Here is a 57226-nt window from a genome sequence, read left to right as displayed (position 1 = left end):
AGCCCTGCCCATCCGAAATCGCGACCCACACATCACCGAGGCCGTTGTTGGTGAACGTGACGATGTCGTCCTTGCCGTCGCCATTGACGTCCGCGATCCGGGGCTGCTCACCGGCGAGCGCGAAATTGTCGTGCATCTTCACCGCGGCGTTGAAACCCGTCCCGGTGGACGTCGCCACATACACGTCATTCGTCGAACCCTGAGTGAAGACGATGATGTCGTCCTTGCCATCGCCGTTGACATCACCCACCGCCGGGAATTCGCCGTTCAGGCCGAAGAAGTCATGCCATTTCTGGCCCGCGCCGAACCCGTTCCCGTTGGACAGGGCCACGAAGACGTCCTGGGTCGTCCCGCGGGCGAAGGTCGCGATGTCGTCCTTCCCGTCGCCGTCGAAGTCGCCGACCGCCGCGATCTCGCCGCCGGGCGCGAAGAAGTCATGCCATTTCGCGGCGGGACCGAAGCCCGTGCCGGTGGACGGCGCCACGTACACGTCGCCGCTGGAGCCGTGCGTGAACGTGACGACGTCGTCCTTGCCGTCACCGGTGAAGTCGCCGGTGTAGGTGGTCTCGCCGCCCAACCCGAAGAAGTCGTGCCACTTCACCGACGTGCCGTTGAAAGCGGTGCCGCTCGAGGTGGAGACGTACACGTCGGCCGAGGCGTTCTTGGCGAACGTGATGATGTCGTCCTTGCCGTCGCCGTCGAAGTCGGCCGGCGAGCCCGCCTGCATGCCGTGCATCCAGGCGGCCTCGTTCAGGAGCGAGCGGGCCTTGGCCTCGGACTGGTCGTAGCGGTCGGGGAAGGCGGAGCGCTGGACGCTCTGGGCGAGCTGCCCCGGGGTGTAGCCGGGGTTGGCCGCGTCGTTCCTGATGGCCCGGGTGAAGAAGGAGTTGGCGGCGAAGCTGACGTCGAGGATCTGCTCAGGGGTGCCCCAGCCCTGGCTCGGGCGCTGCTGGAAGACGCCGAGGGAGTCCTTGTCGCCGCAGTTGAGGTTGTTCATGTGGGACTCGACCCAGCCGGTCTCGAACGCCGCGAGCATCACCTTGTCGTTGGCGTTGAGGCTGCGGCCGACCCGGTGGACGGCGGTCGTCACCCACTGGTCGTGGACGGCGGGGACGGACGGGCAGGCGAGGAGGAGTTCGGCGTTGGAGCGGTGCTTGCCGGGGTCGGGGGCCGCCTGGGCGGGCATGGCCGAGGCGGCGGCGATCGCCAGCGCGCCCGCGGTGACGGATAACGCGCGGCCGATTCGGGATTTGCGCATGATGTCTCCTGGATCAGAGGGTGGTTTCGCCGTCGAGGCCGAAGAATTCATGCCATTTGATGCCGGTGCCGAAGGCGGAAGTGCCGTTCGACAACCCCACGAACACGTCGTTCGTGGTGCCCTTGGTGAAGGTGACGATGTCGTCCTTGCCGTCACCGTCGAAATCACCGGTGTAGGGGAACTCGCCGTTCGGAGCGAACCAGTCGTTCCACTTGACCCCCGGACCGAAGCCCCGGCCGTCGGAAACGGCGACCCACACATCACCGAGGCCGTTGTTGGTGAACGTGACGATGTCGTCCTTGCCGTCGCCATTGACGTCCGCGATCCGGGGTTGCTCACCGGCGAGCGCGAAATTGTCGTGCGCCTTCACCGCGGCGTTGAACCCCGTCCCGGTGGACGTCGCCACGTACACGTCATTCGTCGAACCCTGGGTGAAGACGATCAGGTCGTCCTTGCCGTCGCCGTTGACATCGCCGACGGCCGGGAACTCGCCGTTGAGCGCGAACCAGTCGTGCCATTTCACGCCCGTGCCGAAACCGGTCCCGGTCGACAGCGCCACGTACACGTCGTTGGCCGTGCCACGGGTGAAGGTGACGATGTCGTCCTTGCCGTCACCGTCGAAGTCTCCGACCGCGGGAATCTCCCCGCTCGGCGCGAAGAAGTCGTGCCACTTCGCGGCGGCGCCGAAGCCCGTGCCGGTGGACGGCGCCACGTACACGTCGGCGTTGGATCCCTGGGTGAACGTGACGACGTCGTCCTTGCCGTCGCCGGTGAAGTCGCCGGTCAGCGGGACCTCGCCGCTCAACGCGAAGTAGTCGTGCCATTTCACCGATGTGCCGTCGAAGGCGGTGCCGGTCGACTTCGCCACGTAGACGTCGGCGTTCGCGCCGTGCGTGAAGGTGACGATGTCGTCCTTGCCGTCACCGTCGAAGTCCGCCGGAGAACCGCCCAGGAGCGGGCCGCCGCCACCGCAGTTGCCACTGGTGTGCTTGGCGGCGGCTTCGCTGTAGCGGAGAGCCACGCCGTCGATGACGATCGGCTGGTTGCCGCCGTCGGCCTCCTGCTCGTAGTGCAGGTGCGGTCCGGTGGAGTTGCCGGTGCTGCCGACCTTGCCGAGTTCGGCGCCGTAGTCGACCCACTGGCCCCTGGTGGCCGTGATCCGGTCCAGGTGCGCCACGAGGCTCGTCCAGCCGCCGCCGTGATCCACGCGGACGTAGTTGCCGTAGCCGGGGTGGCCGGTGACCGTCTCGATCACCGTGCCGGGCGCCGAGGCCAGAGCGGGGGTGCCGAGGTCGCCGGAGCCGGCGATGTTGAAGTCGATGGCGTTGGCGACCTCGGTGGAGTGGTGGTAGTAGTCCCGCACCTGTCCACACGGCCACGGGGCGCGGAAGTCGGGGCGGGGCCCGGCCGCGGCGGCCGGGGCGGGCGGGATGAGGAAAACGCCGGCCGACAAGGCCGTCACCGATAACAGGATCCTGCTTCTCACGTGGTTTCTCCTGTCTGGAGGCCCGTTTTCGGGCAGGGCGCGGCAACGCGGCGCGAGGGTTGCCGTGCCGCGCGGAGGATTAGCGGGTCAGAGAGTCGTCTCGCCGGGCAGGCCGAAGAAGTCGTGCCACTTGCCGCCGCCGGCGAAGGAGGTGCCGGTCGACAGGCTCACGCGCACGTCGGCGGACGGCGTGTGGGTGAAGGAGACGATGTCGTCCTTCCCGTCGCCGTCGTAGTCGCCGACGTACGGGAACTCGCCCGCCGGGGCGAAGTCGTCGTGCCATTTCGTGGCGGCCTTGAATCCGGCGCCGTCCGACAGGGCCACGGAGACGTCGGCGGCGGGGTTGTTGGTGAAGGCGGCGATGTCGTCCTTGCCGTCGCCGTCGAAGTCGCCCACGCGGGGCTGGTCCGCGCCGGGCGCGAAGCTGTCGGCCACCTTGGTCGCGGGGCCGAAGCCGTGGCCGGTGGACATGGCCACGTACACGTCCGCCGTGGAGCCCTGGGTGAAGACGATGATGTCGTCCTTGCCGTCCCCGTTGACGTCACCGACGGCCGGGAACTCGCCGTTCAGGCCGAAGTAGTCATGCCATTTCTGGCCGGCGCCGAACCCGTTCCCGCTGGACAGAGCCACGTAGACGTCCGCGTCGGCGCCGCGGGTGAAGGTGGCGATGTCGTCCTTGCCGTCGCCGTCGAAATCGCCCACCGCCGGGACCTCACCGCTCGGGGCGAAGAAGTCGTGCCATTTCACGCCCGGTCCGAAGCCGTTGCCGGTGGACGGCGCCACGTACACGTCGCCGGTGGTCCCTTGGGTGAAGGTGATGATGTCGGCTTTCCCGTCGCCGGTGAAATCGCCGGTGTAGGGGAGCTCACCGCTCGGGGCGAAGAAGTCGTGCCACTTCGCGGACGCCCCGAAGCCCGTGCCGGTCGAGGCGGCGGCCCACACGTCCGCGCTCGCCCCGTGGGTGAAGGCCACGATGTCGTCCTTGCCGTCCCCGGTGAAATCCGCCGGCGAGCCGCCGAACATGGTCCCGCTGGTGCCCGTGTAGTACACCTCCAGTTCGGCGATGGAGGTGAAGGTGCGGGTGCCGCCCGGGGCGCCGATGACGCGCACGCCGTCGCCGTCCACCGGGTTGAAGCCCAGCTCGTACGTGCGGTTCGGGCCCGCCGTGTTGTCGTACGGGTAGTCAGGCGTGATGCGCAGTCCGGTGACGTTCACCCATTCGTGGTTCCTGCGGACCTGCACCCGCAGATCGCCCGCGAACCAGCCGCCGTCGCCGAAGATCTGCCCGCTGGTGAAGGCGACCTTGTTCATCAGGTATTCGCGCGGCCAGGTGTAGCCCCACCAGCTCGCGCCCTTGCGCTCGTCGTTCCAGTCGTCCTCGCTCTGCGCCTTGTTGCCGTCGTTGTAGAAGCCGACGTTGCCGAAATGCGCCACCCGCTCGACGCCGGTCGTGCCCGGCTCGCGGGCCAGGTTCCTGGCGCCGTCGGGCGTGTTGGCCGGGGTGGTGTCCACGTGCGGCTCCAGGCGCATCTTGCGCAGCGAGAACGTGTACGCCCAGTGCTGCCCGTCGGGGAAGCCGCCGCCGCACGGGCAGACGTTCGACTGCAGCCACATCGACTTGCCGTCGGCGCTGATGTACTTGGACGGGATCGTGGTGGCGTAACCGCCGTGCTTGGTCGTGGTCCACGGGTAGCCGCCGAAGTCCTTGCCGAAAAAGTGCTTCCACGGCCCCCACGGCGTGGGCGACTCGTAGAACTCGAAGGTGTACTCCGTCCAGGATGTGTAGAGGTAGCGGTTGAGCGGCTTGTTGTACACCACGCCGCCCTGGCTGAGCACGGTCAGGTTCTTGGCCCGGTTGGCGGTGTAGACGTCCTGGTAGATGCGCCGGTCGTCGTGCATGACCGCGACCCGGCGGCCGATGTCCGCGGACCAGGTGGGCGCGCCGGAGGCGGCGAAGCCGCTGACGAACTCCCAGGCCGACCGGTTCTGCACCTGGTCCTTGGGCACCCGGGCCAGCCACAGGTCCACCGGGTCGGGCACCCGGTTCGCGAAGGAGTCGCGCCAGTTGTGGTCGAGGCCGTAGGCGTAGACGTAGCCGTCGGGGGCGTTGCCGTACGCCTTGCCGTAGTCCAGGAACATGATCGTGGTGAACACCCCGTTGCCGAACATCGGCCCCGACCTGTCCCAGGTCCACGTCCTGCCGTGGTCGGTCGACTTCGCGATCGTCGCCGCCGGGGCGTCGTCGAAGTCGAACGCCAGGTCCTGCACGGCCAGGTAGAGCGTGCCGGCCACGCAGGCCATGCCGGTGGGCTTGCGCGTGTGGTTCGCCGTCCACACCTGGCCGACGTTGTCGCCGATCGGCAGCTGCGCGCCGGTCAGGTTGCCGGGCATGCCCGAGATGCGGGCCACGCCGATGTCGCTGTACGTGCCCGCGAACCCGATGCCGTCACCGTAGGCGGTGTAGACGTTGTCGTCGTCGGACCAGCAGTTCGGCCACAGGTCGCCGTGGTTGCGGTTGTCGCCCGCGGCGGGCGCGCCGACCGTCGCGCCGGAGTCGATCTGCACGGTCGAGAAGAACGGGCTGGGCGGCGGCGAGGCGGCGGCCGTCGCCGCCGGGACGGCGGTGATGGTCATCGTGAGCAGCGTGGCCAGGCCCGCGCCCAAACATCGTCGAACGATCGAGAACATGACTTCTCCTGGCGGTGCGGGACTCCTGAGCGCATGGCAGTCAGGAGGCCGTGAGGTGGGGGTGAAGGGAGAAGAGATCTGAGCAATCGATTTCTGGATGAACGTACAATCGCGGCCTGACAGCCGTCAAGCCCTGATTTGTCAGGATTTCAGTTGAGCATTTGCCCAGGTAAACCACTACATTTCAATATTTCAGGAAATGTGGAAGTATGATCATGACCGGAAAGCGATTCCTGGACCAGGACCTCGACCCCAACCTGCGGCGAGGAGGGGCGCGGGGCTCCGCGATGGTAGAAACTTGGTGCGATGCCCACTATCTACGATGTCGCACGGGAGGCCGGCGTGTCCGCCGCCACCGTTTCCCGCGTGCTCAACGGCGCCCAGACCGTCGACCCCGCCATGGTCGCCCGGGTGCTCACGGCGGTCCGCGAGCTCGGCTACCGCCCCAACGCGGTCGCGCGCAACCTGCGGCGCAGCCGTACGTCACTCTGGGCCGTGATCATCTCCGACATCGGCAACCCGTTCTTCACCTCCATGGTGCGCGGCGTCGAGGACGTCGCACAGCAGGAGGGCTACTCGGTCGTACTGTGCAACAGCGACGAAGACCCGGCCAAGGAGGAGACCTACGTCGCGGCGGCGCTGAGCGAGCAGATGGCCGGCGTCATCATCTCCTCCTCGGGCAGCGTCAAGGCGGCCAAGACGCTCATCGACTCGCCCGTGCCCGTCGTCGCCGTCGACCGCGAGCTGCCCAGGGGTGCCGTGGACACGGTGGTGGTCGACAACGAGGGAGGCGCGCGCACGGCCACCGAGCACCTGCTCGCGGCCGGATACCGGCGGATCGCGTGCATCGCGGGGCCCGAGGGTGTGAGCACCGCCGACCTGCGCCTGCGCGGCTACACGACGGCGCTGCCGGGTGACCCTGTGATCGTCCGCGCGGACTTCCGCGAGCAGGGGGGTTACGACGCCATGGCCGCACTGCTGTCCTCTCCCGAGCCTCCCGACGCGGTCTTCGTGGCCAACAACCTCATGACGGTGGGCGCGCTGCGCTGCCTGACCGAGCGCGGGGTGGACGTGCCCGGACAGGTCGGCCTGGTCGGCTTCGACGAGATCCCGTGGGCGGACCTGGTGCACCCGTCGCCGTCGACGGTGACGCAGCCGACGTACGAGCTGGGCCGCATGGCCGCCCGCCTGCTGGTCGACCGCATCGCCACCCCGGCCGCCAAGCCCGCCACGATCGTCCTGCCCGCCGAGCTCCATCCCCGCGGGAGCTCCACCCCCCGTTAACGGCTCGCGAGCTCGTGGGCGATGTGGGAGGTGGAGTCGTACAGGTCCCGGTAGAGCCCGTACAACCGCGCGTAGTCCTCGGCGGCGGCCGGGTCGGGCTCCACGACGGACGCCACCGGGTTCCAGCCCGAGCACGAGACGCCGCAAGCCTGGGCCGCCAGCATGGCGTCGCCGAAGGCGGCGCCCACCGTGTGGGTGGACAGGACCTGCTCCTGCTGGAGCACGTCGGACACGATCCGCGTCCACAGCCCGCCCTTGGTGCCGCCGCCCACCGCGACCAGCCGCTTGGCCGACCCGCCCGCGGCCCGCATGGCCTCCAGGTTGTGCAGCACGCCGAAGGCGGTCGCCTCCAGCGCGGCCCGGTACAGGTGGCCGCGCCCGTGCCGCAGCGTCAGCCCGATGAGGGTGCCGCGCGCGTCCGGGTCGAAGAGAGGCGTGCGCTCTCCCGCGAAGTACGGCAGCATCAGCAGCCCCTCCGCCCCGCGCCCCACCGCCGCGGCCTCGGCCGTGAGCGACTCGAACGAGGCGCCGGTCAGGTCGCGCAGCCATCCGGTGACCGCGCCCGACGTGGCCATCCCCGCCGCCAGGTTGTACGTCCCCGGCGAGACCCCCACGGTCCCCCACAACTGCGGCGAGACGGCCCGCGAGGCCAGCACCTCGACCAGGAACATCGTCGTCCCGTACATGAGCATGACGTCGCCCGGCGAGGTCGCCCCCACGCTCAGCGCCTCGGCCCACGCGTCGATGGTCCCGGCCGCCACCGGGATCCCCTTCGGGAGCCCGGTGGTGGCGGCGGCCGCCTCCGTCACGGTGCCGACGACGTCGCCGCTCCACGCCAGCGCGGGCAGCTCCAGCTCGGGGAAGAGCTCCCAGTCGTCGATCCACTCGTGGGTACGGGTGTCGTACAGGGGCGTGCACTGGCTGGCCGCGTGATGGTCGAGCACGTACGCGCCGGTCAGCCGGTACGCCAGCCACGAGTGCGCCATGAAGATCCGCCGCGTCCGGGCCCACACCTCGGGCTCGTGGGTGCGCAGCCATTCCAGCTTCGGCCCCACCGCCTGGGAGGTCAGCGGCGACCCGCACCGCTCCAGGATCGCGGAGGCGCCGTACCGGGAGGTCTGCGCCGCGATCTCGGCAGTGGCCCGGGTGTCCACCCCGTACAGGATCGCGGGCCGCAGCGGCGTGCCGTCCTGCGCGCAGGGCAGCACGCACGGCCCGATCCCGCTCAGCCCGACGGCGGCGACGTCCGGGCGGGCCAGCTCCGCCACGATCGAGGTGAAGTCGGCCCACCAGACGTCCTGCGCCGAGTGCTCGAACCAGCCCGGCCGTGGCGAGGCGGTGCGGTGTTCGCGGACCGCCGTCGCCACGACCGTGCCGTCGGGCGCCACGAGCACCCCCTTGGAGCTGGAGGTGCCGATGTCGACTCCGAGGAACATCAGTTCTGCCCCGACAGGTCGAACTGCTTGTAGAGCTCGGCCGCGTTGTCCTTGGTGACCTGCGTCGTGCCGAGCACCTGCTTCTTCTCGACCTGCTGGCCGTGCAGGATCTTGTTGACGGTGTCGGCCGCCTCCTGCGCGCCCGTCGGGTAGATGAACGTGGCCGAGAGCTGGCCGAGCTGGACCGCGCGGATGCCGCCGTCGGGGATGGCCAGGCCGTCGATGCCGATGAACTTGATCTTGTCGGCCTTGCCCGCCGCCTGGGCCGCCAGGTACGCGCCCAGCGCCATCGGGTCGTTGTGCCCGTACACGAGGTCGATCTGCTCGTGCTGCGCGAGCCACTGCTGCATGATCGGGGTGGCCTGCTCCTTCACCCACTTGCCCTCGCGGTCGGCGATGATCTTGATCTTGGGGTTGGCCGCGACGGCCTCGCGGAAGCCCTTGTCACGGTCGATCTGCGGCTGGTTGGACATGATGCCGCGCAGCTCGACGATGTTGCCGCCGTCCGGCAGCAGCCTGACCGCCTCCTCCCCCGCCTTCCTGCCGATGAGCACGTTGTCGCCGCCGATGAAGGCGGTGTAGCAGTCGGTGTTCACGGTGCGGTCGAGGACGATCACGGGGATCTTGGCGTCGCACGCCTGCTGCACGGCCGCCGTCAGCGGCGCGGGCTCGGTGGGCGAGACGATGAGCGCGTCGACCTTCTGGGTGATGAAGTTCTGGACCTGGGAGACCTGCGTGGCGCTGGACTGCTTGGCGTCGGCGATCGGCAGCAACTCGATGTCCGGATATTTCTTCAAAAAGTGCTGCAACTGCAGGTTGAGCTGGGCCCGGTACGGCTCGGCGTTGTTCGACTGCGAATAGCCGACGACGAACTTCTTCTTCTCGCCGGACGACGCCGACGGCGCGGGCGCCTTGGACGCGCACGCGGCGGCCAGGAGCGCGCACAGCACGATGGTGATGGTCTTCTTCATGATCGAGACCCTCCTCGGAAGATCTTGAAGAGATCGGGACGCTGCAGGACGACCGCCACGACGACGATCAGTCCCTTGATGACGAGCTGCCAGTTGTCGCTGACCGCGTTGAGGCCGAGCACGTTGTCCAGGAGCGTCAGGATGAGCGCCCCCACGAACGTGCCGGCGATGGTGCCCTTGCCGCCCGCCAGCGACGCCCCGCCGATGACGGCGGCGGCGATGGCGTCCAGCTCGAACGACTGCCCGGCCTGGGGGTCGGCCGAGGCGCTGTAGGCGGCGTCGATCGGCCCGGCGAAGCCGGCGAGCATGCCGGACAGGGTGAAGACCGCGATCGTGACCGCCGTGACGTTGACGCCGGACAGCCGGGCCGCGGTGGGGTTGCCGCCGACGGCGTACACGTGCCGGCCGAACCGGGTCTTCGTCAGGATCAGGTGGAAGACGACGCAGACCACGATGAAGGCCAGCACCGGATAGTAGATGCGATCAAAGAGGTTGTGCCCGGGGGTGCCGAACAGCTGGAACGCCTCAGCCTGCGGCGTCAGCTTCCCGTCGGCCCCGGCGATCTGGGTGCCGACGCTGACGTTGTCGCTGACCTGCCGGTCGAGCCCGCGTACGACCGAGAGCATGGCCAGGGTCATGACGAACGACTGGATGCGCAGCCAGGCCGTGCCAGCGCCGTTCAGGAACCCGAAAAGGGCTCCCACCGCCATGCAGATCGGCACGATCTGCCACGGCTCCAGCGAGAACTTGGCGAGCATCATCGCGGCCGTCATCGACGCGATGCCCAGCAGCGAGCCCACGGACAGGTCGATGCCGCCGGTCAGGATCACCAGCGTGACGCCGACCGCCAGGATGCCGCGGGAGGCGAAGGCGCCGATGGCGTTGGTGAGGTTGGTCTCGTTCAGGAACATCTCGCCCTTGGTGGCGATCCCCACGGCGAGGATCAGCACCAGGCCGATGTACGCCTGCGCGGCCCCGAGGGCGGAGAGCGTGCGCCGCATCCGGCTCTCCCCCGGCGCCTTCACGGGCGGCGCTGGATCGGGTGGCGCGGTCTTCACGGTTGTCATAGGGTCACCTGCTGTCTTGCCATGGCGGCCTCGAGGATCGCCTCCTGCGTCGCCTGGCCTCTCGGGAACTCGGCGGTGATGCGGCCCTCGCAGAGCACGAGGATCCGGTCGCACATGGCGAGCAGCTCGGGCAGCTCGGAGGAGGCCACGAGCACGCCCTTGCCCTCGGCGGCCAGCGACGACATGAGCGCGTGGATCTCCGCCTTGGCGCCCACGTCGATGCCGCGCGTGGGCTCGTCCATGAGGATCAGCGAGGGCGCCGTGAGCAGCCACTTGGCCAGCACGACCTTCTGCTGGTTGCCGCCCGAGAGGTTGCCGACGGTGAAGCGCAGTCCGGGCGTCTTGACCCGCAGCGCGCGCACCTGCTGCTCGACGGCCGCGCCCTCGCGCCGCCGGTCCACGGTCCAGAACCGCAGGTAGCGCCTGAGCGATGACAGGCTCGCGTTGAAGGCCACGCTGTTGCCCAGCACGAGGCTCTGCGCCTTGCGGTCCTCGGCGACCAGCGCGACACCGCGCTCGATCGCCTGCTTGGGGCTCCTGGGACGGTACGGCGCGCCGTACAGGCTGATCGATCCCTCCGACGGCCGGTGCACGCCGAAGATCGATTCGAGCAGTTCGCTGCGCCCGGCGCCCATGAGCCCGGCCACGCCGACGATCTCCCCGGTGCGCACGGTCAGCGAGATGTCCCGTAGCGCCGTGCGCCCGGTATCCCGGTCTCCCGGCACGCGGAGCCCCTCGACCCGCAGCAACTCCTCACCTTCGGTGGCGCCGTCGGCGCGCGGGAACATCTCGCCCAGGGGGCGGCCGACCATCATCTGGATGAGCTCGTCCCGGTTGATGCCGGTGCGCTCGCCGATGTACTGGCCGTCGCGCAGCACGACGACCCGGTCGGCGATCTCCTCCAGCTCCTCCAGCCGGTGCGAGATGTAGATGACGGCCACGCCGCGCCCGGTCAGGTCGCGGATGACCTCGTACAGCCGCTGCACCTCCGCGTCGGCCAGGGCCGAGGTGGGCTCGTCCATGACCAGGACGCGGACGTTCTGCGACAGGGCCTTGGCCACCTCGATGAGCTGGCGTTCGGCGATCTTGCACTGTTTGACGAGCGTGCGCGGCGACAGGTCGAGCCCGAGGCCGCGCAGCAGCTCGGCGGTGCGCGCCTCGGTGGCCCCGCGGTCGAGGAGCGCGCGTTCCTGGCCGAGGAAGATGTTGTCCGCGACGGACAGCTCGGGCACCAGGTTGAGCTCCTGGTGGATCATGGCGATCCCGTGCCGCCGCGCGTCCTTGGGCGAGTGGGTGTGCGCCACCTCGCCGCCGATCTCGATCTCGCCCTCGTAGTCCTTGAACACCCCGGCCAGGATGTTCATCAGCGTGGACTTGCCGGCGCCGTTCTCCCCGAGCAGGGCCACCACCTCGCCCTCCGCCACGGTGAGCGACACCCCGTCGAGGGCCCGCACGCCGGGGAAGGACTTGCCGATGGCCCGCATCGCCAGGACGGTGGTCACCGCAGGCTCCACGCCGTGTAGGAGGCCGCCGACCAGGGGGTCTTCGGGGTCAGCTGGACGGTGATCTCCCGCTGCCCGCGGGTGACGCCCGCCGGGATCTGGTAGACGTCCTCCAGCCACCTGCGGGTCCGGTTGCCCAGCGGCTGCACCCAGTCGGCCAGCCGCCGCCCGTTGACGGTGACCTCGGCGTGCTGCCCGGCGACGCTCTGGTCACTCGTACGGCGCACCTCGACGCCCTGGTTGTTCCGGTCGATCGTGAGCCGGAACGTGACCGGGGTCTGCGTGACCCGCTGGGTGGCCTTGAGCGTGACGGGGTTCCTGAAGTCGCCCTCGAACGCGGACTCCAGCGTGGTGACCTCGCCCTGGCCGGTGTAGCCGTGCTGCCGCTCGCTCGCCGGGTCGCCGACCGTCAGCGAGTCCGTCTGCGCCGTGGCGCTGCGGTCGGAGCCGTACCAGTAGGCGGTGGAGGAGTAGACGCCTTCGACGTCGTTCGTCCAGCCGTGCTCGATGTCGAACGTCAGCGAGCCCGCGAACGGCACGGCGTCGCCGATCATCAGCCGGTACGCGCCGGTGCAGTCGTTCTCCGCCGGGCAGCCGGTCGCCGGGGCCAGGTGGGCGGTGTTGCCGTGGAACGGGGTGCTGAAGGTCTCGCGGTTGAAGTACCAGCCCGCCTGGTAGAAGTCCTCGGTGCCGGTGCCGTGGATCTGCGGGGTGCGCGAGCCGTCCACGTAGACGCGCTCGTCGCCTTCCAGGTAGTTGCGGTTGGTCGGGCCGCGCATGGTGTGGCTGATCCCGACGAACTTGCCCTGCGCGCCGGAGACCCGCAGGAAGGGCCAGCTCGTGCCGGGGGTGGTGCCGCCGGCGCGCGACTGCGTCCTGAAATAACCGACATTTCCTGATACAGGGCGGTTGGCTGACGTGACCGTCGCCTGGCCTTCGATCGTGCGGCCGGAGTCGTTGAACAGCTCGACCGTCGCGCCCGTCCGGTACGGCATCGGCCACCACGCGCTGAGCGTGCTGGTCGCGGCGTCGACCGCGTACATGAGCGACTTGACGGGCAGCATCGCGTGCCCGCTGCCGAAGAACTCGCCGGCCGGCGAGTCCACCGTGCGCCGGCCGTCGAACGTGATCCGCAGCCGCAGCCCCTGCAGGATCTCCTGCGCCGTCCTGATCTTCGCCAGCTGGGGCTGGTCCATCGGGAAGGCGAAGGTCCGCTCGCCCTGCCACGTCTGCGCGACGATCGTGTAGTGGTGCGCGGCCTCGGCGGCCGCGTCGCCCACGTCCACGGTGTCGGTACGCTTGCCGGCGCTGTCCACCCAGTACGTGAACTCGTTGTAGTCGAGGTCCGACGAGGCGAACACGTTCTTGATCGTGATCTGCGACTTGCCCTTGGTGGCACTGGCCGGCAGGTCCACGACCTCCTCGGCCCACATCCCGGCGGCGCCCAGCCTGCTCGGCGGCCACTGGGCCACCTCCTGGCCGTCCACCAGGACCTTGGCGACCTGCCTGCCGATGGCCGGGTCGATGCGCCTGGTCAGCCGCACGCCGTCGTTGGCGGGGTCGATCTTCACCGTGAACTCGCTGGAGCCGTTCCGGCCGAACGCCCGGCCCTCGTCGGCCTCGGTCTCAGGCAGCACCTGCTCGGCCTGGGGCAGCTTCAGCTTGATCGCCGACAGCAGGCCGGCGCCCTGGGTGCGCGCGACCCGTACCGACTGGCCGGGAGCGAGGCGGATCGCGGCGTCCTGGGAGCGCGCGCCCGGGACGGCGGGCTTGGGGTCGCCGCCCGCCTTGAGCCGGTCGATGACGTCCTGCGCCTTGTCGGCCGGGTCGAACGTGCTCACGCCCTCGGCGTCGGCGAACGTGCGGTAGCTGACGTGGTGGAAGAGCGGGTTGTGCTCGGTGGTGATGCGCATCGAGCGGGTGAACGGCATCGGCACCTCGACGTAGACGCCGCCGGAGCTCTGGTCGGCGTTGCCCACGAGGGGGTAGGCGAAGGGGGCGCCGAGCTTGCCGTCCACCAGGTCCTGGAGGCTCGCGTCCACCACCTTCCTGCCGTCGAGCTCGACGGTGATCCTGCCGGTCCTGCTGACGTCGCCGCCGTCCCTGGTGAACCAGATGGCCTGCACCTCGCCGGCGCCGGTGTGCTCGGCGATCACGCAGCCCCCGTCGTCGGTGCTGCTCAGGCACGAGTACGTGCCCTCGAACCCGTCGTTGTTGTCGCCGGTGCGGTCGAAGCTGGAGAACTGCTTGGTCTGCACGCCGATGGGCAGCTCCGGCAGCCGGTCGAGCCTGCGGTAGACGTCCCACCCGACGGGTCCCTTGGCGCTCGCCTGCGCCTGCGCCGGTGCGCTGGGGCCCTTGGCGCTCGCCTGCGCCTGCGCCGGTGCGCTCAACCCGCCCAGGACGAGCGCGGCCGCGAGGAGGAGAGGACTAAGCCGCATCGCCGAACCCCTCGAACTCGACGCCCAGCTGCTTGCAGACCGCTTCCAGCTCGGCGATGTAGTCGCCGGGGACCGCGTGGATGTGGTTGGAGCCGAACCGCCCGAGGAACTCGGTGGCCGGCACGTGCAGCCTGGTGAACGCGTGCGGCCACTCGAACGTGGACTGCCGGGCCATCGCCTCGTTGGTGGCGTCGTCGTACAGCTCGAAGTCGCCGCGCATCACGTGCATGCGGTACTGACCGTCCCTGCGGGTGAGGCGGGCGAACGTGGCGGCGCCGGGCGCGGCGAGGTGGTGCACGCTCGCGCCGCCCGCCGGGAAGAAGAACACCTCGGGGTAGAAGTGCGTCCTGGCGAGGTTCTCCTCGGGGTCGTCGGACCTGGCCGCGTACCAGGTGGCGTGCTGGCCGGAGTTGCACAGATCCCAGACGTCCTTGTCCGCGTGGTAGTGGCGGACGTCGGCGAAGAGCACCGGGTCGCCGCTCAGCAGCTTCAGGATCTGCATCGTCAGCGCGCCGTCCATGTCGGCCTCGGTGGCGCAGACGTGGGTGTCCTTCGGGCCCTCCCAGTCGTACGGGTCGTTGAGGAAGGCCTCGGCGAGGTCCATCGTGCAGAAGTGGGTGGTCAGCTCGGGCTGGCCCTTGATGCCGGAGAAGTCCAGGTTCCACTCGTCGATGAGCTCGCGCATCGCGTAGTACGTGCGGATCTGGCGTTCGAGCAGGTCCGGCGTGAGCTGCTTGCCGTCGTAGTGCACGTTCCCCTTGGCCTCGAGCCACTGGCGGGCCTGGGTGACCCGCGTCTGAGAGGCGTTCTCACTCCGCCGGACGATCTCCCACTGGTCGATCTCCTCGACGTCGACGCCGAACGTACGCATCCACTGGTCGGTGTTGGCGACGGCGGTGTACATGCCCATCGGCCGGCCGCCGATCCGGCCGAACGTCGAGCCGCGCAGGCCCCGGACCGCCTGGGCGGCCCGCACCTCGGTCAGCACGCGCTCCCTGACGGCGGGGTCGTCGATGTCTCCCCAGGCGCGGGCGTGCACCCGGCCGATCTGGTCCAGGCCACCGCCGCCGGCGAGCATTCCGACCATGCCGGGCTGCGCGGGGTCGATGTTCGCCATGAGCAGCAGCGGTCCTGGAGTGGACTCGGCGGCCAGCATGGTGAAATGCGGGAAGGCCCAGACCGCGTAGTTGAAGATGGTCAGATCGGGCCGGCGATCGGCCAGCCATCGCGCCTGCGACGTGGCCAGCTCGTTGGTCCACACGATCTCCGGCGCCACGATGACCTCGTGGCCCTCCTTGCGCAACGCCTCCGCCAGGGCGGTGGTGGCGTGGGTGATGTGCTCAACGAGATCGCGGGCGACGAAGTCCCGCCCGTCCGAGATGCTCAGCACTCCGATACGTGCCACGGGTTGTCCTCCATGCATACGAGAAATCGATTGCTCAGAAATCGATTTCCCTCAACCTAGATCCGACCTTTTGACCCGTCAATCCCGCTTCACATCACAGAATCACAACGGTGAACCGATTTCTCAAACCCCGATCCCAAGGCCCACACCGGCTCACCGTCGCGGACGACCAGCAGCCGCCACATCTCACCTCCAGCGCCCCGTCCACCCAAGCCCGGCCACCATCGAGCCCCGACCATCAGCCCGCCGGTCGCCCCAACGCCGTCCCGGCGCGCTAGTCACCCCCACGGCAGCCCGCACCTCCCGCGCACCGCTCACCCACCCCCAGCGGCGGCCCGGGCCTGCGCCATCGTGGCGGCGGTTGCCGCCCGGAGCGCGGTCGCAGGTCTCGGGGAGATATCGATTCCCGGATTTGGCAAGCCGTAGCAGGAACTTCTTGACGGTGGCCGCCCCGACGCCTACCTTTCTGGGAAATCGATTGCTCACCCCCCGAGCTTTCTGCAAGATCAGGAGGATGCGACATGTCGGCTTTCGAGAGGGTGACCCGCCGATCTCTGCTGCGTGGCGGCGCCGTCGTCTTAGGGTCGGCGATGGCGGCACCGCTGCTGTCCGCGTGCGGGGGCGGCGGGAAGACCGGCAACGCCAAAGAGCTGACGTTCTGGAACTTCTACGGCCCCAACCCGCAGGCCGACGCGCAGAGCAAGTGGTTCACCGACCTGGTGGCGGCGTGGAACGCCAACAACGAGGTCAAGGTCAAGCTCCACTACCTGCCCGTCTCCGAGTACCTCGCCGGCACGGCGCTTCAGACCGCGTTCTCCGCCGGTCAGGGGCCGGACATCTTCCTGCTCAGCCCCGGCGACTTCCTCCGCTACCACAACGGCGGCGTACTGGCCGATCTCACGCCGCACCTCAAGCCCGACCAGATCGCCGACTTCGACGGCGGCGTGCTGGACACGCGCAAGGTGGACGGCAAGATCTACGGCCTGCCGATGGAACAAGAGCCGCTGGCCATGTACTACAGCATCGACGCCTTCGAGAAGGCGAAGCTGGCCGAGGGCGACCTCCCCCAGACCTGGGACCAGTTGCTGGACGTGGCCGCCAAGCTGACCACCAAGGACCAGTTCGGCATCCTCTTCGAGACCATCCCCGGCTACTACCAGAACTTCACCTGGTACCCGTTCATGTGGATGGCCGGCGGCTCGGCCGTACCGGGGAACGGCGGGGCCGGGTTCAACGCGCCCGGCGTACACCAGGCGCTGAAGCTGTGGCAGGACGCGGTCAACAACAAGGTCGCGCCGCGCAAGCCGCAGGGCGACGGCGCGGGCAACGCCCCGGCGAACCTCGCAAGCGGGTCCGTCGCCATGCAGCAGAGCGGCATCTGGTCGGTGTCGCAGCTGGAGCAGGAGAAGAAGGACTTCAAATACGGGGTGTTCCGGCTTCCTGTTCCTGAAGGCGGGACTTACACCACCGACATCGGCGGGTGGGCGTTCGTCGCCAACGCCAAGGGGGCGAACCCGGAGGCGGCGGCCAAGTTCATCGCCTGGGCGCTGGGCGCCACCGACGCGACCGGCGTCGAGCGCGGCCGGCAGTGGAACACGGTCGTCAAGACGAACCTGCCGGCCCGCAAGTCCGTCCAGGAGGCGGCCAAGGCGGCGGGGGCGTTCGACAAGCCGGCGCTCAAGGTGTTCCTGGAGCAGGTGGTGCCGGGCGGCCGGGGCGAGCCCCGCTACACGCCTGAGGTGTACAAGGCCGTCTCGGACGCCATCCAGGCCACCCAGCTCGGCGGGGTGGACCCGGCCAAGGCTGCGACGGACGCCGCCGCCAAGATCGACACCTTCCTGAAGGGCTACAAGGGTGCGGCCATGCTCTGACGCCCTCGCGGGCGCCACCCCACGGCCACAACTGTCCGGCCGGGCGATGGACGTGCGGTCATGCTCTGCCACCCGCACGGGCGCGACCCCACGGCCGCTACCGTCCGGCCGGGCGATGGGCGGGAGATCATGCTCTGACGCCTTCGCGGGCGCCACCCCACGGCCGCTGCCGTCCGGCCGGGCGACGGACGTGGGGTCATGTTCCAGCCGGGCCTCGGCGACGCGGCCCTCCGGTCGCGTCGCAACGGTCCGGTTGGGGGCAGGCGCCCGCGTGTCCCCAGTGAAACCGCGCCGGAGGCACCCGGCGACCGGCCCTCTGAGCGAAAGGCGGTAGTGGTGGCCACATTGGTCGATCCGGGTACGGCGGTCGCCGGCGAGGCCGTGCCCCGCGTGTGGTGGACCCGGCGCAGAAGAGAGGCCCTGGCCGCGTACGCGTTCATCGCGCCCGACCTGCTCGGCCTGCTCGTCTTCGTTGGCCTCCCCATGGTGCTGGCCGTCGGCGTGTCGCTGTTCAGCGTGGACGGGTTCGGCGGCTACACGTACGTCGGCCTGGACAACTTCCGCCAGATGGCCGAGGACACGCAGCTCTGGCAGAGCGTCAAGGTCACGCTGACGTACATGGTGACCTTCGTCCCCATCGGGTTCGTCGTCAGCCTCGGCCTCGCGCTGCTGGTCCGCGACCACTTCCCCGGCGTCGGCCTGGTGCGCACGATGTTCTTCCTGCCGCACGTCATCAGCCTCGTCGTGGTCGGCGTGGTGTGGCAGTTCCTGCTGGCCGACAAGCAGGGCGCGGTGCCCGCGCTGCTGCGGCCGGTGGGCCTGGGCGACGTGTCGTTCCTGGGCAACCCCGCGCTGGCGCTCGGGTCGCTGGTGGTGATCAGCATCTGGTTCCTCATGGGGTATCAGATGCTGATCCTGCTGGGCGGGCTCAAGGACATCCCCAAGGAGTACGAGGAGGCGGCGCGCGTCGACGGGGCCACCTCGTGGCAGCGCTTCCGCCATGTCATCTGGCCGCTGCTCCGGCCGACCAGCTTCTTCGTGCTGGTCAACTCGACCGTCGGCGCGGTGACCGGTCTGCAGGCCTTCGACCTCGTCTACGTGCTGACCAAGGGCGGTCCGGCCAACAGCACGTCCAGCGTGGTCTTCTACATCTACCAGCAGGCCTTCACCTTCAACAACTACGGCTACGCGGCGGCGCTGACCACGGTCGTGGTCGGGTTCCTGGTCGTGGCCACGGGGCTGATGTTCGGGCTCACGAAGGGAGGCAGGTTCGATGTCGGTTAGGCTGCGCGCCCTCGTCGGGTACGTTCTGGCGGCCGTCACGGTGGCGCCGCTGGTCTGGCTGCTGGTGACGGTGCTGAAGCCGGCGGACGAGCTGTTCGAGGTGGCGCTGCCCAGCCGCTTCACCCTGGACAACCTGCTCTACGTGCTGACCGAGGTGCCCATCGGCAGGTACATGCTCAACAGCCTCGTCGTCTCCGTGGCCGTCACGGTGGTCGCGCTCGTGCTGCACTCGATGGCCGCCTACGCGCTGGCCCGGCTGCGCTTCCCCGGGCGGCAGGTGATCTTCTCGATGATCGTCTCCACGCTGCTGGTGTCGCTGCCGGTGATCCTCGTGCCGCTGTTCCTGGTGGCCAGGCAGCTCGGGCTGCTCGACACGTACGCGGGGCTGATCCTGCCGGCGATCTTCCACGCGTTCGGGATCTTCCTGCTCCGACAGTACTACCTGACGATCCCGCGCGAGCTCGAAGAGGCGGCAGATCTCGACGGATGCGGATATTTCCGGCGCTGGTGGCAGGTGGTCGTGCCGCTCAGCCGGCCCGTGCTCGCCTCGCTCGCCGTGCTGTTCTTCCTGGCCAACTGGAACGCGTTCCTCTGGCCCTTGACCGCCACCCGCGACCCCGAGCTGCGCATGGTGCAGGTCGGCATCGCCACCCTCCAGGGCCAGTACGGCTCGGCCTGGAACTACGTCCTGGCCGCGACGGTGATCGCGGCCGTGCCCACCTTGATCGCGTTCGTGCTCGGCCAGCGCCGCCTGGTCGAGGCGATCAAGACCTCCGGATTGAAGTGAATGAGGATCATATGAGCTACGGAAACCACGGCAGCAGCCTGCGTGACCTGCCCCGCCTGCGGTCGTCCAGGCGCAAGCGGGTCTCCAGCTACGACCGCACGGGCGGCAACGAGGACCGGCTGACTGTCGAGGCCGGCACCACCGTGACCCTGGCCGACATCGAGGGCCCCGGCTCGATCAACCACATCTGGTGCACGGTGGCGCTCCCGCTGAAGGACGTGCCGGACGCGGTGGACGTCGACTACCTGCGCAGGCTCGTGCTGAAGATCACCTGGGACGACCAGGAGCACCCCAGTGTGCTGGTGCCGCTCGGCGACTTCTTCGGCATGGGCCACGCCAAGACCGCGAACTTCGTCTCCGCGCCGCTGCAGATGAGCCCGCAGGACGGCAAGAGCTTCAACTCGTGGTTCCACATGCCGTTCGCCAGCCGCGCGAAGGTGGAGCTGATCAGCGAACTGTCGGCCGAGCCGGTCTTCTTCTACTACTACGTCGACTACGAGCTGTTCGACTCGGCGGCCGAGGACCTCGGCTACTTCCACGCGCAGTGGCGGCGCGAGCGGCCCACCGACGGGGTTCCGCAGGGCACGCAGAGCAACCGCGAGTACCAGGTCGAGGGCATCAACGACACGGGCGACGGCAACTACGTCATCCTCGACGCCGAGGGGCGCGGCCACTACGTGGGCTGCGTGCTCAACATCCGCAACCTGCGCGAGACCAGCGACTGGAACTGGTACGGCGAGGGCGATGACATGATCTTCATCGACGGGGAGCCGTTCCCGCCCTCGCTGCACGGCACCGGCACCGAGGACTACTTCAACACCGCCTGGTGCCCGACGCAGACCTACCACGCGCCGTACCACGGCATCACCATGCCCGGCGGGGACAACTGGAGCGGCGAGATCTCCCTCTACCGCTTCCACGTCGAGGACCCGATCACGTTCACCGAGTCCATCAGGGTGACGATCGAGCACGGCCACGCCAACAAGCGCTCGGACGACTTCTCGTCGGTCGCGTACTGGTACCAGACGCTGCCGCACAAGCCGTTCGGGCTCGCGCCGGTGGCGGAGCGGTTGCCGTTCCCGCCGCCGCCCGCCCTGGCGTAATCGATTTCTCCTGCCCGTGTCTCCGAGATCGGACGAGGTTGATCAAGATCCAAGATGTCGCGCGGCACGCCGGGGTCTCCGCCGCGACGGTCTCCCGCGTGCTCAACGGCCGTTCCACGGTCAACCCGGAACTGGCGGGGCGGGTGCTCGCGGCCGTGCGGGAGCTCGGCTACCGGCCCAACGGGGTGGCGCGCAATCTCAGGCGCAGGCAGACGACGTTGTGGGCGGTGCTGGTCTCCGACGTCGGCAACCCGTTCTTCACCTCCCTGGTACGGGGGGTGGAGGACGGGGGCCGGCAGTTCGGGTACTCGGTGGTCCTGTGCAACACCGACGAGAACCGGGCTCGGGAGGCCGAGTACATCGCGGTGGCGCTGGCCGACAACATGGCCGGCGTGATCATCTCTCCGGCTGACGACTCGACGGACATCTCCGCCCTGGTCGCCGCCGGCACCGCCGTCGTCACCATCGACCGCGAACTGGCCGAGACCGAGGTCGACGCGGTGATGGTGGACAACGAGAAGGGCGCGGAGATGGCGACCGCGCACCTGCTGTCGTCCGGCTACCGGCGGATCGCGTGCATCACGGGCCCGCGGCGGATGTCCACCGCCATGCGGCGGCTGCGCGGCTACCATCGGGCGCTGCGCGCGGCCGGCGTACCGGTGGATCGTGCCCTGGTGCGGCACGCGGACTTCCGGGAGGAGGGCGGCTACTCGGCCATGGCCGCGCTGCTGGACGAGGGGGTGGAGATGGACGCCGTGTTCGCGGCCAACAACCTCATGACGGTGGGGGCGGTGGAGTGCCTGACCGAGCGGGGGGTGCCGATCCCCGAGCGGGTGGGGGTCATCGGGTTCGACGACATCCCGTGGGCCCGGCTGTTCCGGCCCGGGCTGAGCACGGTCCGGCAGCCGACGTACGAACTGGGGCGGGCGGCGGCGCAACTGCTGGCCAGCCGGATCGACAACCCGGCCCGGCCGGCGGCCCGGATGGTGCTGCAGACGGAACTGCACCCCCGCGAAAGCTCCCGCCCCCGGCACGACTGAGAGCTCAGGGCCGGCGGCCGCCGAGGGCTCGCGCGACCGTGAGGCTGTCCTCGTAGATGTGGTAGCGGGTGATGAGCCCGTCCTCGACGGTGAGGTGCAGCGCGAACGGCGAGGTGTACGCGACCCCGCCGGCGCGTACCGTCTGCGCGATCTCCCCGAGCACGACGGCGTGCGTCCCGTCGACCAGGATCCGCGCCACCGACGTGCCGTTCAGCTCGGGCACGTGGTGGGCCTCCAGCGAGCGGAAATGGTCCGCCACGTCGGCCCGGCTGGACCGGGGCCGGATCCACGGCACCGCGGAATGCCCCTCGGCAGGCCAGTCGAGCTGCCAGTCGACCGGCTCGGCGAACAACTCCGCGGTGCGGGGATGATCGCCCTTGGCCATCCTGCGCAGCAGCTCCTCCACGACGTCACGGGTGTCAGTACTCATGCCGCAACCCTCTCGGCAAAGGCCCGGGACGTCGATTACCTCCGAGATAAGGGGCACGGCGGTCACCCGCCAGGCCGTCCGACCGTCAGCGCCGGGCCCCGACCGCGGCACGGGCCCCCTCCACCGAGAGGGCCGGCGCGGTGGCCTCGCCGATGCCCGACGCTCCGGTGACCAGGGCTCCGGTGACCAGGGCAACCTTTGCGTGCGACGGGTTGCTCACGTGCCTCCTCCGGCTATTTGCCGGTCGCGTTCCGGCCGAGCCAGTCGCGGTAGCTGATCGTGCCGAGGACAGCGCCGTCCTCCGGAACCAGCGACCGCTCGCTCAGCTCGCTGCCGAAGTAGCGCGCGTGCGGGTCGGTGACCACCTCGCGCGGGTCGCCCCAGGCGGTCAGCGCCTGGCGGAAGAACTCGTCCATCCGGTACTCCTTGGGCCCGGCGATCTCGACCCTGCCGTTCAACGGCGCTCCGACCGCGGTCCGGCCGACCGCCTGGGCCACGTCGTCACCCGCGATCGGCTGGAACAGCACGGGTGCGATGTGCACCTTGCCGTCCGCCGTGGCCTCGTCGGCGATGCCCCGGGCGAACTCGAAGAACTGGGTCGAGTGCACGAGCGAGAACGGGATGCCCGACTTCTCGATCAGCTGCTCCTGAGCGATCTTCGCCGCGAAGTAGCCGTTGTCCGGCATCCGCTCCGTACCGACGATCGACACCGCGACGTGGTGGCCCACGCCCGCCGCCGCCTCCGCCGCGAGCAGGTTGCCCGTGGAGGTCTCGAAGAACTTCAGCACCGCGGCCGGCTCGAACGACGGCGAGTTCGACACGTCGACCACCACCTGCGCACCCGCCAGCGCCTCGGCCAGCCCTTCGCCGGTCAGCGTGTTGACGCCCGTGTTCGGTGCCGCCGCCACCGCCTCGTGACCGTGCTCGCCCAGCTTCGCCACCAGCTTCGACCCGATCAGGCCTGTCCCGCCGATTACCACGATCTTCATTGCGATCCTTTCGCTCCGCCGGGCCACCTCGTCGCCACCCGGTCGCCAGCTAAGACCGGACAGCCTCCGGGCTTGTGACAGCCGCGGCGAAATTGCTTCACAGCCGAGGGACGATCTCTCCGGTCAGCGTGGTGGAGAAGGAGCTACGGCGTGCCCCGGACGGGGGCCTGCCACATCGCGACGATCGCGTCGATCAGGCCGTCGGCCGTGTCGTCCCAGGTGGGCCGGAAGGTGGGCGCGTGTTCGGCCAGGGCCCGTTCCCGCTCGACGCACATCTGCACGATGAGGTGGCGGGCCATGGTGGTGCGTTCGCGGTGGTGGCCGGCGGGCCGGCCGGGCATGCACCGGGCCAGGCCGTCGCTGAAGAGCCGCAGCACCGGGGCGGCGGTCAGGGCCTCGTCCACCATGATCGCGTTGAACGCGGGGTCGGCCATGACCTGGGCGGCGAAGCGGGCGTACCAGGTGGGGCTGCCCAGGGTCTCCAGGTGTTCGGTGAGCGGGCGGACCAGGCAGGCGACCCAGTCGCGCAGGTCGGTGGAGCCGTCGATGTCGGCCATCATGCGTGTGCGGATGCGCTCGATCTGCTCGGCGTGCTTGCGGGCGATCGCGCGGATCAGGTCGGCCTTGGCGCCGAAGTGGTAGCTGACCGCGGCGTTGTTGCCCTGCCCGGCGGCCTCGCTGATCTGGCGGTTGCCGACGGCGTGCACGCCACGCTCGGCGAACAGCCGCTCGGCCGCGGCCAGGAGCGCCTCCCGGGTCGCGCTGACCTGCTCGTCCCGTGTCATCTTGCTGATCATCGTCATTCACCGCACCGGGACTTTCGCGCAGCCCGCGACGGCCCGGTCCCACAAGCCGCCGCAGGTCCTCGGCCGTGCCGGCGAGGCGTGACGGAAGGACAGCCTATTCAAGCGACGGACCGACGGTCGTCCCGTCGAGGGCTGCTCCGGCTTGACAGGCATCCGCCCCACGCTAGAGTTTAAATCAATCGGTTGATTTAAACCATCCGGCCGACGCGAGTGCGGGGATCGGCCAGGCCCGCGAGACGGCCCGTGGAGCTCGCTTAAGCGCATTCCAGGAGGAAACAGTGACGACAATCCCGGAGTACGACATCGCCAGATCGGCGAAGTGCCCGCTGGACCCGGCGCCCGCGATGCGGGCGCGGCAGGAGGAAGGCCCGCTGGCCCGGGTCCGGCTGTGGGACGGCAGCACCGCGTGGCTGGTGACCGGCCACGCCGAGCACCGCGCTGTGCTCGGTCACCCCAAGGTCAGCGTCGAGCCCGCGCGCGGCATCCCCCGGCTCTCCCCGGCGGAGGCCACGGCGATGGACAGCATGGCCAAGGCGGGCTCGGCGAGCCTCGGCTTCATCATGATGGATGATCCCGAGCATGCCCGCCTGCGGCGGATGGCGACCTCCGCGTTCACGGTCAAGCGGGTGGAGGCGATGCGCCCGGCCACGCAGGAGATCGCGGACGAGCTGATCGACCGGCTGCTCGCCGGCCCGAAGCCCGCCGACCTCGTCGAGGCGTTCGCGCTGCCGCTGCCCTCTCTGGTGATCTCCAACCTGCTCGGCGTCCCGTACGACGACCACGAGTTCTTCCAGGCCAACAGCAGGACCATCATCAACCGCAACTCGACCGCGGAGGAGCGCGGACAGGCCCAGCACCGGCTGGCCGAGTACCTGGACGGGCTGATCGGCGAGAAGCTCGCCAAGCCCGGCGACGACCTGCTGTCCGGGCTGGTCGAGCGGGTCAAGGCCGGTGAGCTGTCCCGGCAGGAGGCCGCCCGCATGGGCGTGCTGATGCTGTTCGCCGGCCACGAGACCACCGCGAACATGATCACGCTGGGCACCCTGGCCCTGCTGCAGGATCCCGACCAGCTCGCCCTCCTCCGCGAGAGCGACGACCCGAAGCTGATCGCCTCGGCGGTCGAGGAGTTGCTGCGCTACCTCACGATCACCCACGGCGGGCTGCGGCGGGTGGCGCTGGAGGACATCGAGATCGCCGGCCAGGTCATCCGGGCGGGCGAGGGCATCATCACGGTCAACGAGACCGCCAACCGCGACCCGTCCGTCTTCCCCGACCCGGACCGGCTGGACCTCCAGCGCAACCCCCGGCTGCACGTGACCTTCGGGTACGGGGTGCACCAGTGCCTGGGACAGCCGCTGGCGCGGATGGAGCTGCAGGTCGCCTACCCCGCCCTCCTGCGGCGGATCCCCACCCTGACGCTCACCGCCGAGCTGGAGCAGATCCCGTTCAAGCACGACGGGTTCGTCTACGGGGCCTACGAGCTGCCCGTCACCTGGTGACCGAGGAGGACATCGTGAAGATCATCATCGAGCAGGACAAGTGCGTCGCGTCCGGGCAGTGCGTCATGGCCGCCGACGACGTGTTCGACCAGCGGGACGAGGACGGGGTCGTGGTGCTGCTGAACGACGACCCGTCGCCCGAGCGGCTGGCGGACGTGCGGCAGGCCGCCCTGGTCTGCCCCGCCCTGGCCATCACCGTCGAGGAGTGACCGAAGGCGGCCAGGGCCGATGCGGGTCCACCATCCCCCAGCAGGAAGGCAAGCGTCATGGACGATCGCCTGATGTACCGGCGTGAGTTCTACGTCGGAGGTGAGTGGGTCACACCGGCGGGCGGTGAGGTGCTGAAGGTCGTCTCCCCGTCGAGCGAGGAGGTCGTCGGCGAGGTGCCGGTCGCGACCGTGGAGGACATGGATCGCGCCGTGGCCGCCGCCCGCGCCGCCTTCGACCACGGCCCGTGACGCCCGATCGGCCTGACCTCAGGATGGCCGGGATGAGGTCGGCCACGTCCATGTCAGCGAGCCGTTGGGGGCTTGTCGACTTGGCGTAATGTCCGGGTTGTCGGGCTGTGCGGAGAATCGTCCCATGCGTAAATCTTCCGCTGCCGTCGCCGCGCTGATGGCAGCCCTGGTCGCCGGCACCGTCACTCCCGCGTCGGCCGATGTCCAGGAGACCGGCGGCCCGTCTCTCAGCTTCGCCCTGCTCGGCGACACTCCGTACGGCGCCGACCAGCGGGCGGCGTTCCCCGCGCTGGTCGACGCGGTGAACGCCGACCCGGACGTCCGCTTCGTCCTGCACGCCGGTGACGTCAAGGATGGCGCGTCCACCTGTGACGACGCGCGCTTCGCCGACCTGGCCAAGCTGTTCGGCACCTTCGACGACCCGTTCGTGCTGACCCCCGGCGACAACGAGTGGACCGACTGCCACCGCACCGCCGCCGGGGGCTATGTGCCCACCGAGCGGCTCGACGCGGTCCGCACGTTCTTCTACCCGAAGGCCGGTCACACGCTCGGCCGCAACCCGATCGGCGTGCGGACCCAGGCGTCCGACAGCCGGCACAGCGCCTACAAGGAGAACGTGCTGTTCCGCCGGCAGGGCGTCGTGTTCGCGACCGTGCACGTGGTCGGCAGCGAGAACGACCTGGCGCCGTGGTCCCAACTGCCGGGCGGCGACCGTCCCGACCTGCGACTGGCCGAGTTCACCGCGCGCAAGGCGGCGGCCCTCGACTGGATCGACACCGCCTTCGACACCGCACGGCAGACGAACGCGCCCGGCGTGATGCTCCTGATGCAGGCCGAGCCGACCGACACTCCCGGGTTCTCCGAGATCCGCGCCCGGATCACCGACCGTGCCAAGGCGTACGGCAAGCCCGTCCTGCTCGTGCACGGTGACGAGCACGTGTACGAGGTGGAGCCCGGCTACGCGGGCGTCCCCAACCTGACGAGGCTGGAGACCTACGGCGTCACGGCGACCCAGTGGCTGCGCGTCACGGTCGAGCCCCGCTCGCGCGCGGTGTTCTCATGGCGGCCCCAGACGGTGCCCGCCTCCTGAAGGCCGCCGGCCCGGAGCGCCCGCTCCGGGCCGCCGGCTCAGCCGCCCGGCCGTTCGGCGTGGTGGCAGGCGGCGTAGTGGTCGCCGACCGCCTCCAGCGCGGGCTCGACCTCGGCGCACCGCTCGGTCGCCTTCCAGCAGCGCGTGTGGAAGCGGCATCCGGGTGGCGGCGCGACAGGGCTCGGCGGGTCGCCCGCCAGCATGATCCGCTGCCGGCCGCGTAGCCGGGGCTTCGGCACGGGTGCCGCGGAGAGCAACGCCATCGTGTACGGATGCGCAGGCTCCCCGTACACCCCGGCCGCGGGCCCGACCTCGGCCAGCCGCCCGAGATACATCACGCCGACCCGGTGCGACACGTGCCGCACCACGGCCAGGTCGTGGGCGATGAACACCAGCGCCACGCCGAGCGTGCGCTGCAGCTCGGCGAAGAGGTTGACCACCTGCGCCTGCACCGACATGTCCAGCGCCGACACCGGCTCGTCGCACACGATCACGTCCGGTTCGGTGGCCAGCGCGCGGGCGATGCCGATCCGCTGCCGCTGCCCGCCGGAGAACTCGTGCGGGAACCGGTTCATCCGGTCGGGGGACAGGCCCACCAGCTCCAGCAGCTCGCCGACCCGCTCCCGCATGGCGCGCGCGTCCGGGCACAGCCGGTGCACCCGCAGCGGCTCGGCGACGATGTCATGCACCGTCATGCGGGGGTTCAGGGAGGTCAGCGGGTCCTGGAAGACCATCTGGACGCGCCGCCTGATGTCGCGCGGCACGCCGCCGCGGGCGAAGAACGGCCGGCCGCGGAAGGTGACCTCGCCCTGGTCGGGGCGTTCGAGGCCGACGAGCATGCGGGCCAGCGTGGACTTACCGCAACCCGACTCGCCGACGATGCCCAGGGTCTCACCGGCACGCAGCTCCAGGTCCACGCCCGCGACCGCGCGCACGGCCCCGCCCCTGGACAGCATCCCGCCGCGATAGGTCTTGTGCAGCCCGACGGCCTGCAACACGGGCCGGTCAGACGCGGGCTGGTCAGACACGGGCTGGTCAGACGCGGGCGGCATCGAGCATCTCCTCCGAGTGGTGGCAGGCGGCGTACCGGCCGGTGCCGGCCGGCAGCAACGTCAGTTCCGGGCGCGTGGTCGAGCACACCTCGCTCGCCCGCGCGCAGCGCGGCGCGAACGAGCACCCGGGCGGTACGCTCGCCGGGCTCGGCGGCGCCCCGGGGATGGCACGCAGCGACGCGGCCGGGCTGTCCAGGTCGGGGATGGCGGCCAGCAGCGCGTCAGTGTAGGGATGCGCCGGCAGGTCGTACAGCTCGCCGACCTCGCCGCTCTCCACGATGCGCCCGGCGTACATCACCGCCACCCGGTCGCTGACCTCGGCCGCCACGCCCAGGTCGTGGGTGATGAGCAGCACGGCGGTGCCCAGCTCGCGCCGCAGCCGGTCGATGAGCTCCAGGATCTGCGCCTGGACGGTCACGTCCAGCGCGGTCGTCGGCTCGTCGGCGATGATCAGATCGGGTTCGAGCGCCACGGCCATGGCCACGAGGATGCGCTGGCGCATGCCGCCGGAGAACTGGTGCGGGTAGTCGTCCACGCGCGTGGCGGCGGCCGGGATGCCCACCAGGTCGAGCAGTTCGACCGCGCGGGCCCTGGCCTGCTTGCGCGAGGCGCCCCGGTGCACCCGGAACAGCTCCCCGACCTGGTCACCGACGCTGAGCACCGGATTGAGAGCCGACAGGGCGTCCTGGAAGACCAGCGTCATCGCGCTGCCGCGCAGCGCACGGCGCTCCTCGGCGGACATCGCCGTCAGGTCCCGGCCGCCCAGCCGGGTCGCCGCGGAGCGCACCCGGACGTTCGGGCCGTCGAGCAGTCCCATGACGGCCTTCGCGGTGACGGATTTGCCCGACCCCGACTCGCCCAGCAGCGCCAGTGTCTGGCCGCGTTCGATGGTCAGGTCCACGCCCCGCACCGCCGGGACCTCGCGTCCGTGGGCGGTGAAGGTGACGTGGAGGTCGCGGATCTCCAGGACGGGTGCCTCGCTCACTGCACCCCTTTCTCAGATGTGACGAAACTTGGCGTCGACTTAGCCGAAGTTGCCGAAAAACAACTCTCATATTGCCTTTCACGCCCGATCCTGGCAAGCTTCCTCGAAATCGGATGAAAGGGACTGCCAGTGCTGGAAGCCGCGAAGAGCTATAAGGGTTACCGTTCCTACGAGTACCTGGAAGCAGGCGTCGACTACCGGGAGTTCGACCTGGCGCCCGAGTTCGGCAGGGTTCCGGCGTACCAGGGGCCCGAGCTCACCACCGAGCAGACCGAGCGCGTCCGCCGCCTGCTCGTCGACAGCCTGGTCGTCTCGCTGCACGACCACCCGTCGATCTTCCCCGACGACATCGGCCAGACCGTCGACTACAACCGCACCGCCCGCCACCACACCGGCTACGCCGGCCTGGCCCGCTCCGGCATGACGGTCGTCTTCGACAACCTCATGGACGGCACCTGCTGCATCACCAGCCAGGCGGGCTGGAAGTGGAACGACGTGATCGCCGACATCGGCATGCGCCTGTCGGACCTGGCCCACCAGGACTTCCTCATCAAGGTCGAGCGCCTGGCCGACGTGCGCGAGGCGCACGCCGGCGGCCGCATGGGCCTCGTGCTCGCTCTCGAGGCGGCCACGATGATCGAGAACGAGGTCGACAGGATCGACATGCTGTACGGCTTCGGCGTCCGCCAGATGGGCATCGCCTACAGCGAGGCCAACACCCTGGGCAGCGGCCTGAAGGAGCGCGGCGACGGCGGCCTGACCCTGTTCGGCGAGAAGGCCGTGCGCCGCATGAACAAGCTCGGCATCGCCATCGACGTCTCCCACTCGGGCGACCAGACCTCGCTCGACACGATCCGCCACTCCACCAAGCCGATCCTCATCACCCACGCGGGCGCCCGTTCGGTCTGGCCGACGAACCGGATGAAGCCGGACTCCGTCATCAAGGCGGCGGCCGAGCGCGGCGGCGTGATCGGCCTGGAGGCGGCCCCGCACACCACGCTCTCGCCCGACCACCCCCGCCACAGCCTGGAGTCGGTCATGGACCACTTCACCTACTGCGTGGACCTCGTCGGCATCGATCACGTCGCCTTCGGCCCCGACACGCTGTTCGGCGACCACGTGGGGCTGCACGACACCTTCGCCGAGCACCTGTCGCTCAACGAGGCGCACGCGGGCACCCCGTACGAGAAGGTCGCCTACGTGGACGGCCTGGAGAACCCGGCCGAGTGCTTCTGGAACATCATCTCCTGGCTCGTCGCCCACGACTACTCCGACGACGAGATCACCAAGGTCATCGGCGGCAACGTCATGCGCGTGCTGGAAGAGGTCTGGTTCTGATGAGACGCTCCATCCTCGTCTTCGCCGCACTGGCCATCGCGACGGCGGCCTGCGCTCCGAGCGTGCCGGGCCAGTCGTCGTCGTCCCAGAGCGCGCCGCCGGCCAACGCCGACCGGCTGACCATCGGCACGACCGCCGACGTGGTCAACTACAACCCCCTGGTCGGCAACAGCCGTACCGACTCGTGGGTGACCAATCTCATGTACCCGCACCTGACCCAGATGGACGAGTCGGGCAAGCGCGTCCCGTACCTGGCCACCGAGTGGTCCTACTCCGACGACGGCAAGACCGCCACGGTGAAGCTGCGCGACGACATGAAGTGGTCCGACGGCAAGCCGGTCACCGCCGACGACGTGGTCTTCTCGGTGACGACGGTGCAGAAGGAGAAGTTCGGCGTGGTCGCCGGGCTCATCACCGCGCTGGACAAGGCCGAGGCCGTCTCGCCGACCGAGGTGCGATTCGCCCTCAAGCGCCCTGACGGCACCTTCCTCGACAACGTCGGCTTCTGGCTGCCGGTCGTGCCCAAGCACGTCTTCGAGAAGGCACCCAGCGTGCAGAAGTTCGCCAACGACGCCGACTGGGTGAGCGCGGGGCCGTTCAAGCTCACCAAGGTCGAGCGCGGCCAGCGCTACATCATGCAGCGCGTGGACGGCTTCGGCCCCGGCACGCCTGCGGTCAAGGAGATCGTCTTCCGGGTCTTCCCCGACGTGAACACCGAGGTCCTCGCGCTGCGCAACGGCGAGATCGACCTGATCGGCAACGTGCTGCCGCCCGCCACCGCGACCGAGCTGAAGAACGACCCGAAGGTCACGTTGCAGCAGATCCCGTCGCTGGGCTGGGCGCACCTGCAGTACAACACCAAGCGCAAGCCGCTCGACGACGTCCGCGTCCGGCAGGCGCTCGCGCAGGCCGTCGACTACGAGGCCATCAGGAACATCGCGCTCAAGGGCTTCGCCAAGTCCTCCAACTCCAGCGTGCTCACCCCGTCGCTGCCCGACTACGTGGACCCGTCCTCGAAGGAGTACGTCTTCGACCCGGAGCAGTCCAAGAAGCTGCTGGCCGAGGCCGGGGTGACCGACCTCAGCCTGAGCATGGTCTACGACCAGGCCGACCCGAACATCGCCCGCTGGGCCCCCATGGTCCGCGACTCGGCGAAGAAGGCCGGGATCACGATCAAGCTGCAGGGCCTGGAGCGCAACACGTACCTGGACAAGACGCTCAAGCGCGACTTCGACATCTACGCCGGCTCCTGGGCCGTCATGGACAACCCGCCCGCGAACCTCGGGCTGGCCTTCAAGACCGGCGGGTTCATCAACTACGCCCAGGTCAGCGACCCCAAGCTGGACGACCTGATCGACCAGGCGCAGCGGGCGCTCAGCCCCGCCGACGCCAAGGCACCGATCCAGGAGGCCGCGCGGATCATCCACGACCAGGTCTACGACAACGTCCTGTACGTGGAGACGTTCAACATCGCGCACTCCACGAAGTGGACCGGGTTCAAGCCGATGCCCAGCGAGCTGCTGTCCATCCTGAACCCGCTCTCCCTCGCCGCGGCCAGGCCGGCGGGCTGATCGCCATGCGGTTCATCGGCCTGCGGCTGGCCCGCGGCCTGCTCACCCTGTGGTTCGCGGTCACGGTCACGTTCTTCCTGGTGCGCCTGCTGCCGGGCGACCCGGTGCTGGCCGTGGCCGACCCGAACATGACCGAGGAGCTCCGCCAGAAACTCCTGGCCGACTTCGGCCTGGACAAGTCACTCGGCGCGCAGTACATCGACTACCTCGGCCAGCTCCTGCACGGCAACCTCGGCATGTCGTTCCGTCAGTCGGTGCCCGTCACGACCGTGCTGATGGAGCGGCTGCCGTGGACGCTGATCCTGACAATCTCGGCCATGGTGGTGACGATCGCGCTGGGCATCCCGCTCGGCGTGCTCGCCGCCACCAAGGCCAAGGGGTGGCTGGACCGCCTGATCCAGGTCACCGGCGTCACCGCGCAGTCCCTGTTCGTGCCGAGCGTCGGGATCTTCCTCATGTACGTCCTGGGGGTCTGGCTCGGCTGGTTCCCCATCGGCGGCGCGGTCGACCTCGACGCCACCGGCTTCGGCGCCACGCTCAGCATGCTGCACCACCTGGTGCTGCCGTGCCTGTCGCTGGTCCTCATCCAGCTGGGCGGCTACGTGCTCACCATGCGCACCACGCTCATCGACGCGCTCGGCGAGGACTACGTCGCACTGGCCAAGGCCAAGGGCGTCCGCCCAGGGAAGGTCGTGTGGAAGCACGCCCTGCGCAACGCGCTGCTGCCGACCACCACCATCGCCGGGCTCCAGCTCGGCACCCTGGTCGGCGGCGCGGTGCTGACCGAGACGATCTACGCCTACCCGGGCATCGGCCGCGCCATCTACGAGGCGGTAGGCCAGCTCGACTTCCCCGTCCTGCAGGGCGCGTTCGTGCTGCTCGCGGCGGCCGTCGTGGCCGCCAACCTGATCACCGACGTGGCCTACGGAATCCTCGACCCCAGGGTGCGCACCTCATGACCGTCGCTGCCATCGAGCTCACGCCCAGGCAGCGGACCTGGAGCGCGTTCCGCCGCAACCCGCTCGGCCTGGCCAGCGGCGTCGTGCTGGTGCTGCTGGCACTGGTCGCGGTCCTCGCGCCGCTGATCGCGCCCTTCCCCGAGGGGTACGGCGCCGACACCTCCCAGCCGCCGTCGGCCGCCCACTGGTTCGGCACCGACGACATCGGGCAGGACGTGTTCGCCCAGGTCGTGTGGGGCACCCGGGTCAGCATGGCGGTCGGCGTCAGCGCCTCCGTGCTGGCCATCGTGATCGGCCTGCTCATCGGCGTCAGCGCCGCCTACTTCCGCCGCCTCGACACGCCGCTCGGCGTGCTGGTGGACCTGTCGCTGTCGCTGCCCGTGCTGCCGCTGATGATCCTGGTGGCGGCGCTGGCCGGGCCGAGCGTGCGCACGCTGGCCGTGGTCATCGCGCTGTTCAGCTGGCCCGAGGTGGCCCGCGTGGTCCGCTCGCAGGCGCTGGCGATCGTGCCCATGCCGTTCGTGTCGGCGGCCAAGGTCGTCGGCGGCTCGTCGCTGTGGATCGTCCGCAAGCACCTGCTGCCCGGCGTCATCCCCGTCGTCGGCGTGTCGGTCGTGCTGACCACCTCCCGCGCCGTGCTCGCCGAGGCCGGGCTCTCCTTCCTCGGCCTGGGCGACCCCAACAGCTGGTCGTGGGGGACGATCCTGCACAAGGCGCAGCAGTCCGGCTCGCTCGCCTCCGCCTGGTGGACCACGCTCTTCCCGTCGCTGGCCATCTTGCTGCTCGTCCTGTCCACGACGCTGCTGTCCGTGGCCTACAACGACGCCCGCAACCACAGGAGCGACTCATGACCTTCAGCCAGCGGCTCCCCGACGCCTTCTACGCCGGCGCGCTCGCCCGCGTCCGCGCGGAGATGGCCGCGGAGGACCTGTCGGCGCTGCTGCTCGACGACCCGCTCGACGTCGCCTACCTCACCGGCTTCCACCACTTCCCGAACGAGCGCCCGGTCGCCTGCTGGCTGCCGCTCGACGGCGACCCGGTCCTGCTCGTGCCGGACCTCGAACGCGAGTACGCCCAGGACCAGCGGGCCCGCGCCGAGATCGTGGCCTATCCCGAGTTCCCCGGCCGCCGTCCGCCGTTCGCGGTGCTCGCCGGCCACGTACGCCGGCCCGCGACCGCCGCGTACGCACCCTCCACCAGCGTCGCCCGCGCCCAGGCCCTGGCCGAGGCGTTCCCCGGCACCCGCTGGAGCACCTGCGAGGCCGTCGGCCGCGTCCGGCTGCGCAAGACGCCCGAGGAGATCACCCTGCACGAGGAGGCCGCGCGCATCGCCGACGCCATGCTGGAGGCCGGCGTCGAGCTGGTCAGGGCGGCCCTCGAAGCCGGCGGCGAGCTGCCCGCCGAGACGGAGCTGGCCTCCCACGTCATCAGCCACGGCGCCCGCCTCATGTACGCCAGGCACCAGGACGTCATCGTGGTCCCCATGCTCACCGGCGGCCTCGTCTACGGCGGCCCCAACTCGGCCCAGCCGCACCGGCTGCCGGGCGGCGACCGGCTGCGGGCGGGAGAGACGTTCATGCTCTCGCTCGGCTGCGCGGTCGGCGGCCGGTTCGTCGAGAGCGAGCGCACGTTCGTGATCGGCGAGCCCACCACGCGGCAGGCCCGCTACTACGAGACCGTCCGCGAGGCCCAGGAGACCGGTACCGAGGCCCTGATCGCGGGCCTGACCTGCGAGGAGGCCAACCGCCGCTGCCTGGCGGTGATCGAGGAGGCCGGGCTGGGCGAGTACCTCCGCCACCGGCAGGGGCACGGCATCGGGCTCGGCTTCCACGAGCCGCCGTGGCTGTCCGACGGCGACACCACCGAGCTGGCCCCCGGCATGATCCTGTCCAGCGAGCCCGGCGTGTACGTGCCGGGGCACGCCGGGTACCGCATCTCCGACACCGTCCTGGTCACCGAGTCGGGGCCGCGCCGGCTCACGGCGTACCCGCGCGAGCTCACCGACGTCATCATCTGAAAGGCAGACACGTGTTCGTCGACATCAACGGCAACCCCCTGAACGTCGAGGTCCTCGGCCACGGCGAGGAGACGATCATCGCCCACCACGGCGCCCCGGGGCTCGGCTCGCTCGCCGAGCCGAAGGCCGGCTTCGGCCGGCTCGCCGACGCCTACCGGGTGGTCGTCTTCGACGCCAGAGGATCGGGCAGGAGCGGACAGAACGGGCCGTTCACGCACGAGCAGTGGGTCGCCGACGTCGAGGGCCTGCGCGAATGGCTCGGCGCCGAGCGCATCGTGATCGCCGGCGGCTCGTACGGCGGCTTCATCGCCATGGAGTACGCCGCCCGCCACCCTGACCGCGTCAGCGCCGTCGTGCTGCGCGACACCTCGGCCGACAACGCGAACCAGGAGCTCGCCACCCGCAACGCCGCCGCCTCGTCCCGGGTGCGGATCGACCCGGCCAAGCTGGATCGGATCATGTCCGGCACCGTCCGCGACGACGCGGACCTGAAGGACTGCTGGCGGGAGATCCTGCCGCTCTACGACCACGACTACGACCCGGCCAAGGTCGAGCAGCGCGTGGCCGCGACTCCGTACCACTACCTCACCCACAACCACGCCTTCGCCGTCAACCAGCCGAACTACGACATCAAGCACCTGCTGCCCGGCATCACGGCCCCGGTCCTGGTGACCGTCGGCAGGCACGACTGGATCACGCCGGTCGAGTGCAGCGAGACCATCGTCCGCCTCATCCCCCAGGCTGAGCTGCGGGTATTCGAGAAGTCCGGCCACTCGCCGCAGGTCGAGGAGGCCGAGCTGTGGGAGACGACCGTCCGCGACTTCCTCGACAAGGTGCGCGGGCGGCGCTGAACACGCGATGATGCCCCCGATGGAAGATCTCGACGACCTCGACCGGAAGATCCTCGCCGCGCTCCACGTGAACGGCAGGGCGAGCTGGACCGACATCGCCCAGTTGCTGGGCATCTCCACCAGCACGGTGGCGCGGCGGGCCCAGCACCTGTTCGCCGCGGGCCTGGCCCGCGTGGCGGTGCTGCCGCACCTCGAGCACGACGGGCCGGTGCACGTGTTCATCGTGCGGCTGTCGTGCGCGCCCGGCAGCCAGCTCAGGGTCGCCGGGCTGCTGGCCAAGAACCCCGACATCCGGTACGTCTCCATCGTCACCGGCGGCTACGACATCGTCTTCGAGCTCGTCGCGCCCAAGGACCGCGACCTGTACTCGATGCTGGTCGACGTCGTGCACGCCATCCCCGGCACCCAGCAGAGCGTCGCCGACCTCGTGCTGCACACCTACAAGCGCAGCTACGACTGGAGCGTCCCGGTGGTCGGGGAGCAGGCGGCGCCGTTCGCGCTGGAGCCGCCCCTGCACACCTGCGAGCGCGGGCACCTCGACGACGTCGACCGCGCCGTGCTGGCGGCGATGCGCGAGGACGGGCGGGCCAGCTTCCAGTCGGTCGGCAACCGGCTGGGCATCAGCGAGAGCACGGCCAGGCGGCGCTTCGAGGCCATGGTCGAGCGCGGCTGCGCCATCACGGCCACGTTCATCCCGGCCGCCGCACTCGGCTACGAGGCGGAGCTGCTCTTCTGGCTGTCGGTCGAACCCAGCATGCAGGACGCCGTCGCCGAGCGGCTCGCGAACGAGCGCGGCGTGCGGATGATCGCCTCCCTGCTGGGCCAGACGTCGCTGATCTGCGAGGTGATCGTGCCGACCACGGCCGACATCCACCACTTCACCTCGCGCACGCTGGCCTCCGTGCCCGGCATCCAGTCGTGGACGGCGGGCGTGCAGGTGCTGACGGTCAAACGCGGCTTCCTCATGGTGCCCTGGGCGGAGGAGCGGATCGCCGCGGCGCTGGCCGGCTGACCGGGCCGCGGGAAGAGAGCCCGGTTCCGGTGCGGCCACGCCATCCGGACACCGCCTTACCGGGGTTCCTAGGCGATGCGGGCGAGGTCGCGCATATGGATCGGGTACGCCGGAGGCAGTCCCTTCGCGTACCGCTCGAGTTCGTCGAGGGCGGCCTCGGCGAGGCGATGGACCTCCGTGCCCATGGCTCCGGCGATGTGCGGCGTGAGCTGCACGTTGGGCAGCCCGAACAGCGGTGAGTCGACCGGCAGCGGTTCGGGGTCGGTGACGTCGAGGATCGCGCTGAGCCGCCCGCTCACGCATTCGGCGGTGAGCGCGTCGGTGTCGATCAGGCTGCCTCGGGCGGTGTTGATGACCGTGGCGTGGTCGGGAAGCAGAGCGAGGCGGTCGGCGTCCAGCAGGTTGCGGGTCTCGGGCAGTGACGGCGCGTGCAGGGTCACGATGTCGCTGCGGCGCAGCAGGTCGGGCAGGGGCACGAGGGTCGTGCCGAGGTCCTCGGCGTCCGCCTCGGTGGCGTAGGGGTCGCTCACGAGCACGGTGCGGTCGAAGGCCTGCAGCAGGCGTGCCACCCGCCGGCCGGTGTGCGACAGGCCGACGATGCCGACGACGCCGCCGTAGTTCGACCCGGCGGTCACCCGTTCCCGCCACGCGGAGTCGGCGCCCCGCCGCCGGTACGCCTCGGCGAAGGCGCTCACGCGTTTGCCGCTGTGCAGGATCGCGGCGAGGGTGTACTCCGCGACGGGTACCGCGTTGGCGTTGGCCGCGGAGGTGACGAGGATCCCGCGTTCCCAGCAGGAGGCGTCGGTCAGATGCGTCTTCACGGTGCCGGCCGCGTGCAGCACGGCGCGCAGCCGGGGAGCGGCATCGAGGACCTCGCCGGTCAGGAGCGGACACCCCCAACCTGTGATCATGACTTCGATGTCGCGGAGTCGGGCGCGGCTTGACGGTGAGCCGAGCTCGGTCAGCGCCACGGGGCGGTCGAGCCGGGCGAGGGCGCGTAGTCGCCCGAATCGTGCGTCGTCGAAAAGCTGGCGGATGGTGGGTTCGGACATGACCAGTGCTGTCACGGGCCGGCGGGTCATCATGCTCCTATTCGGTGGTGGTTGCGATCGCGACGCTGTCCCGTACGACGACGTGAGTGCCGAGCACGACCCGCTGGTCGACGGTGTCCGGCGCCATCGCCATCGTGGCGGCGAGCCGGCCCAGCTCCCGGGCGGGAATGTGCACGGTGGTCAGTCCGAGATCGGCGGCGAAGGTGGCGTCGTCGAACCCCACGACCGAGATGTCCTCGGGCGTGCGCAGCCCTGCCTCCCGCAGGGCTTGCAGGACGCCGCTCGCGACGTGGTCGGTGTGGGCGAACACGGCGGTGAAGTCCGGCGGCCCGGCCCGCAGAATGTCGCGCATGCGGGCGTAGCCGGTCTCGCGGCTCCACGCGGGGCCCGCCTCCAGCCGGGGGTCGAGGTCGCCGCCGAGGTCGGCCAGGGCACGGCGGTATCCGTCCCGCCGCCGCACCGTGGTGCTGTGGTCCTGCTGGCCGCTCAGGAGCAGGATGCGGCGGTGGCCGCGCGACAGCAGGTGACTGGTCGCGGCGTACGCACCGCCCTCGTTGTCGTACTCGACCACGCCGGCGGGTACGTCCGGGCCGAGCGGAGGGCGGGCGCACAGCACCAGACGTGAGCCGGTCTGCGCGAGGGAGCCGGCGAAGGCGCTGGTCTCGCGCACGTATTCCGGGCTTTCGGTGACGGCGCCGATGAGGACGATGGCCTGCGCGTGCTGGGCGCTCATCTGCCGCAGCACCTGCAGCTCGCGATCGGGGTCGCCGCCGGTGGTGCCGATCAGGCAGAACCGGCCGGCGTCGGCGAGGGTGTTGGCGATGCTCTGGACCAGGCTCATGAGAAAGCCGTCGTCGAGCATCCGGACCACGATGGCGATCGTGCCGGTCTCCTGGTGGATCAGTGCGCGGGCGTGCGGATTGGCGACGTAGGCGAGGTCGCGGACCGCGCGCATGACCTTGTCGCGGGTTTCCGGCGCCGGCGGATAACTGCCGTTGAGGATGCGTGACACGGTAGACACCGAGACGCCCGCCCGGGCCGCCACGTCGCGGATGCTCGCCCGCCTGTTCTCCATGCCGTTCTCTACCTCCGTGCGCGGTTCCACGCTTTGTTAAAAGGGTTTACTCCAGAGCCTAGCCCGTGCCCTCGCGGCCGGTCCAGGGGAGAGACTCTATCTGCCTGTTTGCGAAGTGTGGGTCTTGACGTACGAGTGAAACCCTTTTAACGTGCCGAGGACCAAGCGCCATTACGTAGCTGTTTCCAGGAGGCAACGTGGCCGTCACCCTCGCTGACCGGCGGACGGACGATCCGCCCACCAGCGCGGCCGAGTCCGCGCGCCGGCGCGGCGGCCGGCGGCAGCGGCTGCGCCGCAGCCGCTTATTGCTGCTCATGATGGCACCGGGAGTGCTGTACTTCCTGGTGTTCCACTACGTCGCCCTGCTGGGCAACGTCATCGTCTTCCAGGACTACCTGCCGTTCGCGGGCATCGCGAACAGCCCCTGGGTAGGCCTGGACAACTTCCGGGCACTGTTCGCCGACCCCGACTTCTGGCAGGCGGCGGTCAACACCATCAGCCTCGCCACGCTGCAACTGATCTTCTATTTCCCGGTGCCGGTGGCCCTGGCGCTGCTGCTGCACAGCCTGACCCGGGGGTGGGTGCGCAAGGCGGTCCAGAGCATCGTCTACCTGCCCCATTTCATCTCATGGGTGATCGTCGTCGCGCTGTTCCAGCAACTGCTCGGCGCGGCGGGCGTGCTCAACGGGCTGTTCGCCGACAACGGCTACCACCTGGTCAACGTCTTCAGCGAGCCGTCGTTGTTCAAGCCGCTGATGATCGCCGAGCTGATCTGGAAGGACTGCGGCTGGGGCACGATCATCGTGCTGGCCGCCCTGCACAACGTCGACGATCAACTATACGAGGCATCCGCGATCGACGGCGCGGGGTGGGGCCGGCGGCTGTGGCACGTGACCCTGCCGTCCCTGCGACCCGTCCTCGTCCTGCTGCTGATCCTGCGGCTGGGCGACATCCTGAGCGTCGGCTTCGACCAGGTCCTGCTGCAGCGCGACGGGTTCTCCCCCGGGGTCGCGGAGGTCCTGGACACCTACACCTACTACCACGGGGTGATCAACGGCAGCTGGGGACCGGCCGCCCTGGCCGGCATCTTCAAGGGCCTCGTCGGCCTGGTCCTGATCGTCGTGGCCAACAAGGTCGCGCACCGGCTTGGCGAGGAAGGAGTCTACCGATGACACGTCCGGTCTGGATGGAGCCGCCCCGGCCGAGCACCAAGGCGGCGAAGGCCGTCGCGGTGATGATCACGGTGGCGCTGGTGATCATCCCGTTCTGGGTGGTCGTCGCCACCAGCCTGTCGCCTGACCTGCAGGTCATCCGCAACGGCGGCTGGTCGATCTGGCCCGAGCAGGTGACGCTGGACGCGTACCGGCGGCTGTTCGGTTCCGGGGTGATCTCGCACGCGGTGCTCGTCTCCGCCGTGGTCACGATCGTGGGCACCGCGGTGAGCCTCACCGCCACCGTGCTGATGGCGTACGCGCTGGCCCGGCCGAACGTCTTCGGCGGCAAGCCGATCATGCTGGGCGTCCTGCTCACCTTCCTGTTCCCGCCGGCGATCATCCCCAGCTTCCTGGTTGTCAGCAACCTGGACCTGCGCAACCACTACGCGGCGCTGATCGCCCCGGTGCTGATCAGCTCCTTCAACCTGGTCATCATGCGGGGCTACTTCCAGGGCCTGCCCGCGCAACTGTCGGAGAGCGCCCGCATCGACGGCGCCGGCGACGGCCGCGTGCTGTGGCACGTCGTCCTTCCGCTGTCCAAGGCGATCATCGCGGTGGTCGGCTTCTACTACGCGGTCGGCTACTGGAACAGCTTCTTCAACGCCATGCTCTACCTCGACGACCAGTCCACCTGGCCGCTGCAGCCCATGCTGCGGCAGATCGTCATGCTCGGGGCCAACCCCGACACGTCGATCGCGGCCGGAGCCGGGGCCGGCGTTGCCCCACAGACCACGACCATGGCCACCGTCGTGGTCGCGGTGCTGCCGATTCTCGCGGTCTATCCGCTCGTGCAGCGCTTCTTCACCAAAGGCGTGCTCACCGGCGCGATCAAGGGCTGACCTCGCCTGACGGCCCACCCCCCTGCACACCTTCCGCGCCCAGCGCGGACCGCACAACCCACCCGGAAGGGAAAGCGCTTGCCATGGACATCACCCGGAGATCGCTGCTCAGACTGACCGGCGGCGTCGCGCTCGCCTCCGCCGTACCCGGCCTCGCCGCCTGCGGCGACGGCTCGGCCACATCGGTGGGCAACGCGGGCAAGGGTCTCGCCCCGCTCCCCACCTACACCCCGATCAACCTGGTGAAGCCGGACCTGCCTGGCACCGCCCAAGGCGTCCAGGACGCCTTCCTGACCTATCCGCAGAAACTGGCCCAGACCGTCGACGGCAAGCCGGGCAACGGCTCGATCGTCACCTGCATGGTCATCACCTACGGCACCGCGCCGTCCCCGGCCGCGAGCAACAAGCTGTGGACCGCGATCAACGAGGCGCTCGGGGTGGACCTGCGCCTCACCCTCGTCCCGGCGGCCGATCTCAACGCCAAGTACGCCACCATGATGGCCGGCGGCGACCTGCCTGACATCATCGCCACCATCGACCTGGCGATGTCCAACGCGCTGCAGTTCACCCAGGCCAAGTGTGCCGATCTGACCGAGTACATCTCCGGTGACGCGATCAAGGAGTACCCGAACCTGGCCAACCTGCCGACGATCTCATGGCAGAACGTCGGTCGAATCGGCGGCCGCCTGTACGGCGTCCCGGTGCCCCGGCCCCAGCTCGCCGGCGTGATGTTCGGCAACAGGGAGAAGCTCGAGACCGCCGGCATCAAGATGGGGCTCGGCGTGTCCACGGCCCAGTTCGCCGAGGGCTTGGCCAAGCTCGCCACCGCCAGGCAGTTCCCGCTGGGCGGCAACAACTTCAGCGAGAACATCCACCTCGGCGCGGCCGGTGTCCCCAGCAACTGGGTGCTCGCCGACGGCGCGTTCACCAGCCGTTACGAGAACCCGGTCTACCCGGAGGTGCTGCAGCGGCTGCGCGACTGGTACGCCAAGGGCTACTTCTACCCGGACCTGCTGAGCACCCAGGCCACCCAGGCGAACACGTTCTTCATGAACGGCACGACGCTGACCCTGGGCGGCGGCATCGGCGGCTACCCGGGAATGGTCTCCGGGGTCGGCGACGCCTTCACGGTCGACTTCGTCCGCCCGTACGGCGACAACCCGACTCCGTGGCTGGGCAACGGGGTGTTCTCCAACAGCGGCCGCGGCGGCTTCACCGCCCTGAAGAAGGCGTCGCCGGAGCGCATCAAGATGCTGCTGCGAGTGCTGAACTTCCTGGCCGCGCCGTTCGGCAGCAAGGAGTACGAGCTGATCAACTACGGTGTGGCCGGGGTGCACTTCACCACCGGTGCCGCCGGCGACCCGTTGCCCACCGCGCTGGCCACCACCGGCGGCGAGAACAAGACGAACCTGCCCCTGCAGTACATCGCGGCCGCTCCGTACGTGCTCTACCTGCCCGGCAACGCCGACGCCACGCGCCGCAGCTACCAGGCCCAGCAGGAGATCGTCCCCATCGGCGTCGGCGACCCGTCCTACGGCCTGGTCTCACCGACCCAGGCCGCGAAAGGCACGAAGCTCAACCAGCAGATCACCGACGTGACCAACGCGATCATCACGGGCAAGCGCCCGGTGTCGGACTGGAGCGGGACCGTCTCGCAGTGGAAGTCCCAGGGTGGCGACGCGATCGCCAAGGAACTCGCCGAGCAGCACGCGGCCAACCACTGACCCACCGCAGACGCATGGGGACAACTCCATCGAAGAGAAAAGGCTGTGCCATGCCGTCCTTGAGCACAACCGCCGCCCGGCTCCGCGCGGGCGCCGCCGCCCTCGTCCTGACCCTCGCCACGTTGACGACCCTGGCGGCGGTGGACACGCCCGCGCACGCCGATCCCGTCCAGCCTCCGGCCAGCGTCGTCGCGCTGCTGGCGCCGGAGCACCCGCGGCTCCTGGCGACCGCGCAGACGTTCTCCGCCGCCGCCCGGCGCATCGGCACCGACACCCGGCTCAAGGCCTGGTATGCCCAGGTCAAGGCCGGTGCGGACGGCGTCCTCGCCACCTCGCCGCCGACCGCCCTGTCGACCTCCGTCATCGACGAGGCGAAACGCCGCGTCTACGCCCTCGCCCTCGTCTACCGGATCACCGGCGAGACCCGGTACGCCGAACGCGCGGCGCGCGAACTCGTCGCCCTCTCCTCCGCCCCGGCCTGGGACCAGCAGCAGTTCCTGGAGGTCGGAGAGCTGTCCAACAGCGTCGCGATCGGCTACGACTGGCTCTACGACTACCTGTCGGCGAGTGACAAGGCCACGATCCGCTCCGCCATCGTCACCAAGGCCCTGCGGCCGGCCCTCGTCCGCTACGGGTACGCCACCAGCTTCTACACCCAGAACCACAACTGGAACCTCGTCTGCAACGCGGTCGCGCTCGGGGCGCTGGCCATCGGCGACGACCCGGGCCTGACCGCCGACGAGCGCGGCGTCGTCGACCAGGTGCTCAAAGCGAGCATCACGTCGATCCAGAACGGGATCAGCGGCTACGGCCCGGACGGCGCCAGCGGCGAGAGCCCGCAGTACTGGCAGTACGCCACCGAGTACCTCGTCCTCTACCTCGCCGCCATGAAGACCGCGACCGGCACCGACTTCGGCCTGTCCGACCTGCCCGGCCTCGCCGGCACCGGCGACTACGGCATCCACGTGACCGGCGCGACCGGCCTGACCTTCAACTACGGCGACGGCGGAACCGACCTGCTCGGCGCGGTCACCCCGACCTGGCAGGCGCCGTTCATGATGTGGCTCGCCACCCGCTACGGCAAGCCGTACTACATGGCCTGGCAGGCGCGGCTCGCCGACCGCTCGGCCAGCCCGATGGACATCCTCTGGTACGACCCGGCCGACGGCGGCGGCGCCGGCCATCCGGCGGCTACCGACGCCTTCTTCGACGGCGTCGAGATCGCCACCGCCCGCAGCGCCCGGGACGACCCCTACGCCGTCTCCGTCGCCACCAAGGGCATGCGCGCCGGGTACGACCAGATCGCCGCCCACGAGAACCTCGACGCCGGAGACTTCGTCCTCGACGCCGCGGGCGTGCGCTGGTTCGACGACCTCGGCCTCGACAGCTACAGCCTCCCGGGGTACTTCGACTGGACCAAGGACACCGGCGGCCGATGGGACTACTACGTGACCCGTCCCGAGGGCCAGAACACGATGCGGCTCGGCACCGGGCCCACCCCCTCCACCGCGCTGACCGTCGGCGCTCCGATCACCACCGTCAGCTCGACGCCCCAGAAGTGGTACGAGATCACCGACCTCACCGGCCTCTACGGCGGCCGGGTGCAACGCGCCCAGCGCGGCCTGCAGCTGTTCGACGACCGGCGGCAGGTGCTGCTCCAGGACGAGGTGAAGACGAGCGAACCGATCGGCTACTGGTCGTTCCTGCACACCCGCGCCGACGTCGTGATGGCCGCCGACGGACGGTCGGCCACCCTCTACCGAAGCGGGCAGCGGCTCTGGGTCCAACTGCTCACCACCGATGGGCGGCTGCTCATCGGGGACTCCCGGCCCTTGCCGGACAGCCCCGACCCCACCGGCCAGAGCCGCCAGCCCGGCTCACGAACCCTCGCGATCCAGCTGACCGCGGCCGGGACCACCACGGTGGCGATGCGGATGGTTCCCCTCGCCGCGGGGCAGAAGCCGCCCACCGACACCCCGGCGGTAACCTCGCTGGCCTCCTGGACGCCGGGCGCGACCGGCCCGACGGCCCTGACCGACATCATGATCGGCGCCGACCACCTGGCCGGATTCGATCCGCGGCGCTACCGCTACGACATCACCCTGCCCGCGAACACCGCCACCCCGCCGAAGGTCGTCCCCCTGGCGCCGAGCGGCACCTACGCGACCGTCACCCGGGCGACCGCGATCCCGGGCACGGCCACCGTGGCGACCTTCCGGCTCGACGCCAACCGCCAGAAGGTTTACGGCCCTGCCTACCAGGTGCACTTCCGGCAGGCGGGAAAGACCGCCACCGCACTGCCCGTCGCGTCGGTCACCGCCAGCGCGAACGAGGGCAGCCCCGCGGCCGACGCCGTCGACGGCAACATGGGCAGCCGCTGGGCCGCGGCGGGCGACGGGCAGACGCTCACGCTCGACCTCGGCGCCAAGCGCACCGTCGGCGCCGTCGCCGTCGCGTTCTTCAACGGGCACGCGCGAACGTCCACCTTCGACGTCCTCACCTCCACCGACGGCACCACTTGGAACGCGGCGCTCACGAGAGCCGTCTCCGCCGGCACGTCCGACGACGCCGAAGCCTTCTCCTTCACGGCGCGGCCGGCCCGCCACGTCCGGCTGGTCGGCCACGGAAACTCCGTCAGCAGCTACAACAGCGTCACGGAGATCCGGGTCTACGCCGGAAAGTCCGACGCCCAGGCGGACGCGGCACCCCGGCCGGTCGTTCTCGGGACCGTGACCGCGTCCCCGGCCGGCCCGCCGGCCCTGTCGATCGGCGACACCCTGCGGCTGAGCTTGACCGGCAAGCAGACCGACGGCAGCCCGGCCGATCTGTCCACGGCGACCATCACCTGGACCAGCAGCCATCCGGCCGTGGCCACGGTGGACGGCTCCGGCCTGGTCACCGCCGCCGGTGGTGGCAGCGCGAAAGTCGGCGCGCTGGTCATTCGCGCACCCGTGATGAAGGTCGTCCGTGTGCCGGTGTCGGTGGTCGACCCGTCGCACATCGAACCCGTTGCCGACGGGTTCGTCCGCGACGGCACCTACGCGGCCACCACCTTCGGCACGGGCTCCGTCCTCGAAGTACGCAACAATCCCAGCCTCGGCAGCGGGTTCGACCGGGTCGCGTACCTGACCTTCCCGCTGACCGCGGCGCACGGCACGGTCGTCTCGGCCACCCTGCACGTCTACGGCTCGACCAGCGACGCCGCGGGCGCGACCGACGCCGTCCACGCGGTCACCGACGCGAGCTGGAGCGAAGCCACGCTGACCTGGAACACCCGGCCGCCGCTTGGCGCCGGTCTCGGCACGTTCACGCTCGACACCACCGCGTCCTGGCACGCCGTGGACGTGACCGCGTTCGTCCAGGCCCAGCTCGCCGCCGGGCAGGACGCCAGCCTCGCGATCACGTCCACCGCCACGGCGTACGGGCCGTTCACCTCCTTCTCCAGCAAGGAAGCGACCGGCAACCACCCCTACCTGGAACTGACGCTGTCCTGACCCGCGCGACGGCGCCGGTCACCCGGCCGGCGCCGTCCTCACCCGAGAGGCCCTCCGTGCCCGCACTTCCCTTCCCCCAAGGCTTCCTCTGGGGTGCCGCGACGGCGGCGTACCAGGTCGAAGGCGCCGTCGCCGAGGACGGCCGCACCCCCTCGATCTGGGACACCTTCAGCCACACCCCGGGACGCGTGCTCGACGGGGACACCGGCGACGTCGCTTGCGACCACTACCACCGGTACGCCGGCGACGCCGCCCTCATGGCCCGGCTGGGCCTGAGCGCGTACCGGTTCTCCGTCTCCTGGCCCCGGGTGCAGCCCGGCGGCCGGGGCCGGGCCAACCAGCGCGGGCTCGACTTCTACCGGCGGCTCACCGACGAACTGCTGGACCGGGGGATCGAGCCGTGGGTCACGCTCTACCACTGGGACCTGCCGCAGGAACTCGAGGACGCCGGAGGGCGGCCCGCCCGGGACACCGCCGCTCGCTTCGCCGAATACACCGCACTCGTCCACGGAGCGTTGGGCGACCGCGTCCGCCACTGGATCACGCTCAACGAACCGTGGTGCGCCGCTTTCCTCGGCTATGCCGACGGCCGGCACGCGCCCGGCCGCAGCGACGGCGCCGCCGCGCTGGCCGCAGCTCATCACCTGCTGCTCGGTCACGGTCTGGCCACCCGGGCGATCCGGGCCGCCGACTCGGCCGCCGTCATCGGCACCACGCTCAACGTGCAGTCGCTCATCGCGTACTCGGACAGCCCGGCCGACCGTGAGGCGCTGCGCCGCGTCGACGGCATCGGCAACCGGATCTTCCTCGATCCGCTGCTGCGAGCCGGATACCCGGCCGACGTCGCCGACGACGTCGCCCACCTGACCGACTTGTCCTTCATCCACCCGGGCGACCTGGCGACCATCGCCGCGCCGATCGACTTCCTCGGCCTCAACTACTACAACCCTCTCGTGGTCGCGGCGTCCACCGACGGTCAGCCCAGCGCCGGCGCGGCCTGGCCGGGTTGTGAGGACGTCGGCTTCATCCGCCGCGGCTTCCCCGTCACCCACATGGGCTGGGAGGTCGACCCGGCCGGACTCACCGCGCTGCTGCGCCGCGTCACCGAGGATTACGGACCGATTCCGCTCTACGTCACCGAGAACGGCGCGGCCTACTCCGACACGGTCGACGCCGATGGCGGAGTGCGCGACCAGGACCGTATCGACTACTACGCGCAGCACCTGCACGCCTGCCTGGAGGCGATCCGCGCCGGCGTGCCGCTCCAGGGCTACTTCGCGTGGTCCCTCATGGACAACTTCGAATGGGGGTGGGGATACTCCCGTCGCTTCGGCCTCATCCACGTCGACTACACCACCCAGCACCGCACGATCAAGAACAGCGGCCACTGGTACGCCGAAGTGATCCGCCGCAACGCACTGCCGCAAGCGACCGCACCCATGTCGCAGTGAGTCACCATACGTCGATAACGTGATCCGATGCCCCGCCTAGTCGCCCTCTGCGCAGCCGTCCTGACCGTCGCGGCCGGATTGGGGGTGCGCGCGTTCTTCGACGGCCCGGTGTCGAAGAACGCGGGCGACGCCCTCTACACCGTGCTGATCTACACGCTCGTGGTGCTGGTCCTCCCCCGGGTGCGCCCCTGGGTGGCGGCGGTGCCGGCGGTGGGGGCGAGCTGGGCGATCGAGTTCGCCCAGCTCGGGGAGATCCCGGCCGTGCTGCGGCCGCTGCTGGGCAGCACGTTCAACCCGCCCGACCTCTTCTGGTACGCGGTGGGCGCGGTGTCGGCCTGGGCCGCGCACACGCTCTGGCTGCGGAGGGCGGGATGAGCACCGTCAGAACGCGTTCTTCAGGAAGGGCAGCAGCGCCTCGGCCGTACGCTCGGGATACTCCGACATCGGGTAGTGGCCCGCGCCGTCGATCACGACGGCCTGCCCGCGCAGCAGCGACGCCTGGGTCCGCGCCTCCGCTGCCGGGTCGGGGAAGTCGGGGTCCTTGGCGCCCATGAGGACCAGGGCCGGGCAGCGTACCTGGGCGATGGCCCGCTCGGCGTCCGGTTCGCGGTCGAGGAGCATGGCGCGCATCGCCTCGCGCCGTTTCGGGTCGCGCAGCATGGCCACCAGTTCGGCGCGGTGTCCGGCCAGGTCGGCGGGCCTGGCCGTACGGTGCGCCATGGCGTAGTAGAGGCTCCACAGCCGCGGGGAGGCGGCGATCAGCCGGACCAGCGCGCGGACGGCGACGTTGAGGGGGACGGCTCTGATGAAGCCGTCGATCGCGACGATCCCAGCCACCCGCTCGGGCGCCTCCGCGGCGGCGCGGACGACGCCGCCCGCCGCGTAGGAGTTGCCGAGCACGACGGCGCCGGGCGCGTCCAGCTCCTCCAGCAGGGCCACGATGTCGCCGCCCACCGCGGACTGGGAGTAGTCGTCCCAGCCCGCCGAGGACTCCCCGTGGCCGCGCAGGTCCGCCGTCACCACCCGGTACCCCGCCTCCACCAGCGGCGGGCGCAGGAACCGGTAGGCCTCGCGGGTGTCCCCCAGACCGGGTACGCACACGACGAGCGGCCCTTCGCCGACACTGTCGTAGGCCAGGCGACCACCCGGAACGTCAACGAACATGCCGCCACCTTCCTAACTGACGATGTCCACGATCAGCCCCAGCGCGAGCAGCAGGGCCATCACACCGCCGGAGACCCTCGCCCGCCAGGTGACCGTGGCGCGCTCCCGTACCGAGCGGAAGTACAGGACCGCGCCGACCACCACGAGAACCCCCTCGACGACGCCCGTGAGCCAGGGGATCTGCCACAGTCCGAAGCCGAGCAGCGGCAGGTCACCGGCGTTGCCGGGCAGCAACGGCAGGTCGGCCCGGTGGACGAGCAGGTCGAGCAGCCAGTGGCTGAACGTCACCGCGCCCAGCACCCACCCGGCCGTGCGGCCCCACCGCCAGGCTCCGAAGCCGCCGTACAGCGCCGACAGCAGCAACGCGCCCAGCAGTGAGTGGGTGTACTGCGCGTCGATCAGCGCCTCACCGTAGGTGCCCGGGGCGACGGCCTGGAAGGACTCGATCCCGCCCGCCAGGAAAAGGATCACGAAGATGACGTCGAGGAACTGCGTGGCGAGCATGAGCGACCACAGCGGGACGCGGGGCTGGCCGGCTTTGACGGCGGCGGCCAGACCGAAGTGTCCGACGAACATTCAGCGTCCCTCCTTGGAGACCGGCTCGGGGGTGCGGGTGGCCCAGCGGTCGAGCCACCCGCACAGCGCGACGAACAGCAGCAAGAACAGTAAGAAATCCATGTCTCTCCTTACGTGGCGTGTACGACGTTAGGGAGAGAGGGCGTCTGCCTGGTATCGGACGATTGTCTGGTGTCGGGGGGCGCTACATTCTGATGGTGCTGTGGGGACGGGAGAGGGAGCAGGCGCAGATCGACGCTCTGATCGCGCAGGCCAGGGAAGGCCGGAGCGGGAGCCTGATCCTGCGGGGCGAGCCCGGGATCGGCAAGTCCGCCCTCCTCGACCACGCCGCCCGGTCGGCGGAGGGCATGCGTCCGCTGCGCGGCACCGGCATCGAGACCGAGGCCGAGCTGCCCTTCGCGGCGCTCCACCTGCTGCTCCACCCGGCGCTCGACCGGATCGGCAGGCTTCCGGCGCCGCAGGCCAGGGCGCTGGAAGGCGCGTTCGGTCTCGCCACCGCGCCGGAGGACCGCTTCCTCATCGGCCTGGCCGCCCTGTCGCTGCTCACCGAACTGGCCGAGGACGGCCCGCTGCTCTGCCTGGTCGACGACGCGCAGTGGATGGACCGGTCGTCGGCCGAGGCGCTGCTGTTCGCGGCCCGGCGGCTGCACTCGGAGGGCATCGCCCTGCTGTTCGCGGCCAGGGACGCCTTCCACGCGCCCGGGGTGCCCGAATTGCGGCTCGAGGGCCTCGACCGGCAGGCCGCCGACGATCTGCTGCGCGAGCACACGCCCGGTCTGGGTCCGAACGTACGGGAGAGGATCCTCGCCGAGAGCGGCGGCAACCCGCTCGCCCTGATCGAGCTGCCCCGGATGCCCGATTCGCCGCACCACGCGCCGGAGCCGCTGCCGCTGCCGCGCCGGATCCAGGAGGCGTACGAGGCGCGGATCACCGTCCTGCCGCCGGACAGCCAGACGATGCTGATGGTCGCCGCCCTTGACGACGCCGGGGATCTCGACGTAGTCGTGCGCGCGGCCGGGAGGCTGGGGGTCGACGCCGCCGCTCTGGGGCCGGCCGAGCGCGCCGGTTTCCTGTCCATCTCCGGCGGGCGGCTGTCCTTCGGCCACCCGCTGATGCGTACGGCGGCGGCGCGGCGGGCGGCCTACGACGAGCGCCTGGCCGTGCACCGCGCCCTCGCCGGCGTGCTCGACGACGAGCAGGACGCCGACCGCCGCGCCTGGCACCTGGCCGCCGCCGTGACCGGCCGCGACGAGCCGATCGCCGCCGCGCTCGAACAGGCGGCCGGCCGCGCCCGCGAACGCGCGGGCCACGCCGCGGCCGCCGCGGCCCTGGAGCGCGCGGCCCGGCTCACCCCCGGCCTGGCCGAACGTGCCCGGCGGCTGGCCCTGTCGGCCGAGGCCGCCGCGGACGCCGGCGCCCTGGAGCACGCGCAGGTCCTGGCCGATCAGGCCCGGCGGCTGGGCGACGACCCGCTGACCCTCGCCCGGCTGGCGGGGCTGCGCGGCCGGATCGCGTTCGACCGCGGCGCGGTGCAGGAAGCCCACCGGATCCTTGTCGACGGCGCCGCCGCCATCGCCGGCCTCGACCGCAGGGGCGCGGCGCTCCTCCTGCTCGACGCGGTGCGCAACGCGTGGTACCTGAGCGATCCGGCGGCCGTCGCCGAGTCCTCGGCGGGGCTGGCCGGCCTGCCGCTGACGCCGGAGGACGGGCTCGACGGGTTCGTCCGGGCGGCCCACGCGATGGCCGATTTCCTGGCCGGCGACCTGGACCGGGCGCTGCCGCCGTTCCGCGAGCTCATCGGCCTGGCCGCGGCGATCCCCTCCGGCATGACGGCCCTGCGGATCAGCATCTGCTCGCTGGCCGGGATCTCGGGCGACTTCGACAACGGGCTCGCCATCGCCCACGCGGCGATCGAGGAGTGCCGGGCCGACGGCATGATCGGGCTGCTGCCGCTCGCCCAGGCGGTGCTGGCGATCCACCAGATGTACCTCGGGCGCTTCCGCGACGCCGTCACGACCGCGACCGAGGGACGCCGGCTCGCCACCGACATCGGCCAGACGCACCGCATCGCGCACTTCGAGAGCGTCATGGCCATGGTGGCCGCCGTCCAGGGCCGGGAGCAGGACTGCCGCGAGCTCGCCGAGCGCACGATCGCGCACGTCAGCGCCCATCCGGTGGCGACGATCGTGGGCTGGGCCGAGTGGGCGCTCGGCCTGCTGGACCTCGGTCAGGGCCGCTTCGAGGCCGCGCTGGAGCGCTTCGACGCCGCCGCCCGGGGGCCGCTCCGGCACCAGATCATGCCCATCTACTTCGCTCCCGACCAGATCGAGGCCGCCGTACGGCTGGGCCTGCCCGCCCGCGCCGCGCAACCGCTGGCGCGCTTCGAGTCCTGGGCCGCCGCCGCCCGCCATCCGTGGGCGGATGCCGTGCTGCACCGCTGCCGGGCCCTGCTCGCCACCGACGACGCGGCGGCGGAGCGGCATTGGGAGCAGGCCGTACGATCGCACGCCGACGCGAACCGGCCGTACGAACGGGCCCGCACCGACCTGCTCTACGGCGAGTGGCTGCGCCGCGCCCGCCGCAAGAACGAGTCCAGGACCCGCCTGCGCTCGGCGCTGGAGACCTTCGAACGCGTCGGCGCCACGCCGTGGGCCGAACGGGCGCGCGCCGAGCTGCGCGCGGCGGGCGAGACCGTCGCCCAGGGCGCCCCCGACCTGGCCGCCTCACTCTCCCCCCAGGAACTCCAGGTGGTACGCCTGGCCGCCACGGGTGTCACCAACCGGGAGATCGCCGCCCAGCTGTTCCTCAGCCCCAAGACCGTCAGCCACCACCTCTACCGCGCCTTCCCCAAGCTCGGCGTCACCACCCGCACCGAACTCGCCCGCCTCGACCTGGGCTGAAACACGGCCGTGAAGAAAAACGGCTGAGCGGCGAACTCCGGGGTGACAGTTCCCTCCGAAAGGACGCCATGGCTGCACCACCTGACGCCAGTGACGTGATGGAAGACGTCACCGTGGTCGAGCGGTCGATGGACAACCCTGACCTTTTCGCCCTCCTCTACGACCGCTATTTCCATAAGCTCTACCAATATCTGGCCGCCCGGCTCGGCAGCGAACATGTCGAGGACATGGTCGCGGACGCGTTCCTGATCGCGTTCAACGGCAGAGGCGGTTTCGACTCCGACCGAGGCACCGTGCGGTCGTGGTTATACGGCATCGCGACGAATGTCGTGGCCCGGCACCGTCGCAGAGAAGGCCGCCGCCTGAACGCCCTCAGCAAGGTTCCGGCCGAGGACTCCGCCGACGGGCACGAGGACCGGGTGACCTCACAGCTCGCGGCGGAGGCCAGCAGGCCGGAGCTCGTGCGCGGGCTGAAAGGGCTCGCGAAGGGCGATCGCGACGCGGTGTTCCTGCTCGTGTTCGGCGGGCTCGGCTACGAGGAGATCGCCACGGCGCTGGACATACCGGTCGGGACCGTCGGGTCCCGGATCAACAGGGCGAGGAAGAAGCTGCGTACCGCCCTGGGCGACGTCAACCCGATGAAGGAGTGGTGATGGACGAGCTCAAGCTGATCGAGGCCGTGTTCACGGAGCCGGACCCCACGCCGCGGGCCGCCGCGGCGGGGCGGGACCGCTTCCTCCGGCAGGCCCGGCAGGCGCAGGCGTCCCAGCTCGGCCGTTTGCGCCGCACGTGGGCCACCGCGCTGCCAGCCCGGCGCGTGATCCTGGTCGGCGCGATGGCGGTGACGCTCACCGCCGGCATCCTCGTCACCGAGGTGGGCCTGGGCGGCTCCGCACCCCACACCCCCGGAAACCTGCTCGCCGCGCCTCCGGCCGACGCCAAGGCGCTGCTCACCCTGGCCGCGCGGGCCGCCGCCGACCAGGGTGACACGGTGCCGTCCCGCGGCCAGTACGTCCACACCAAGACGCTCGCCCAGCAAAGCCTGTACACCAAGGACAAGGCGGGCGCGACGCAGTACACCAAGGTGCTGGTCAACGAGGAGCGCTGGGAGGCCGCCGACGTGGGCAAGCCCTGGCTGAGCCGCAAGCAGGCCCTGTCGGCCACGGGACCGGCGCCCCGGAAGTTCTGGGACCGCGGCGTCGAGGACATCCTCTCCGAGTCGTCGGGCTGCCCCGGCCAGCTGGCCTACGCCCGGCTTGGCGCCTGGCCGACGGACCCCGCCCAGGTGCGCGGGAAGATCGTGGCCGACACGGGCGAGGAGCCGCTGCGCATCTGGTCCTCTCTCCAGGGCCTGATCCGCGAGTCCGTGGTACGGCCCAGCCTGGGCGCCGCGCTCTACCAGGTGGCCGCCGGGCTGGACGGCATCGTGCTCATCCGCGACGCCGTGGACGTCTCCGGCCGCCCCGGGCTGGCCGTCGCCATGGACGAGGGCGACGGCCGCCGGTCCGAGCTGATCTTCGACCGGCAGACCTATCGCTACCTGGGCGAGCGCACGGTGGTCACCGAGGCCAAGAAGGTGAAGCTGCCCGAGGGCGAGTACTTCGAGAAGAAGGGCTCGGTGAACGGCGTCGCCGTGCTCGCCGCCGACCTCGTCCCGGGGCTGCCCGAGGTGTCGCCGAAGGCGTCTCGCATGAAGATCCCCTGCTGAGACTTTCCCCCTGATCCGGCCTTTTCGGCCGGGAGTTCTGTTTCGCATGCCCACATTTGGATGAAGGAGAACACCCATGTTCATCGCCAAGGCCGTCGCGGCCACCCTGCTCGCCGGTTCGTTCGGCGCTCTCGCCGCACCGCCCGGGGACGACGCCGCGTACGACAAGCAGCGGCAGATGGAGGACAAGCGCGTCGCCTGCATGACCGAGCAGGGCCTCGCCTACGTGGCCGCGCTCGCGCCCGAGCGCCGGTGGTAGCCCGGGGAGCGGGAACGGCTCGCGGGCGATCTCAAGGCGCTGCGCACGTACCGGGCCAGGTACGGCTTCGGCGTCTGGTCTCCGAACGTCTATCCGAAGGACGAGGTGGTCAACCCCACCTCGCCGGACAACCCGAACAACAAGACCCTGATGTCCCTCTCGGCCGCCGACCTGAAGAAGTGGCGCGCCGCCGACGACGTCTGCTTCTCCCAGGCGGTCAAGGAGGTGCTGGGCAAGACCGTCACCTCCCAGGAGGACTACTACGACCAGCTCGAAGCGGCGGTGCAGAAGTCGCTGAGCGTCCTCGACCAGGACAAGGAGCTCGTGCGGCTGGGCAAGCAGTTCGCCACGTGCCTGGGGGTCGGCGAGACCAGGCCGACCGCGCTGGACGGCCTGAGCCACACGAAGATCGTGCGGCAGGCCTCGGAGGTCGCCAGGAAGGCCTGGAAGGGCGAACTGCCCAAGGCCCCGAAGGGCAAGACCGTCATCTACCGGCCGAACCTGAAGCCGGCGGAGGCCAAGCCGTACCTGGACAAGGAGATCAAGGCGGCGCTGAAGGACCTGGAGTGCGGGAAGGCCTTCTACCCCGCCTACTCGCCCAAGGCCGTGGAGATCACGTCGCGGGTCTACCAGGAGTTCGGCAGGGAGGGCGCGGCCCAGGCGATCGCGTCCCGGATCTACCGCAAGATCATCTGACCGGACGGTGAGGGCGGGCCGCTCGTAGCACCCCGAGCGGCCCGCCCCCACGCTGCGGAAAGGCGTGCGTATGATCAAGGTTCTGCTCTCGCTGGCGCTCTTTGGCGTGCCCACGATCCCCGGCGCTCCTCCCCCGGCCGCGGGAACGGTGACGCTGCTGACCGGGGACAGGGTCGTGGTGAGCGCCTCAGGCCATCGCGTCGAGCCCGCACAGGGCAGGCGTGTGCGCTTCACGATCCGCGACCAGGACACTCCCGGCCTCGACCCGCTCGAACTGGCCGTGAACACGCTGTCGGCCACCAAGGGCACGCTCTTCGTGATCGCCGCGGGCAACGACGGCGGTCCCGGCACCGTGAACTCGCCGGGCAGCGCGGACGTGGCGCTCACCGTGGGGGCGGTGGACCGCGACGACCGGACGGCCGAATTCTCCAGCCGGGGCCCGCGCTCGTTCGACCACGCGGTCAAGCCGGACATCTCCGCGCCCGGAACCGACATCGTGGCCGCCAACCTCGGCGGGGGCCACATCGCGCACAACGGGACCTCGATGGCAGCGCCGCACGTCGCGGGGGCCGCCGCCATCATCGCCCAGCAACATCCCGACTGGAACGGCGAGCGGATCAAGGCGGCGCTGGTCGAATCGGCCAAAGCCGGCACCGGATGGACCGCGCTGGTGACCAACCCGCGCGCGGGCTCCGGGCGGCGGCGCGCCTTTGAAATGCCATTTCACGCTCTCGGATATGTAGTGCGACTTCCTTTTGACATCGAAGTAGACCAGTTCATGCACGGCGCATACGGTCAGCAATGCCATTACGACGCAACGCATTCATTGCCGAGATTCCACCAATTCTGTAAATTCAGTGGCGATACTCCTCGGTGTTGACTTATTAACCGGCACTATTCCTGATTTGGTGTCGACCACGTACCGGCGGGCGTGCGCGTACACCCGAAATGGGGCAGGTGGGAATGACGACGGTCGGAGGACCGGATCGGGCCGCTCCCGGCGCGACGCGGCCGTGGCCGGGCGGGGCGGCGCGGTGGTACCGGCGGGACCCGCTGGGGTTCGTCGAGCACGCGGCCCGCGAGCGGGGCCCGGTGTTCCGGCTGCCCGACGACGGTTCGCTGTGCGTGGCCGACCCGGCGGAGGCCCTGCGGGTGCTGCAGGACGAGGAGGGCCACTACGACGACGTGTCCGACTTCTTCCACGTCCGCGGCGGCCGGCTGGAGCCGCGGGAGACGCAGGTCGCGATCGGGCGGGCGGCCCGCGCGACGTTACGCGCCCATCTGGCCGCGCATCGCGAGCGGCTGTCCGCCGTGGTCGCCGAACTCGGGGAGGTCAGCGAGTGGCCCTCGGCCGGGCGCTCCGCCGCGTACCGGTTCCTGGCCGAGGCGCTGCTGCGGCCGGACAGTCCGCCGCCCTTGCGGGAGCTGATGGCGCAGGTGGTGCGGAACGATGTCCTGATCCGCCCCAGCGGCCGGCTGGCGAGCGCGATGCGGCGGGCGCTGTGGGTGCGCGTGGTGCGGGCACTCGCCGTCGAGGTGCTCGCGCGGCGGGCCGGTCCGCGGCGCGACCTGCCCGGCGACCTGCTGGACGCCATACTCGAGGCCGCCCCGCCCGATACGCCGGCCGCCCAGCTCGCCCAGGTGTACCTGCTGCTGTTCCGAACCTCGGTGGCGCCCGTGAGCCACGTGGTCGCCTGGGCGTTGCTGGCGGCCGCGACCGACGGCGTCGACCTGGCGACCGTGCCCGCGGACTCGGCCGTACGGGAGTCGCTGCGGCTGTGGCCGGTGGCCTGGCTGATGGGCCGCCCCGTACTCCGCGCCCACCAGGTCGGCGGCGTACAACTGGAACCGGGGGAAAGCGTGTCGGTCTGCGCCTACCTCCTGCACCGCGACGAACGGCACTGGCCGCAGGCCACCCGCTATCGGCCCGGCAGATGGGACGGCCCCGGTCCCCGTGGGCCCTACCTGCCCTTCGGCGGGGGCCCGTTCACCTGCGCCGGCGCCGTCGTCGCCCGCAACCTGGCCTCCGACCTGCTGGCCGCCGTGACCGACGGCGCCCGCCTCGAGGTACGCGGCGGTCACGGGCAGCCCCACGTCGCGGGCATCATCACCCCTCCCCCGTTCCAGCTGCGCCGGATCCCGCATCAGACCTGACCACCCTCGGTCGCCAGGAAGGAGGTGAGCTCCGTGAGGAAGTTGCTGCGCCGGGTCACCGGCCGCCGGGTCAACCGGCAGGCATGGTTCATCTGGTAGTCCATCTCCATCGGCCGTGGGGGGGGGGGGGGGGGGCGGGCGCGCGCGGGGCCGCGGGGGGGCCCCCCCCCCCGGGCGGCGGGCGCGCCCCGGCGCCGCCGGCCCGGCTCGCGCCGGCCGCAGGGGCTCGCGGAGGCGGCG

The 57226-nt window shown here is 70.4% G+C and carries 49 protein-coding genes (1 of these 49 cut by a window edge); 30 read left to right on the top strand and 19 right to left on the bottom strand.

Going from position 1 to position 57226, the window contains the following annotated elements; translation table 11 throughout:
* The 3 genes from ACIHFD_RS17370 to ACIHFD_RS17360 all read right to left on the bottom strand — a co-directional run.
* Positions 1-1258, bottom strand: partial view of an FG-GAP repeat domain-containing protein gene (locus tag ACIHFD_RS17370; RefSeq protein WP_397367732.1) — the 5' portion only. It extends 215 nt beyond the left edge of the window; only the first 1258 of its 1473 coding nucleotides appear in the window; the start codon lies at positions 1256-1258; its stop codon lies beyond the left edge, outside the window.
* 13 nt (positions 1259-1271) lie between these two features.
* Positions 1272-2744, bottom strand: coding sequence for an FG-GAP-like repeat-containing protein (locus ACIHFD_RS17365; protein ID WP_397367731.1), 1473 nt, complete (start codon positions 2742-2744; stop codon positions 1272-1274).
* Between the two features lie 87 nt (positions 2745-2831).
* Positions 2832-5432, bottom strand: a complete 2601-nt coding sequence (locus ACIHFD_RS17360) for an FG-GAP-like repeat-containing protein (protein ID WP_397367730.1) — start codon at positions 5430-5432, stop codon at positions 2832-2834.
* A gap of 306 nt (positions 5433-5738) precedes the next feature.
* Here ACIHFD_RS17360 and ACIHFD_RS17355 point away from each other — a divergent pair, with 306 nt between their 5' ends.
* The gene (locus ACIHFD_RS17355) at positions 5739-6716 is read left to right on the top strand and encodes a LacI family DNA-binding transcriptional regulator (protein WP_397367729.1); all 978 of its coding nucleotides are present in this window, start codon (positions 5739-5741) and stop codon (positions 6714-6716) included.
* Here the strand turns inward: ACIHFD_RS17355 and ACIHFD_RS17350 are convergent.
* From ACIHFD_RS17350 to ACIHFD_RS17325, 6 genes are read right to left on the bottom strand one after another with little or no spacing between them, the layout of a single operon-like run.
* Positions 6713-8152 carry an FGGY-family carbohydrate kinase gene (locus ACIHFD_RS17350; protein ID WP_397367728.1) on the bottom strand — a complete coding sequence of 480 codons (1440 nt, stop codon included), beginning with the start codon at positions 8150-8152 and terminating at the stop codon, positions 6713-6715. The two genes, ACIHFD_RS17355 and ACIHFD_RS17350, sit on opposite strands and share 4 nt — an antisense overlap.
* Complete coding sequence (locus tag ACIHFD_RS17345) at positions 8152-9123, bottom strand: substrate-binding domain-containing protein (RefSeq protein ID WP_397367727.1); 972 nt, start codon at positions 9121-9123, stop codon at positions 8152-8154. The genes ACIHFD_RS17350 and ACIHFD_RS17345 overlap by 1 nt, the downstream gene beginning before the upstream one ends.
* Positions 9120-10190 carry an ABC transporter permease gene (locus tag ACIHFD_RS17340; protein ID WP_397367726.1) on the bottom strand — a complete coding sequence of 357 codons (1071 nt, stop codon included), beginning with the start codon at positions 10188-10190 and terminating at the stop codon, positions 9120-9122. The genes ACIHFD_RS17345 and ACIHFD_RS17340 overlap by 4 nt, the downstream gene beginning before the upstream one ends.
* Entirely contained in the window at positions 10187-11692 is a 1506-nt protein-coding gene (locus ACIHFD_RS17335) for a sugar ABC transporter ATP-binding protein (RefSeq protein WP_397367725.1), read from the bottom strand. Before ACIHFD_RS17335 ends, ACIHFD_RS17340 begins: the two co-directional genes overlap by 4 nt.
* The gene (locus tag ACIHFD_RS17330; RefSeq protein ID WP_397367724.1) at positions 11689-14133 is read right to left on the bottom strand and encodes a glycoside hydrolase family 172 protein; all 2445 of its coding nucleotides are present in this window, start codon (positions 14131-14133) and stop codon (positions 11689-11691) included. The genes ACIHFD_RS17335 and ACIHFD_RS17330 overlap by 4 nt, the downstream gene beginning before the upstream one ends.
* On the bottom strand, positions 14123-15538 hold the full coding sequence (locus ACIHFD_RS17325) for an L-fucose/L-arabinose isomerase family protein (protein WP_397367723.1): 1416 nt from the start codon (positions 15536-15538) through the stop codon (positions 14123-14125). The genes ACIHFD_RS17330 and ACIHFD_RS17325 overlap by 11 nt, the downstream gene beginning before the upstream one ends.
* 521 nt (positions 15539-16059) lie before the next feature.
* On the opposite strand from ACIHFD_RS17325, the gene ACIHFD_RS17320 reads away from it, so the two are divergent.
* The 5 genes from ACIHFD_RS17320 to ACIHFD_RS17300 all read left to right on the top strand — a co-directional run bounded on the left by ACIHFD_RS17320 (position 16060) and on the right by ACIHFD_RS17300 (position 21623).
* On the top strand, positions 16060-17409 hold the full coding sequence (locus tag ACIHFD_RS17320; RefSeq protein WP_397367722.1) for an ABC transporter substrate-binding protein: 1350 nt from the start codon (positions 16060-16062) through the stop codon (positions 17407-17409).
* 336 nt (positions 17410-17745) lie between these two features.
* A complete protein-coding gene (locus tag ACIHFD_RS17315; protein WP_397367721.1) occupies positions 17746-18693 on the top strand; it encodes a carbohydrate ABC transporter permease in 948 nt (315 codons plus the stop codon).
* The gene (locus ACIHFD_RS17310) at positions 18683-19480 is read left to right on the top strand and encodes a carbohydrate ABC transporter permease (protein WP_192783722.1); all 798 of its coding nucleotides are present in this window, start codon (positions 18683-18685) and stop codon (positions 19478-19480) included. The genes ACIHFD_RS17315 and ACIHFD_RS17310 overlap by 11 nt, the downstream gene beginning before the upstream one ends.
* A gap of 11 nt (positions 19481-19491) precedes the next feature.
* Positions 19492-20583: a glycoside hydrolase family 172 protein gene (locus ACIHFD_RS17305; protein ID WP_397367720.1), complete on the top strand. Its 1092-nt coding sequence runs from the start codon at positions 19492-19494 to the stop codon at positions 20581-20583.
* Between the two features lie 38 nt (positions 20584-20621).
* Positions 20622-21623 (top strand): LacI family DNA-binding transcriptional regulator, encoded by a 1002-nt coding sequence (locus ACIHFD_RS17300; RefSeq protein WP_355197013.1) that lies wholly within the window; start codon positions 20622-20624, stop codon positions 21621-21623.
* 4 nt (positions 21624-21627) lie between these two features.
* Here ACIHFD_RS17300 and ACIHFD_RS17295 read toward each other — a convergent pair whose 3' ends face one another.
* The 4 genes from ACIHFD_RS17295 to ACIHFD_RS17280 form a co-directional block, all read right to left on the bottom strand.
* Positions 21628-22053, bottom strand: coding sequence for a nuclear transport factor 2 family protein (locus ACIHFD_RS17295; RefSeq protein WP_397367718.1), 426 nt, complete (start codon positions 22051-22053; stop codon positions 21628-21630).
* Positions 22054-22138: 85 nt separating this feature from the next.
* Positions 22139-22273, bottom strand: a complete 135-nt coding sequence (locus ACIHFD_RS17290) for a hypothetical protein (protein ID WP_397367717.1) — start codon at positions 22271-22273, stop codon at positions 22139-22141.
* 13 nt (positions 22274-22286) lie between these two features.
* The gene (locus ACIHFD_RS17285; RefSeq protein WP_397367715.1) at positions 22287-23042 is read right to left on the bottom strand and encodes an SDR family oxidoreductase; all 756 of its coding nucleotides are present in this window, start codon (positions 23040-23042) and stop codon (positions 22287-22289) included.
* Between the two features lie 143 nt (positions 23043-23185).
* On the bottom strand, positions 23186-23827 hold the full coding sequence (locus ACIHFD_RS17280; RefSeq protein WP_397367714.1) for a TetR/AcrR family transcriptional regulator: 642 nt from the start codon (positions 23825-23827) through the stop codon (positions 23186-23188).
* Between the two features lie 299 nt (positions 23828-24126).
* Here ACIHFD_RS17280 and ACIHFD_RS17275 point away from each other — a divergent pair, with 299 nt between their 5' ends.
* The 4 genes from ACIHFD_RS17275 (at position 24127) to ACIHFD_RS17260 (ending at position 26895) form a co-directional block, all read left to right on the top strand.
* Positions 24127-25347 (top strand): cytochrome P450, encoded by a 1221-nt coding sequence (locus ACIHFD_RS17275; RefSeq protein ID WP_397367713.1) that lies wholly within the window; start codon positions 24127-24129, stop codon positions 25345-25347.
* A 14-nt stretch (positions 25348-25361) separates the two neighbouring features.
* Positions 25362-25556, top strand: coding sequence for a ferredoxin (locus ACIHFD_RS17270; protein WP_350741192.1), 195 nt, complete (start codon positions 25362-25364; stop codon positions 25554-25556).
* A 57-nt stretch (positions 25557-25613) separates the two neighbouring features.
* Complete coding sequence (locus ACIHFD_RS17265; protein ID WP_397367712.1) at positions 25614-25805, top strand: aldehyde dehydrogenase family protein; 192 nt, start codon at positions 25614-25616, stop codon at positions 25803-25805.
* A 124-nt stretch (positions 25806-25929) separates the two neighbouring features.
* Complete coding sequence (locus ACIHFD_RS17260) at positions 25930-26895, top strand: metallophosphoesterase (RefSeq protein ID WP_397367711.1); 966 nt, start codon at positions 25930-25932, stop codon at positions 26893-26895.
* Positions 26896-26933: 38 nt separating this feature from the next.
* On the opposite strand, the gene ACIHFD_RS17255 is transcribed toward ACIHFD_RS17260, so the two are convergent.
* Both ACIHFD_RS17255 and ACIHFD_RS17250 read right to left on the bottom strand, forming a co-directional pair.
* Positions 26934-27947, bottom strand: coding sequence for an ABC transporter ATP-binding protein (locus ACIHFD_RS17255; RefSeq protein WP_397367710.1), 1014 nt, complete (start codon positions 27945-27947; stop codon positions 26934-26936).
* The gene (locus tag ACIHFD_RS17250; RefSeq protein WP_397367709.1) at positions 27931-28932 is read right to left on the bottom strand and encodes an ABC transporter ATP-binding protein; all 1002 of its coding nucleotides are present in this window, start codon (positions 28930-28932) and stop codon (positions 27931-27933) included. Before ACIHFD_RS17250 ends, ACIHFD_RS17255 begins: the two co-directional genes overlap by 17 nt.
* Before the next feature lie 129 nt (positions 28933-29061).
* On the opposite strand from ACIHFD_RS17250, the gene ACIHFD_RS17245 reads away from it, so the two are divergent.
* Genes ACIHFD_RS17245 through ACIHFD_RS17215 form a run of 7 tightly spaced genes read left to right on the top strand, consistent with a single transcriptional unit; the run spans position 29062 to position 36680 of the window.
* Positions 29062-30270 (top strand): membrane dipeptidase, encoded by a 1209-nt coding sequence (locus tag ACIHFD_RS17245; protein ID WP_350741185.1) that lies wholly within the window; start codon positions 29062-29064, stop codon positions 30268-30270.
* Positions 30270-31841, top strand: coding sequence for an ABC transporter substrate-binding protein (locus ACIHFD_RS17240; RefSeq protein WP_397367708.1), 1572 nt, complete (start codon positions 30270-30272; stop codon positions 31839-31841). The genes ACIHFD_RS17245 and ACIHFD_RS17240 overlap by 1 nt, the downstream gene beginning before the upstream one ends.
* 5 nt (positions 31842-31846) lie before the next feature.
* The gene (locus tag ACIHFD_RS17235; protein ID WP_397367707.1) at positions 31847-32800 is read left to right on the top strand and encodes an ABC transporter permease; all 954 of its coding nucleotides are present in this window, start codon (positions 31847-31849) and stop codon (positions 32798-32800) included.
* Positions 32797-33651 (top strand): ABC transporter permease, encoded by an 855-nt coding sequence (locus ACIHFD_RS17230; protein WP_363968068.1) that lies wholly within the window; start codon positions 32797-32799, stop codon positions 33649-33651. Before ACIHFD_RS17235 ends, ACIHFD_RS17230 begins: the two co-directional genes overlap by 4 nt.
* Positions 33648-34817 carry a M24 family metallopeptidase gene (locus tag ACIHFD_RS17225; protein ID WP_397367705.1) on the top strand — a complete coding sequence of 390 codons (1170 nt, stop codon included), beginning with the start codon at positions 33648-33650 and terminating at the stop codon, positions 34815-34817. Before ACIHFD_RS17230 ends, ACIHFD_RS17225 begins: the two co-directional genes overlap by 4 nt.
* An 11-nt stretch (positions 34818-34828) precedes the next feature.
* Positions 34829-35668: an alpha/beta fold hydrolase gene (locus ACIHFD_RS17220; RefSeq protein ID WP_397367704.1), complete on the top strand. Its 840-nt coding sequence runs from the start codon at positions 34829-34831 to the stop codon at positions 35666-35668.
* Between the two features lie 19 nt (positions 35669-35687).
* Positions 35688-36680: an Lrp/AsnC family transcriptional regulator gene (locus ACIHFD_RS17215; protein WP_350741173.1), complete on the top strand. Its 993-nt coding sequence runs from the start codon at positions 35688-35690 to the stop codon at positions 36678-36680.
* Positions 36681-36748: 68 nt separating this feature from the next.
* Here ACIHFD_RS17215 and ACIHFD_RS17210 read toward each other — a convergent pair whose 3' ends face one another.
* Positions 36749-37732: a hydroxyacid dehydrogenase gene (locus tag ACIHFD_RS17210; protein ID WP_397367703.1), complete on the bottom strand. Its 984-nt coding sequence runs from the start codon at positions 37730-37732 to the stop codon at positions 36749-36751.
* 37 nt (positions 37733-37769) lie between these two features.
* Positions 37770-38807 (bottom strand): LacI family DNA-binding transcriptional regulator, encoded by a 1038-nt coding sequence (locus ACIHFD_RS17205; RefSeq protein WP_397367702.1) that lies wholly within the window; start codon positions 38805-38807, stop codon positions 37770-37772.
* Between the two features lie 197 nt (positions 38808-39004).
* On the opposite strand from ACIHFD_RS17205, the gene ACIHFD_RS17200 reads away from it, so the two are divergent.
* The 6 genes from ACIHFD_RS17200 to ACIHFD_RS17175 all read left to right on the top strand — a co-directional run bounded on the left by ACIHFD_RS17200 (position 39005) and on the right by ACIHFD_RS17175 (position 47904).
* On the top strand, positions 39005-39979 hold the full coding sequence (locus tag ACIHFD_RS17200) for an ABC transporter permease (RefSeq protein ID WP_397367701.1): 975 nt from the start codon (positions 39005-39007) through the stop codon (positions 39977-39979).
* Positions 39976-40860 carry a carbohydrate ABC transporter permease gene (locus ACIHFD_RS17195; RefSeq protein WP_397367700.1) on the top strand — a complete coding sequence of 295 codons (885 nt, stop codon included), beginning with the start codon at positions 39976-39978 and terminating at the stop codon, positions 40858-40860. The genes ACIHFD_RS17200 and ACIHFD_RS17195 overlap by 4 nt, the downstream gene beginning before the upstream one ends.
* A gap of 83 nt (positions 40861-40943) precedes the next feature.
* A complete protein-coding gene (locus ACIHFD_RS17190) occupies positions 40944-42584 on the top strand; it encodes an extracellular solute-binding protein (RefSeq protein ID WP_397367699.1) in 1641 nt (546 codons plus the stop codon).
* A gap of 59 nt (positions 42585-42643) precedes the next feature.
* Positions 42644-46078, top strand: coding sequence for a DNRLRE domain-containing protein (locus tag ACIHFD_RS17185; protein WP_397367698.1), 3435 nt, complete (start codon positions 42644-42646; stop codon positions 46076-46078).
* A 56-nt stretch (positions 46079-46134) separates the two neighbouring features.
* On the top strand, positions 46135-47529 hold the full coding sequence (locus ACIHFD_RS17180; protein WP_397367697.1) for a GH1 family beta-glucosidase: 1395 nt from the start codon (positions 46135-46137) through the stop codon (positions 47527-47529).
* Positions 47530-47556: 27 nt separating this feature from the next.
* Positions 47557-47904, top strand: coding sequence for a DUF2809 domain-containing protein (locus ACIHFD_RS17175; protein ID WP_397367696.1), 348 nt, complete (start codon positions 47557-47559; stop codon positions 47902-47904).
* A 6-nt stretch (positions 47905-47910) separates the two neighbouring features.
* Here the strand turns inward: ACIHFD_RS17175 and ACIHFD_RS17170 are convergent, their stop codons facing one another.
* Both ACIHFD_RS17170 and ACIHFD_RS17165 read right to left on the bottom strand, forming a co-directional pair.
* Positions 47911-48693 (bottom strand): alpha/beta fold hydrolase, encoded by a 783-nt coding sequence (locus ACIHFD_RS17170; RefSeq protein WP_397367695.1) that lies wholly within the window; start codon positions 48691-48693, stop codon positions 47911-47913.
* Positions 48694-48705: 12 nt separating this feature from the next.
* On the bottom strand, positions 48706-49269 hold the full coding sequence (locus tag ACIHFD_RS17165) for a permease (protein WP_397367694.1): 564 nt from the start codon (positions 49267-49269) through the stop codon (positions 48706-48708).
* Between the two features lie 164 nt (positions 49270-49433).
* On the opposite strand from ACIHFD_RS17165, the gene ACIHFD_RS17160 reads away from it, so the two are divergent.
* The 7 genes from ACIHFD_RS17160 to ACIHFD_RS17130 all read left to right on the top strand — a co-directional run bounded on the left by ACIHFD_RS17160 (position 49434) and on the right by ACIHFD_RS17130 (position 56986).
* Positions 49434-52169 carry an AAA family ATPase gene (locus ACIHFD_RS17160; RefSeq protein ID WP_397367693.1) on the top strand — a complete coding sequence of 912 codons (2736 nt, stop codon included), beginning with the start codon at positions 49434-49436 and terminating at the stop codon, positions 52167-52169.
* Between the two features lie 68 nt (positions 52170-52237).
* Positions 52238-52822 (top strand): RNA polymerase sigma factor, encoded by a 585-nt coding sequence (locus ACIHFD_RS17155; RefSeq protein ID WP_397367692.1) that lies wholly within the window; start codon positions 52238-52240, stop codon positions 52820-52822.
* Complete coding sequence (locus ACIHFD_RS17150) at positions 52822-53877, top strand: CU044_5270 family protein (protein ID WP_397367691.1); 1056 nt, start codon at positions 52822-52824, stop codon at positions 53875-53877. The genes ACIHFD_RS17155 and ACIHFD_RS17150 overlap by 1 nt, the downstream gene beginning before the upstream one ends.
* Before the next feature lie 76 nt (positions 53878-53953).
* The gene (locus ACIHFD_RS17145) at positions 53954-54136 is read left to right on the top strand and encodes a hypothetical protein (RefSeq protein ID WP_397367690.1); all 183 of its coding nucleotides are present in this window, start codon (positions 53954-53956) and stop codon (positions 54134-54136) included.
* Between the two features lie 105 nt (positions 54137-54241).
* Positions 54242-54832 (top strand): hypothetical protein, encoded by a 591-nt coding sequence (locus tag ACIHFD_RS17140; RefSeq protein WP_397367689.1) that lies wholly within the window; start codon positions 54242-54244, stop codon positions 54830-54832.
* Positions 54833-54902: 70 nt separating this feature from the next.
* On the top strand, positions 54903-55712 hold the full coding sequence (locus tag ACIHFD_RS17135) for a S8 family serine peptidase (protein ID WP_397367688.1): 810 nt from the start codon (positions 54903-54905) through the stop codon (positions 55710-55712).
* 83 nt (positions 55713-55795) lie between these two features.
* On the top strand, positions 55796-56986 hold the full coding sequence (locus tag ACIHFD_RS17130; RefSeq protein WP_397367686.1) for a cytochrome P450: 1191 nt from the start codon (positions 55796-55798) through the stop codon (positions 56984-56986).
* Positions 56987-57226 lie beyond the last annotated feature (240 nt).

The organism is Nonomuraea sp. NPDC051941 (genome assembly GCF_044593615.1).
This window is presented reverse-complemented; position numbering and strand designations above follow the sequence as displayed.

Excerpts from the sequence above, each read along its gene's own strand:
- ACIHFD_RS17155 (WP_397367692.1), top strand. The coding sequence starts at position 52,238 with ATGGCTGCACCACCTGACGCCAGTGACGTGATGGAAGACGTCACCGTG.
- ACIHFD_RS17295 (WP_397367718.1), bottom strand. The coding sequence starts at position 22,053 with ATGAGTACTGACACCCGTGACGTCGTGGAGGAGCTGCTGCGCAGGATG.
- ACIHFD_RS17195 (WP_397367700.1), top strand. The coding sequence starts at position 39,976 with ATGACACGTCCGGTCTGGATGGAGCCGCCCCGGCCGAGCACCAAGGCG.
- ACIHFD_RS17285 (WP_397367715.1), bottom strand. The coding sequence starts at position 23,042 with ATGAAGATCGTGGTAATCGGCGGGACAGGCCTGATCGGGTCGAAGCTG.
- ACIHFD_RS17135 (WP_397367688.1), top strand. The coding sequence starts at position 54,903 with ATGATCAAGGTTCTGCTCTCGCTGGCGCTCTTTGGCGTGCCCACGATC.
- ACIHFD_RS17260 (WP_397367711.1), top strand. The coding sequence starts at position 25,930 with ATGCGTAAATCTTCCGCTGCCGTCGCCGCGCTGATGGCAGCCCTGGTC.
- ACIHFD_RS17355 (WP_397367729.1), top strand. The coding sequence starts at position 5,739 with ATGCCCACTATCTACGATGTCGCACGGGAGGCCGGCGTGTCCGCCGCC.
- ACIHFD_RS17340 (WP_397367726.1), bottom strand. The coding sequence starts at position 10,190 with ATGACAACCGTGAAGACCGCGCCACCCGATCCAGCGCCGCCCGTGAAG.
- ACIHFD_RS17210 (WP_397367703.1), bottom strand. The coding sequence starts at position 37,732 with ATGTCCGAACCCACCATCCGCCAGCTTTTCGACGACGCACGATTCGGG.
- ACIHFD_RS17190 (WP_397367699.1), top strand. The coding sequence starts at position 40,944 with ATGGACATCACCCGGAGATCGCTGCTCAGACTGACCGGCGGCGTCGCG.
- ACIHFD_RS17215 (WP_350741173.1), top strand. The coding sequence starts at position 35,688 with ATGGAAGATCTCGACGACCTCGACCGGAAGATCCTCGCCGCGCTCCAC.
- ACIHFD_RS17170 (WP_397367695.1), bottom strand. The coding sequence starts at position 48,693 with ATGTTCGTTGACGTTCCGGGTGGTCGCCTGGCCTACGACAGTGTCGGC.
- ACIHFD_RS17360 (WP_397367730.1), bottom strand. The coding sequence starts at position 5,432 with ATGTTCTCGATCGTTCGACGATGTTTGGGCGCGGGCCTGGCCACGCTG.
- ACIHFD_RS17235 (WP_397367707.1), top strand. The coding sequence starts at position 31,847 with ATGCGGTTCATCGGCCTGCGGCTGGCCCGCGGCCTGCTCACCCTGTGG.
- ACIHFD_RS17225 (WP_397367705.1), top strand. The coding sequence starts at position 33,648 with ATGACCTTCAGCCAGCGGCTCCCCGACGCCTTCTACGCCGGCGCGCTC.
- ACIHFD_RS17145 (WP_397367690.1), top strand. The coding sequence starts at position 53,954 with ATGTTCATCGCCAAGGCCGTCGCGGCCACCCTGCTCGCCGGTTCGTTC.
- ACIHFD_RS17150 (WP_397367691.1), top strand. The coding sequence starts at position 52,822 with ATGGACGAGCTCAAGCTGATCGAGGCCGTGTTCACGGAGCCGGACCCC.
- ACIHFD_RS17305 (WP_397367720.1), top strand. The coding sequence starts at position 19,492 with ATGAGCTACGGAAACCACGGCAGCAGCCTGCGTGACCTGCCCCGCCTG.
- ACIHFD_RS17330 (WP_397367724.1), bottom strand. The coding sequence starts at position 14,133 with ATGCGGCTTAGTCCTCTCCTCCTCGCGGCCGCGCTCGTCCTGGGCGGG.
- ACIHFD_RS17205 (WP_397367702.1), bottom strand. The coding sequence starts at position 38,807 with ATGGAGAACAGGCGGGCGAGCATCCGCGACGTGGCGGCCCGGGCGGGC.
- ACIHFD_RS17310 (WP_192783722.1), top strand. The coding sequence starts at position 18,683 with ATGTCGGTTAGGCTGCGCGCCCTCGTCGGGTACGTTCTGGCGGCCGTC.
- ACIHFD_RS17240 (WP_397367708.1), top strand. The coding sequence starts at position 30,270 with ATGAGACGCTCCATCCTCGTCTTCGCCGCACTGGCCATCGCGACGGCG.
- ACIHFD_RS17230 (WP_363968068.1), top strand. The coding sequence starts at position 32,797 with ATGACCGTCGCTGCCATCGAGCTCACGCCCAGGCAGCGGACCTGGAGC.
- ACIHFD_RS17345 (WP_397367727.1), bottom strand. The coding sequence starts at position 9,123 with ATGAAGAAGACCATCACCATCGTGCTGTGCGCGCTCCTGGCCGCCGCG.
- ACIHFD_RS17265 (WP_397367712.1), top strand. The coding sequence starts at position 25,614 with ATGGACGATCGCCTGATGTACCGGCGTGAGTTCTACGTCGGAGGTGAG.
- ACIHFD_RS17165 (WP_397367694.1), bottom strand. The coding sequence starts at position 49,269 with ATGTTCGTCGGACACTTCGGTCTGGCCGCCGCCGTCAAAGCCGGCCAG.
- ACIHFD_RS17130 (WP_397367686.1), top strand. The coding sequence starts at position 55,796 with ATGACGACGGTCGGAGGACCGGATCGGGCCGCTCCCGGCGCGACGCGG.
- ACIHFD_RS17255 (WP_397367710.1), bottom strand. The coding sequence starts at position 27,947 with ATGCCGCCCGCGTCTGACCAGCCCGTGTCTGACCAGCCCGCGTCTGAC.
- ACIHFD_RS17320 (WP_397367722.1), top strand. The coding sequence starts at position 16,060 with ATGTCGGCTTTCGAGAGGGTGACCCGCCGATCTCTGCTGCGTGGCGGC.
- ACIHFD_RS17350 (WP_397367728.1), bottom strand. The coding sequence starts at position 8,152 with ATGTTCCTCGGAGTCGACATCGGCACCTCCAGCTCCAAGGGGGTGCTC.
- ACIHFD_RS17175 (WP_397367696.1), top strand. The coding sequence starts at position 47,557 with ATGCCCCGCCTAGTCGCCCTCTGCGCAGCCGTCCTGACCGTCGCGGCC.
- ACIHFD_RS17280 (WP_397367714.1), bottom strand. The coding sequence starts at position 23,827 with ATGACACGGGACGAGCAGGTCAGCGCGACCCGGGAGGCGCTCCTGGCC.